The sequence below is a fragment of the Thalassobaculum fulvum genome (genome assembly GCF_014652915.1).
Taxonomy (GTDB): domain Bacteria; phylum Pseudomonadota; class Alphaproteobacteria; order Thalassobaculales; family Thalassobaculaceae; genus Thalassobaculum_A; species Thalassobaculum_A fulvum.
Window position 1 is genome coordinate 1 of the sequence record NZ_BMZS01000016.1, and the last position, 54519, is coordinate 54519.

Here is a 54519-nt window from a genome sequence, read left to right on the forward strand (position 1 = left end):
TCAACACCATGGTCAAGGAACAAAGGCCATTCAGACCCGCAGACGCTTGACAACAACGCGTACAGTTGCTGGACGGGGCGACCCGCTCCGCGGGACGGACCGAACCGGAACCCACGGGGCGACGACGGGCGCGACTGGCAATGAGGGCTGGAACTACGCCGCCACCAGCGTCTTCAGGCGCTCGGTGGCGCGGACCAGGGCGCGGCGGATGCCGGGCTCCATGGCGGCGTGGCCGGCGTCGGGGACCACCACGAACTCGGCCCCGGTCCAGGTCCGCGCCAGCAGGTCGGCCGAGGCCATCGGGCAGATCACGTCGTAGCGGCCCTGGACGATGACCGCCGGGTGCCGGGCCAGCCGGTCCATCCCGGCCAGCAGGCCCTGCGGCGGCAGGAACAGCCGGTTGGCGAAGTAGTGCGCCTCGATCCGGGCCAGCGCCAGCGAGTGCTGGTCGTTCTCCATGTCGGCGAGCTGCCGCGGATCCGGCACCAGCGCCGAGCACGCCGCCTCGTAGCGCGCCCAGCTGCGGGCCGCCGGCAGGTGCACCTCGGGCCGCGGATCGAACAGGCGGCGGTGGTAGGCGCTCAGCAGGTCGCCGCGCTCGGCTTCCGGCAGGAACTCGGCGAACCGGCGCCAGGCGTCCGGATACAGCAGCCGGATGCCGGTCAGGAACCACTCCACCTCGCTCGGCCGGCCGAGGAAGATGCCGCGCAGCATGAAGCCCAGACAACGCGCCGGGTGCGCCTGGCCGTAGGCGAGCGCCAGGGTCGAGCCCCAGGAGCCGCCGAACACCATCCAACGGTCGATCCCCAGGTGCTCGCGCAGCCGCTCCATGTCGGCGACCAGATGCGGCGTGGTGTTGGCCTGCACCGAGGCGTGCGGCGTCGAGCGGCCGGCGCCGCGCTGGTCGAACAGCACGATCCGCCAGCCTTGCGGATCGAAGAACCGGCGCTGCGCCGGCGAGGTGCCGGAACCGGGGCCGCCGTGCAGGAACACCACCGGAGTGCCGGCCGGGTTGCCGCTTTCCTCCCAGTACAGCCGGTGGCCGTCGCCTACGTCGAGAAACCCGCTTCGGTGGAACGGTATCTCGGGAAACAGGTCGTCGCGCGCCACCGCACCCTCGTCTGTCGATGCGCTGCCGCGATCGGGCGGCGCCCCGGGCCGTTATCGGGCGCTGCCCCGGGATTGTCAAAGACCGGCGATGGCGAAAGTGCCGGGCGGACCGTGGTCGCGCAGGATCCCGGCCATCCGACGGACGTCGTCGACCCGGTCGCGCGAACGCCGGTAGGCCAGCGCCACCGTCCTGCCGATCTTCTCCTCCGCCAGCACCCGATAACGGACCAGCCCGCCGAGATCGGTCTCGCCCGGGACCGCCCCCGCCGGCACCAGGCTGTAGCCGATGCCGGCCGCCACCATCGCCTTCAGGGTCTCCAGGCTCATCGCGGTGTGGCGCGGCCGGTGCCCGGTGCCGCCGCACAGCGACAGCGCCTGGTCGCGCAGGCAATGGCCCTCCTCGAGCAGTACCGCGCCGGCCGGATCCAGGTCGGCGACGTGCACCGACGGCGTGCTCGCCAGCGGCGACTGCGCCTCCACCGCCAGGCGGAACGGCTCGCGATACAGCGGGATGAGTTCCAGGCCGTGGTCGTCGATCGGCGGCGACAGCACGACCGCGTCCAGGGCGCCTTCCCGCAGGCGGGTGAGCAGGTGCTCGGTCAGCCCCTCCTCGATGGTCAGCAGCAGCTCGGGATAGGCCTCGCGCAACGGTGCCAGGGAGTGCGCGAACAGATACGGACCGACGGTGGCGATCGCCCCGAGCGCGAACGGGCCGGCGAGCGGCGCGGTCGCTTCGACCCCGGCATCCATCATCCGGGCCGCCGCGGCGAGCACGGCGCGGGCCCGCAGCACCACCTCCTCGCCGACCCGGGTCGGCATGACCCGGCGGCTGGTGCGCTCGAACACCCGCACCCCGATCGCGTCCTCGACCTTGCGGACCCCCGACGACAGCGACGGCTGGCTGACCCGGCAGGCCTCGGCGGCCCGGCCGAAATGGCCGTGGTCGGCGACCGCCACCACGTACTCCAGGTCACGCAGCGAGAGTCCCCGGAATGTCATAGATCAAACCTATCGAAGCTTGCGGACCAATCGATTGGATGACGGTATCCGAACACCTATGTTTTGTCTCGTAGCCGTTGCGCCGGACCGCCGGCGACGGCCGCGGAACCGACAAGGAGAGGCACGATGACCCGCAACACCGATCCCGTCGTCAAGGCCCTGGAACAGGCCCTGGCCGACACCTTCACCCTGGCCCTGAAGACCCAGAACTACCACTGGAACGTGGTCGGCCCGAACTTCTTCGGCCTGCACAACCTGTTCGAGGAGCAGTACACCGACGCCTTCGGCGCGGTCGACGAACTGGCCGAGCGCATCCGTGCCCTGGGCGCCGCCGCGCCGGGCGGCCTGCAGGCGTTCCGGGAGATCAGCAGGATCGCCGATGCCCAGGAGGGCATTGACGCCAAGGCGATGATCGACGATCTCGCCGCCGGCAACGAGGCCGTCGGAGCGACACTGAAGGCCGGCATCGCGGCTGCCGGGAGCGCCGGCGACGACGCCACCGCCGACCTGCTGACCGGCCGGCTGGCCACCCACGACAAGGCCGCCTGGATGCTGCGCAGCCTTCGCGGCTGACGCACGACAGCCGGCGTCCGGCCGGACGGCGCCGCCTCCCCGCCGTCCGGCCTTCCGCTCCTTGCGGGAGGACGGCATCCGGCTCCGCATTCCTCGCCGGATGCTGGTAGTCTCAAGTGTGATCTTCGATCGGCAACGACCGGCCTACGGCAAGCCCCGCATCACCCGGCGTCGGGTGGGCGCGGGGCTGGCGTGCCTGGTCCTGGCCGGACCCGCCGGGACGGCTGGCGCCCGCCCCGGTCCCGCCGCGCCCGACGGACTGGCCCGGGGCGAGACGGGACGTGTGTCGGCGATCCGCGACGGCGGCACCATCGATCTGGAGGACGGCACCACCGTCCGCCTCGCCGGCATCCAGACGCCCGAGCCGGCCCGCGGCGACCGCCCGGCCTGGCCGCTCGCGACCGAGGCGGCGACCGCGGTCGGCCATGCGCTGCTGGGGAACGACGTCACCCTTTGGCACCCGGAAGACCGCGAGGACCGCTGGGGCCGAAGCCTCGCCCACGTCGTCCGCGACGACGGGCTGTGGATGCAGGGCACCCTGCTGATGACGGGCCTGGCGCGGGTCTACACCCAGCCCCGGACCGCCACCGGCGCCCGGCTGATGCTCGACCTGGAGCGCACCGCCCGCGCCGCCCGGAGCGGGATCTGGCGCGAGCGGTTCTACCGGGTCCGCAACCCGGCCGAGACCTGGGGCGACCTCGACAGCGTGCAGGTCGTCGAGGGCCGCGTGGTCGACGCGGCGGTCGTCCGCGGCACCGCCTACCTCAACTTCGGCCCCGACTGGCGGCGCGACTTCACGTTCCGCGCCAGGCCGGACGTCCGCCAGGTCTTCGCGCGCGCCGGCATCGACCTCGCCGACCTGACCGGACGACGGGTGCGGGGCCGCGGCTGGGTCTTCCCCTTGAACGGCCCGATGATCGACCTTACCCACCCGGAGGGGCTGGAGGTCCTGGAGGAATGACGGAAAACTACCCTTGCGACGTTCGAGTCCATGAACAGCCGGAGACCGTGACGCGCCGATGAAACCGACGATCGGAATTCGCCGCCGGATCGCATCCCTGCTGCTCGCCGCGAGCGTCGCGGTCGGGGCGGCCGGGGTCGGCGGCTGCTCGACCAACCCCGCCACCGGCCAGCAGATATTCACGCTGATGTCGCCGGAGGAGGAACGGCAGGTCGGGGCCGAGCAGCACCCCAAGATCCTCGCCGAGTTCGGCGGGGTCTACGACGACAACGCGATCCAGGCCTACGTCGCGGGCATCGGCGCCAGGCTGGTGGCCAACTCCGAGCAGTCGCAGCTGCCGTTCACCTTCACTGTGCTGGACTCGCCGGTGGTGAACGCCTTCGCCCTGCCCGGCGGCTACGTCTACGTGACCCGCGGCCTGCTGGCGCTCGCCGACAGCGAGGCCGAGCTGGCCGGCGTGATCGGCCACGAGATCGCCCACGTCACGGCGCGGCACGGCGCCCAGCAGCAGGGGCGGGCGGTCTGGGTCGGCCTCGGCGCCGCCATCCTGGGGGCGGCGATCGGCGACCGCGGGGCCGCCGACCTGCTGAACCTCGGCGGCGGCCTGATCCTGCGCGGCTACAGCCGGGAGCAGGAGTTCGAGGCCGACTCGCTCGGCCTGCGCTATCTGGTCCGGGCCGGCTATCAGCCGGACGCCATGGCGTCGTTCCTCGCCCGGCTGCGCGACAAGAGCCGGCTGGACGCCGAGATCCTCGGGACCGGCTCCGACCCTGACGAGTACAGCCTGATGGCGACGCACCCGCGGACCATCGACCGGGTGCAGGAGGCCCGCGCCGCCAGCATCGGCCTCGCCGCCCAGGGCGGGATCGTCGACCGCGAGCCGTATCTGCGCCGGCTCGACGGCATGCTGTACGGCGACTCGCCCGAGCAGGGCTATGTGCGGGGCCGGCGCTTCGTGCATCCGAAGCTGCGGTTCGAATTCACGGTCCCGGCGGATTTCGTGCTGCTCAACGGGCCGACGGCGGTCCGCGCCCGCGCCCCGAACGGCGCCGAGATCCGGTTCGACGCCGCCCGCCAGGAGGGTGAGCACGACATGCTGCGGTACATAACCCGGCGCTGGGGGGCCCGGCTGCCGCTGACCAACCTGACCCGCTTCGACAGCAACGGCATGCAGGGCGCGACCGGGGTGACGCGGGTCTCCTCGAACCGCGGGCCGGTCGATATCCGGCTGGTCGCCCTCGATGGCGGTGACGGCCGGATCTACCGGTTCCTGTTCGCAACGCCGGCCGACGATACGCCGAGACAGGCGGAGGCGTTGCGGCAGACCGCGCTGAGCTTCCGGCGGATCAGCGAGGCCGAGGCGGCTCGCGAGCGGCCGTATCGGCTGCAGGTCCGAACCGCCCGGCCGGGTGACTCCGTCGCCGGGCTGGCGCGGTCGCTGCCCGAAGGGCCGTTCGCCGAGGCCCGTTTCCGGGTCCTGAACGGCCTCGCCCCCGGCGAGCAGCCGCAGCCGGGGTCGCTGGTGAAGACCGTGGTCGACTGACCGGCCCTGCAGGCCGGATCGCCGGGCTCAAAACTCGGGGATCAGGTCGTTCGGGCTGGCCATGCGGTCGGCCAGCCGCTCGCGCAGCTTCAGCAGCGCCCGACTCTCGAGCTGGCGGACCCGTTCCTTCGAGATGCCGAGGTCACGCCCGAGTTCCTCGAGCGTCGCCCCCTCCTCGCGCAGCCGACGCTGGTCGATGATGATGCGCTCGCGCGGGTTCAGGTCGGCCAGGGCCTCCGCCAGCCATTTCGAGAGCGTCCGGGAGTCGCGCATGCCCGTGACGACCTGCTCGGGGCTCGGCCGTTCGTCGGCCAGCAGCCCCTGCCAGTCGTCCTCGCCGTCCTCCGAAACCGTGGCGTTCAGCGACTGGTCCTGGCCGCCCAGCCGGCCCTCCATCGCCTCGACGTCGCGCAGCGGGACGCCCAGGCGCTCGGCGATCGCATCGCGGACCTCTCCGGACATCGTCGTCTCCGACGGATCCTGCAGGCGGGCCCGCAGCCGCCGCAGGTTGAAGAACAGCGACTTCTGCGCCGTGGTCGTCCCGATCCGGACGATCGACCAGTTGCGCAGGATGTAGTCCTGCATGGCGGAGCGTATCCACCAGGTGGCGTAGGTCGAGAACCGGATCTCGCGTTCGGGCTCGAACCGGGCCGCCGCCTGCATCAGGCCGACATTGCCTTCCTGGACCAGGTCGGCGAGCGGCAGGCCGTAGTGGCGGAACCGGCTGGCCGTACCGATCACCAGGCGGGTATAGGCCCGGACCAGCCGGTGCAGGGCTTTCTCGTCGCCATCTTCCCGCCAGCGCCGGGCAAGCTCGAGCTCGTGGTCGCGCTCGAGCAACGGCTCGCGCATGGCCGACCGGAAGAAGGCGGCATCGGCCGCCTGGGTGTTCGGACCTGCGAACTGCGCCATGATCGAGCCCCCCGTCACCATGAAGGCACCCAGCCTTCAAACCATGTACGGAGCGAGCGGGCGCCTGGATCACCGGGCGCCGGGCGTCAGGCCTCGAGGCGGTCCAGGAGAACGCCGTCCGGGGCAAGGCAGGCGGCGATCAGCGGCCCGTCCCGACCGCAGCCGCCGTCGATCGTGAGGGTGATCCCGTCCTCCGACCAGCCGCCGCCGTCCGGATCGTGACCGCGGACGATCCGGGCGAAGCCGTTGTAGCCGGCGGCCGCCCGGGAGAACGTGCCGCTTTCCCACCAGAAGGCGTCGCGCTGGTCGGCCAGCGGGCGGGCCGGATCGAGACCGGCGTGCACGAACAGCACGCCGCCGGGGCCGGTATGGGCATAGCGCCGCAGGCTGGAGAACCAGACCTGGTGACCGGGTGCCGCCTGCATCGCCGCCTTCAGCCGGCCGGTCCACCGGGTCAGCGCCAGCATGCCCTCGTTGGCGGCCGCGAACCCCTGCTCGGGATCGCCGCCGTAGGCCCGCAACGTCGCCTCGACGCCGCGCCCGAGCATCCAGCGCAGCAGTTCCTTCGGTTTCGGCGCGAAGTGGATCTGCAGCAGCTTGTGCCACATCTCCTCCTGCCGGCCGCGCAGATAGACGACGTCCTCGGGCAGATACAGCGGCGGCTGGGCCAGGACCAGCCGGCGGAACCGCAAGGCCTCCGTCAGGGTGGCCCGGACGTCGCCGCCGCCCATCAGGTCGCCGAGATAGACTACGCGGTCGCCGCTCTCGAACCTGGCGCCGATCGCGTCGTGCAGCTCCGCCAGGCGGTCGGCCGCGCCGTGGACCGCGGCGATGGCCCAAATCCGCCGGGCGCGCGACAGATCGATGAAGCGCTCGGTGGCTGGTTCGGTCGGGCTGGTCGTCGGCATCCGGGGTCGCAGTGGTCCGGCGCGGTGTCGTCGGGACTCGGTGATAGCAGGCCGCCCGACGCCGCGAAAGGGGGAGCCGGCGGCGTGCAGCCGCTCCGGCACAACAGAAATCCGGTCAGGGCATCAATCCGACCGCGTGGCCGTGACCGTTCCGATCCGGTCAACGAAACGGGGCGGCGCCGCGGCACCGCCCCCTTTTCCCGTCACCCCCGGGCGTTCCCCCCGGGCGCGCCGTCCGGCGTCGCTCAGGCGGCGTCCATCAGTTTCTCGAGCCGGTCCACGGCGGCCGTCTCGTCGATCTGCTCGATCTTGGCGAACTCGCGGGCCAGCCGGTCGAGCGCCGCCTGATACATCTGGCGCTCGCTGTAGGACTGGTCGGCCTGGTTGCTGGAGCGCCGCAGGTCGCGCACCACCTCGGCGATCGACACCGGGTCGCCGGAGTTGATCTTCGCCTCGTACTCCTGGGCCCGACGCGACCACATGGTCCGGCGCACCTTCGCCCGGCCCTTCAGCTTCTGCAGCGCGGCGTCCATCTGCTTGCGGCTGCTCAGCCGGCGCAGGCCGCTGGTCCGGGCCTTGCCGAGCGGAATCCGCAGCGTCATCCGGTCCTGCTCGAAGTCGATCACCAGCAGGTCGAGTTCCGTGCCGGCTACGATCTGTGTCTCCGTCCCCTTGATCAGCCCGACGCCGTGCGTCGGGTACACAACGAAATCGCCGGTCTTGAATTCGCTCTTCTTTGTCATCGGGCTCTCTGTTTCACATCCATCCCAAGATCCCGCGCAGGTCCAGCGACGCGCCACCCCACCCGGCGCGCCATCGCGGCGTCACGATCGACGCCGAACGACAGTCCGAAACACTCAGGTTCCGTCACTGGTCCCACGGTTTGCGGGGACGGGGCCGGGAATGACTCTCCGTCCCGACTCCGAACGAAGGGGACAGTACCACAAATCGGGGCACAATGGTAGGGCACGGCCGCGGACAAGCACCGCGAACCCGGGGCGAAACGCCACGAATGCGTTAAATCAGACAGTTGTTACCGGAGTCTTAATCCCGGGTGACAATGACGCTCCCGAAACCGGGAATAGCGCCGCCCGGAGTCAGGTTCCCTCCCCCGGCTCCTGGCTGAAGAATCGGTCGAACTTGCCCTTCTCGGCCTGCATCGCGTCGGCCTCGGGCATGGCGTCGATCTTCCGGGTGATGTTCGGCCAGCGCTCGGAATACTCCCGGTTGAGCTCGAGCCACTTTTCCGCCTCCGACTCGGTGTCGGGCAGAATCGCCTCGGGCGGGCACTCCGGCTCGCACACGCCGCAGTCGATGCACTCGTCGGGGTGAATGACCAGCATGTTGGCGCCTTCGTAGAAGCAGTCCACGGGACACACCTCCACGCAGTCGGTGTACTTGCACTTGATGCAGGCTTCCGTGACGACGTAGGTCATCGACGTCTCCTCCGGGGCTCGACCCGCCGCTGTTTAGTCGCTCGAACCCGCCTCATCAAGACCGAGTTTCGCAAGCGCCTGCTTGCGCGCGATCCCGCTATCCCGGTCGCCGACGTACAGAAGCCCGGCGAGACGCCGCATCAGCTGCGCCTCGTAGTCGTGCAGCGTGCCGTCGGCGTACACCACCTCCCACAGCGCCTCCATCAGCATCAGCCGGCCGTCGTGGTCCAGCCGGTCCTTCAGGACCCGGGTGAAGCCGTACAGATCGACCGATTCCTCGGCGGCGTGCGCCGCCTCCGCCATCACCCGGTCGATCTCGTCGCGCGGCACGCCGAACCGTTCGACGAGACGATCTGCCGCAACCGCGCGCTCGCGGTCGTCGACCCCGCCGTCGAGGGCCGCGGCCTTGACCAGCAGCACCGCCGCCGCCGTGGCGAGTTCGTCGCGCGGCGCCGTCGCGGACCCGCCGCCGCCGTCGAGCCTGTCGAGAAAACGCTGCAATCGGGCCAACATCGGCGCCTCCGGCGCATTGCGGGGTCAAGGGGATGACGTCTACATAGGCGGTCATGAACGCCCCGTCAGCCCCCGCCGCCGTCCCGCGGCCGACCGTCCTGCCGCCGACCGTCCTCGCCGACCAGCCGGTGCCGCCGCCGCTCGACCGCCCGGCTCCCCCGGCGGCCGGCGACGCCCCGGCCGCCCGGCGCAATGCCGGGCCGCTGCTGGCGGTGCTGCGCCGGGTGCTGCCGCAATCCGGCACCGTCCTGGAGATCGGCTCCGGCAGCGGCCAGCACGCGACGGCGTTCGCGGCCGCCCTGGCACCGCTGCGCTGGCTGCCGACCGACCCGCGGCCGGCCCTGGCCGGGAGCCTGCAGGCCTGGGCCGCCCTGCTGCCGCCGGCCGCCGCCCGGCCGCTGCCGCCGCGGCTGCTGGACGCAGCGGCCCCGCTCGCCGAGTGGCCGCTGGAGCCGCGCGACGATATCCGGGCGATGGTCGCCACCAACGTCGTCCACATCGCCCCCTGGCCGGTGGCCGAAGGCATCCTGGCGGGCGCGGCCGCCCTGCTGCGGCCCGGCGACCCGCTGGTCCTGTACGGCCCGTTCCGGCGTGACGGGGTCCACACCGGCGACGGCAACGCCGCGTTCGACGCCAGCCTGCGGGCCGAGAACCCGGCCTGGGGGATTCGCGACCTGGAGTGCGAGATGGTGCCGGCCGCCGGTGCCGCCGGGCTCGCCCTGGACCTGGTCCAGCCGATGCCCGCCGACAACCTGACGGTGGTGTTCCGGCGGCAATAGGGTTCCCGGATCCGCAGGTGGTTGCCAACGCGCGTTCGAAGGCTATTGTTGCGCGACCGCTTAAGTACCGACCCGCGTGGACAGTTCGCAGGAAGCCGTGAGGAAGGCCCGTCCCATCAGCCGCCGTCGGCGAATGGCGTCGCGGATCGCCGCCAGGCCGTGGACCCAGTTCGCGGCCATGCTGGCGGTGTTCGCGGTGCTGCTGCGGCTGGGCCTCGGCGTCGGCCACGCCCTCGCGCTGAGCGAGCTGCCGGCGGACAGCCGGGGACAGGCGTTCGACATCGCCGCCTCGATCTGCGGCGCCGCCGGCCCGGCCGCCAAGCCGATCGGCGGCAGCGAGGACGAACGCCCCGGGCCGACCAGCCCGGCCTGCCCGGTCTGCCTGATGGCCGCCGGCCACCTGACCGCCGTGTTGCCCGTGCTGCCTGCCGTCGGCGTCGAACCGACGTCGACCGCCGCCTTCGCGGCACCGCCGCCGGTCACCTGCCCGGCCGGCCCGGCGGTCGCCCGGGTTCAGCCGCGCGCCCCACCCGCCCCGCTCTGAGTTCGTAGCAGCCCCGGCGACGCCTGCCGCACTCCCGTGCGGTGCGGCGGCCGGACTCGATCGAACCCGACCTCGTCGAGGTCACGGGGAGATTCCCCCATGCATCGCCCGACCACTGCGTCCGGCGCCGCGTTCGGCGGACCGGTCGCCGTCTCGCTCTGCCTGCACCTGGCGCTTGCCGGCGCGCTGCTCGACCTTGTCGGCGCCACGACGACCCCGGTGCCGGCCCCGGCCGTGATCGCCGTGCCGTTCACGGTCGTGCCGTACGTCGCCGTGCGGGCGGCGCGCGCTTCCGCAGCCGAACCGGCGAAGGCGGTCCCGGCCGCCGTCGCGCCGGTACAGGCCCCTGTGGCTGCGGCCACGCCGGCCCGGGCCGCTGCAGCACCGGTCCCGCAGGCTCCCGTCCCGCAGGCTCCCGTCCCGCAGGCACCGATCGCCCGGGCTCCGCGTGCGCCAATACCGTCGCCGGCCCGCCCGATTCCCGTGCCCGCGGCTGCGGCCCCCGGTTCGGCGCAGGCAGCACCGCCGCACCCGGAAACCGTCGCCCTGCGGCGGGACGTGCCCGACGCCGCGGCCCCGTCACCCGAGGCCGTCACCGCGACCGAATTGACGGAGCGCCGCAAGACACCGCCACCGCCGACCGGGGGCCAGGCCACCTCGGCGAGCCCGGCAACGCAGACCGCGGGCGCGGCCGTTCCGGGCCTGGCCAACGGTCGAGCCACTGACATCGCCCGCCCGGTCGCCGCCGCAGCCGGCAATCCCGTGCCCGCCTATCCACGCCAGGCTCGCCTGAAAGGATGGGAGGGCACGGTCGTGCTGGCGGTCACGGTCGGCCCCGACGGGCGGTGCCGTTCCCTCGCCGTCGCCCGCAGCAGCGGCTTCGCCCTGCTCGATCGCGCCGCCCTGGAAGCCGTCCGGCAATGGCGGTTCGAGCCGGCCCGCCGGAACGGCCTTGCGGTCGAGGCGGTGGCAGAGGTGCCCGTGACCTTTCGCCTGACATGAGCCGATGAGGGGCAACGTCCTCCATAGCCGGACCACCCGGCGGCAGGTCGTCCGGCGGCGAGTCGCAACATGGCTGACGGTCGCAGCGCTGCTGTTCGCCGACCTGGTGGCTCCGCTGGCCGCCGCACCGCCCGGCAACCCGGCCCTGCCGGGACCGGGCGCCATTGCGATCTGCACGCCCGACGGCGTCGTCTACCTTTCGCTGACCGGCGACCGCCCCGATCCCACCGGCTCGCCCGGCGAAGCCCCGATCCGCCGATCCCGCCCCTGCGTCCTGTGCCTGATCGGGACGCACGCCCCGGCCCTGCCGGCGCCGGATGCGCCGGCGATCGCGCGCCCGACGATCGCTACCCTGCGGCGTCGGAAGGCACCGCACCGCCGACCCGCCCCCGCACGCCCGATCCGTCGCCCGGGCCGACCCCGGGACCCGCCCCGCTTCCGCTGACCCCTCGGCGCGGCAACCGCCGCGACACCCGATCCACGTCAAACGGAAGAACCGACATGACCCAGACCGGAGGCCGCGAAGGCCTGCATTCCATCCTGCTGGCCGGCGTCGCCGCCGCCGCAGCGTCCGCCACTCCCGCGACCGCCCAGACGACGGCCACCCCGACCACCGGCGCGTCCATGCCGGCGGTCGTCGTCGAGGCGCCGCGGCTGACCATCCCGGCGACCGCGACGACCGATCCCCGTGCCGCCGACGTACTGCCCGCGGCCGATGGCGGCGACTACCTGCGCAGCGTGCCGGGGGTCTCCGGCACCCGCATGGGCGGGCACGGCATCGACCCGGTGATCCGCGGCCTGCAGGGCAACCAGCTGAACATCACCAGCGACGGCGCCTACCTGTTCGGCGGCTGCCCGAACCGGATGGACCCGCCGAGCTCGTTCGCGCCGGTCGAGACCTTCGACCGGGTCACCGTGTCGCAGGGCTACCAGACCGTGACGCGCGGCCCCGGCGGGCCGGGCGGCCACGTGGCGTTCGAACGGACGGCGCCGGTCCTGGCCGACGGCAAGCCGTACGAGGCGGACGTCGGCGGCGGCTGGGACGCCAACGGCAACACCCGCGAGGGCTACGCCGACGTCGCCGCCGGATCGCACGGCGCCTATGTCCGGGCGGTCGGGGCCGTCAAGGAGGCCGAAAACTACGACGACGGCAGCGGCAACGAGATCCGCAGCGGGTTCTCGCAGCGCTCGATCGACCTGACCGCCGGCTACAAGACCGCCGGCGGTGCCGCGTTCTCGATCGGCACCGGGTTCGCCCGGGTCGACGACGCGCTGTACGAGGGTGCGGCCATGGATGCGCCGTTGGACGAGTCTCGCACCCTGCGCGGCCGGTTGGCGGTCCCGCTCCAGAACGGGCCGGTCAGCGAGGTCCGGGCCGACGCCTACGTCACGGCCGTCGACCACGTGATGGACAACTACTCGCTCCGCGACTGGACGGCGGCGATGGCGATGCGGGTCGATTCCGAGTCCGACACCTACGGCGGCAGCCTGGCGGCCGACCTGCCGCTCGGCGCGACCCTTCTGACCGTCGGCCTCGACGTGCAGCGCAACCAGCGCGAGGCACTGCGCTACCGCGGCATGTCCGACAGCAACGTGACCCAGCTGAACTCTTTGATGTGGCCGGACACCGACATCCGCCAGTTCGGCGTGTTCGCGGAAGGCACGACCGAACTGACCGGCACCACCCGGCTGGTGCTCGGGGCCCGCTACGACCGGGTCGACGCCGAGCTCGGCCGCGCCGGCGAGGTCGTCGCCTCGACCGGCCGCAGCGCAAACGACCTGTACCGCCTGTACTACGGCACCACCGGCGACGACCGGGCCGAGAACAACCTCGGCGGCCTGGCCCGGCTGGAGTACGACCTGAACCCGGCGACCACCGTGCATGTCGGGTTCAGCCGCAGCGTGCGGACCGCCGACGCCACCGAGCGGTCGATGGCGTCCGACATGATGGCGAGCAGCTGGGTCGGCAACCCGGACATCGAGCCGGAGGCCCACCACCAGGCCGAGATCGGGGTGCAGACCGGAGCCAAGGCCTGGTCGGTCGGCGCCATCGCCTATGTCGACCGGGTCGGCGACTTCATCCTGCGCGACACCGCCCGCGGCCAGGACGGCATCCAGCTCAGCAACGGGGCGACGGTGTACCGCAACGTCGACGCGCTGCTGTCCGGCTTCACCGTGAACGGCCGCTACCGGTTCGGCGGCAACTGGGTGGTGTCGGGCGACGCCACCTACACCTACGGCAGCAACCTGGACGACCGCCAGCCGCTGGCGCAGATCCCGCCGCTCGAGGGCAAGGTCGGCCTGGCCTACGAGGCCGACGGCTGGAGCATCGGCACCACCCTGCGGGGAGCGATGAAGCAGACTCGGGTCGACTCCGACCCGGCGACCGGCTCCGGCCGGGATGCGGGGGAGACCCCGGGTTGGCTGACCCAGGACATCTACGCCAGCGTCGACATGGTGGCGCCCTTCAAGCTGCGGGTTGGGGTGACCAACCTGTTCGACCGGACCTACGCCTACCACCTCAACCGGTCGAACTCGTTCGACCCGACCGAGGTGCAGGTCAACGAGCCGGGACGCTCGGTCTACCTGCGGGTCAGCGCGTCGTTCTGATCCGCCACGGGTCGCCGGGCGGGCGCCTCGGGCCCGTCCGGCGACACCGCCCCGGGCTCAGGCTCAAGCACCGGTTCCGGCTCGTCGCCCGGGTCGTCGGCGACCTGCCCGGCCGGCCGGCGCAGCCGCCGGTCGGCCTTGGCGAACTGGTCGACCAGGCGGTGGCAGCCGCTGAAGCCTTCGAGCAGAAGATCGAGCCGGTCGACCGACAGCCGCCGGTCGGCTCCGAGCCGCAGCAGGCCGGCCTTGGCGGTCTGGTAGACGCCTTCCAGCTCCGCCACCGCCAGATCGCCGGCATCGAGCTCGGCCTCGGTCTCGGACAGCGCCGAGAAGGTCTGGCGCAGGCGCGCGAGGTAGGCCTCGACGATCGGCCGGGCGGCACCGTTCTGCGGCTCGAGCATCGCCGCCCGCAGCCCGTTCAGCCTGGGCGTCAGCCGCGACGCCTCCATCAGGTAGCGCGCCACCCGGATCAGCTCCGGCAGGGTCTCGGCGTCGTCGCGCGGCAGGCTCGACATCCGGGTGGTGGTTGCGAACTCGGTGATCGCCGTGCCGAGGCCGGCCACCGCCTCGGCACGGCGCGCCATCCGGTCCGGTCGCGCCTCGGTCGCGGCCAGGGCGGCGGCGACGTTGCTGAGGACCAGCCGGCGCATCCGGCGCAGCTCCTCGCGCAGTGCCGCCAGCGCCAGGGCCGGGGTCGCCGACACCGTGGCGTCCAGGTGACGCGGCCGCCCGAGGTCCTCCTCGACCGTCCGGAACAGCCGGCCGAGCAGGCCGGCGATGTGATCGGCGACCGGCAGCAGCAGCACCACGCCGAGCAGGTTGAAAAGCGTGTGGAACAGTGCCAGGGCGGGCTCCGGCCGACCGCCGACCTCCAGCCAGCCATTGGCCATCTGGACCAGTTGCAGCAGGAGCGGCAGCAAGGCCAGCGCCACCACCCCGGTCAGCAGGTTGAACAGGATGTGCCCGGCCGCGACGCGTTTCGCGTTCGGCGTCGCCTCGATCACCGCGAAGGCGGCCGTGCTGGTGGTGCCGACATTGGCGCCGATGATCGCCGCCGCGGCGGCGTCGAAGCCGATCAGCTGCTGGCCGGCGGCCGTCAGGATCAGGGCGATCGAGGCGCTCGACGACTGGGTCAGCACGGTCGCGCCGAAGCCGATGCCGAGATAGACCAGCACGCCGGTCAGGCCGGCGGCCGCCGGCAGGCGCTCGGCAAGCCCCCCGGACAGCGCCCCGAAGGCGCCCTGCAGGATGTCGATGCCCAGGAAGAAAAGGCCGAACCCGGCCAGCGCTTCGCCGAGGCCCTGCAGGCGCCGGCCCGGTGCGATCAGCCGAAGCGCCATGCCGACCGCCAGGATCGGCAGCGCCAGCGCGTCGACCTTGAAGCCGATGCCGGTCAGGCTGACCAGCCAGCCGGTCATCGTCGTGCCCATGTTGGCGCCGAACACCACGCCGACGGCGTGCGGCAGCTTCAGGATGCCGGCGTTGACGAAGCCGATGGTCGCCACCGTCACCGCCGAGGACGACTGCACCAGCGCGGTGACCAGGGCGCCGACCGCGGCCCCCTTGATCCGCGTCGCGGTCGAGCGCTCGAGCAGCCGCTTCAGCCCGGCCCCGCCGAACAGGCGCAGGCCGTCGGTCATCATGCTCATCGCCAGCAGGAACAGGGCGAGCCCGCCGGCCGCCTCGAAGGCCGCCTGCAGGGTCACGGCGAAACCGGCTCCGGAAAGCCGAACAGCGCGGCCGCATTGTCGATCAGGATCCGCCGCCGCAGCCCCTCGTCCTCGGTCCACTCGCCGAGCAGGTCGAGCAGCCAGCGATCGTCGGGGACCGCGCCGCGGGCCGACGGGTGCGGCCAGTTCGACCCCCAGACCAGCCGCTCGGGCGCGAACCGGATCAGCAGCCGGGCGATCCGCTCGACGTCGCGGTAGCGCGGCCGCTGGCCGTGCTTCGGGCGTTCGTTCGAGCTCTCCTCCGGGCCGGACAGCTTGACCCACACCTTGTCGGCGTCGATCAGGCGCAGCAGCGCGCGCAGCCCCGGCTCGCGGTCGCCGACCGGGCCGAGGAAGCAGCCGACATGGTCGAGGATCACGCGGCCCGGCCACGACCGCAGGCGCTCCTCGACCTCGTGCAGGAACCGGCCGTCCATCTGCAGCTCGACGTCCCAGCCGACGGTGTCGTGGACCCGGCCGGCCAGCCGATCGGTCTCGGTCCACTCGATCAGCCGCCAGGGGTCGCGCATCTGGAACCGGGTCGCCACGCAGCCGGCGGCGTCCAGGTCGCGCAGCTCGCCGTCGGACACCGCCGGGCCGACCGCCGCGACGCCGCGCGCCCGCCCGGTCGCCCCGTCCGGTCCGCCGTCGAACTGGGCCAGCGCGTCGAGCAGGCAGCCGTGGTCGAAGCCGTGAGCGCTCGACTGCACCACCACAGCGCGGTCGAGACCGAGCCGCCGGCGCAGCCTGGCGTAGTCGTCGGCCGATGCCGGTTTCGGCCGGTAGTCGCCGCCGTCGCGGTACGGAAAGCGCTCGGGATCGCCGAACACGTGGATATGGGCGTCGCACGAGCCCGCCAGGACCGGCGGATCGTTCGCGGCATCTCCGTCGTCCTCGCGCGCCTCGGCTTCCTCGTCCTCGGATTCCGGCGCCGCCGCCTCGGCCAGCATGTCCTCCAGGCTCGGGCGCGGCTCGGAGCCCGGTGGCGGCGGCAGTTCGTAGAACGCCGGGTCGCTCGGCAGGATCAGCGGAAACTTGGCCACGTCAACCTCTCAGCGGCACCCATCTTGCATTGCCGGGTCCATGGTGATGTCGGTCAACACCAACCCGGAAGCCCTGACCGCGCTTCGCAACCTCGAAGCCGCGAACCGCCGTGCCGGCACCGTCGGCGAGCAGGTCTCGACCGGCCGGAAGGTCCGCGGCGCCGTCGACGACGCCTCGAACTTCGCGATCGCCCAGGGCCTGCGCGGCGATATAAAGGCCGCCGGCGCGGTAATCCAGGGCCTCAACAACGCCAAGGGCATCGCCAAGGTCGCCCTGGCCGGCGCCACCGCGGTATCCGACCTGATGGCCGACATCCGCAAGAAGATCACCGAGGGCGCCAACCAGGGCAACACCGCCCAGCAGCAGCAGATCCTGCAGGACGACTACGAGGAGCTGCTCGCCCAGATGCGGCAGGTCCTGGAGAACGCCGAGTACAACGGCATCAACATCCTCATCGAGGTGGCGATCCCGTTCAACCTGGCGGTCGGCACGGTGCGCGACGTCGACGTGCTCTCGAACCTGGAGGGCGACACCATCCGGCTGCGCGGCCAGCGCCTCGACCTCGCCTACGCCCGGCTGGCCAACGAGGACATCTCGAGCCCGGCCAACGCCCTGAACGCGCTCACCCAGTTCGACCAGGACCAGCAGCTGGTGCACGACGCGCTCGGCGAGCTCGGCAGCGACCTGCGCCAGCTCGAGCTGCAGACCGAGCAGCTGCAGGGCGTCCTCGACGCCACCGAGGAAGGCCTCGGCAACATCGTCGACGCCGACATGGCGCGGACCTCGGCCGAGCTCAACTCGATCCAGGTCCGCCAGCAGCTCGCCACCCAGACCCTCGGCATCGCCAACCAGGCACCGCAGGTCCTGTTGGGGCTCTTCCAGTAGGGCCATTGCGGTTGCCCCACGGCGGCCGGTGGGTTCCGGAGCCGGGCGCTCACGCGCCCCCTCCGGAATGACGATATTGGGTAATGGGCAGGGTCGGTTGGCGATCACCTCTCTTCCGTCATCCCGGAGGGCCCGCGCCAGCGGGCGGCTCCGGGACCCACGGAGCGACGGGCGGCAGAGGGCCCCCGCTCAGATCAGCTGGAACGCCCCGCCGGTCGCCTTGTAGCGCTGCAGGGCGCCGAGGGTGCGGGACACCGCCAGGGTGCGGTCCTCCGGCAGGGCGTCCTGGGCGAACCAGCGGACGTCCAGGCTCTCGTGGCCGTCGGCCTGCGGCTCGCCCGCCCACTCGGTGCAGTGGAAGATCATCGCGAAGGCGTGCAGCACGTCGCCGTTCGGGTACAGGATGCGGTCGTCGACCGGGTGGCTGGAGAACCCGACCGGCACCAGCCGGTGCGCCGTCAGCCCGGCCTCCTCCAGCAGCTCCTGGCGGGCGGTGTCCTCGATCGACTGGCCGATCTCGCCGGACCCGGCCGGCCAGCCCCACAGCTTCATGTCGCCGCGCCTGATCAACAGGATGCGGCCCGCCGAATCCTCGACGATCACCCGGGCGCCCGGCATCAGCACCGGGCGGCTACCGATCACCGCCCGGAGCTTGCCGAGATAGCTGTCGGCGAAGGACCCGCTCACCGCGGGACCCACTCGCTCACATCACCGCGCCGATCTGCCAGGGGATGAACTCGTTGTCGCCCATGCCCTGGGCCTCCGACTTGGTCTGCGAGCCGGACGCCACCTCCAGCAGCCGGTCGAAGATGCGCTGGCCCATCTCCTCGACCGACACGCCCTCGTCGACGATGGCGCCGCAGTTGATGTCCATGTCGTCGGACATCCGGTTGTACATGGTCGAGTTGGTCGCCAGCTTCAGCGACGGCGCCGGCTTGCAGCCGTAGACCGAGCCGCGGCCGGTGGTGAAGCACACGATGTTGGAGCCGCTCGCCACCTCGCCGGTGATCGAGGCCGGGTCGTAGCCCGGGCTGTCCATGAACACGAAGCCCTTGGCGGTGATCGGCTCGCCGTACTTGTAGACGCCGGTCAGGTTGGTGGTGCCGCCCTTGGCGGCCGCCCCCAGCGACTTCTCCAGGATCGTGGTCAGGCCGCCGCGCTTGTTGCCCGGCGACGGGTTGTTGTTCATCTCGCCGCCGTTGCGCGCGGTGTAGTCCTCCCACCACTTGATGCGCTCGATCAGCTTCTCGCCGACCTCCTGGCTGACCGCGCGGCGGGTCAGCAGGTGCTCGGCGCCGTAGATCTCCGGGGTCTCGGCCAGCACCGCGGTGCCGCCGTGCCGGACCAGCAGGTTGGCGGCCTCACCCAGCGCCGGGTTGGCGGTGATCCCGGAATAGGCGTCGGAGCCGCCGCACTGCAGGGCCAGGGTCAGCTCGCTCGCCGGGCACGCCGAGCGCTCGGCCTTGTCGGCCTCCGGCAGCATGTCCCTGATGATCCCGGACCCCCACTCGACGGTCTTCCTGAGGCCGCCGGCGTCCTGGATGTTCATGGTCTGGAAGCCCTCGCCCCGCTTGATGCCGTAGGCTTCGAGCAGAAAGTCGATCTGGTTGACCTCGCAGCCGAGGCCGACCATCAGCACGCCGGCGAAGTTCGGGTGCCGCGCCATGCCCCACAGCACCCGCTGCAGGTTGGCGTAGCCCTCGCCGTCGCCGGCCATGCCGCAGCCGGTCGAATGGGTCAGCGCGACCACGCCGTCGACGTTCGGATACTTCGCCAGGACGTCCGGGGTGATCGCCTCGGCGATGTACTTCGCCGCGGTCGCCGAACAGTTCACGCTGGTCAGCACGCCGATGTAGTTGCGGGTGCCGATCCGGCCGCTGGCGCGCCGGAAACCCTGGAAGGTCGCCCGGTCGCTGTCGTTGAAGTACGCGGTCGGCTTGGCGTCGACGCCGAAGGCGTAGTCGCGCTCGAAGTCGTGCATCTCGACGTTGTGGACGTGCACGTGCTCGCCGACCGCGATGTCCTCGACCGCGAAGCCGATGATCTGGTCGTACTTGCGGATCGGCTCGCCCTTGGCGATCGCCCGGGTCGCGACCTTGTGGCCGGACGGGATCGGCTGGGCGACGGTCACGCCCTCGCTGGCGATCTCGGTGCCCGGCAGCAGCTCGGCGCGGGCGGTGACCACGTTGTCGGCGGCGTTGAGGCGGATGGTCAGCCGCACGGGATCGGCGTCGGCCATGGCGGTCACTCCTGGGGTGAAAGCGTTTTCGGAACCATTGCGGCCGGATCATAGCGAACGGCCCCGCCGCCGCAACGCCGACGACACCGGAACCAGGGTACTGGCATCTGATATTTAATTGACATTAGCAACCATTTAATTGACTATGCCAACGAACTAACGCGGTGTCCACGATGAGCGACCTCGACTCCCGCATCGAAGCGGTGCGCGCCTTCAACCGCTTCATCACCCGGCACATCGGCGCGCTGAATGAAGGCCTGCTGGCCAGCTCGTTTTCGCTGACCGAGTGCCGGATCCTGTACGAGCTGGCGCACCGGCCGGGCGTGACCGCCAGCGAGCTCGGGCGCGACCTCGGCCTCGACCCGGGCTACCTCAGCCGGCTGCTGCGCAGCTTCCGCGAGCGCGGGCTGGTCACCGCCTCGGCCGCCGAGAACGATGCCCGCCGCCAGGAACTGCGGCTGACGGAAACCGGTGACCAGGCCTTCGCGCCGCTGAACCAGCGCTCGCGGGCCGAGGTCGCGGCCGTGCTCGCCCCGCTGGCCGAGGCCGACCAGGCCCGTCTGATCGAGGCCATGCACACCATCGAGACGCTGATCGGCGAGCGCCGGCCGGCCGCGCCCACGATCGTGCTGCGGCCGCACCGGCCGGGCGACATGGGCTGGATCGTCCACCGCCACGCCGCGCTGTATGCCCGGGAATACGGCTTCGACGACGGCTTCGAGGCCCTGGTGGCCGAGATCGCCTCCAACTTCATCCGCAACTTCGACCCGAACTGCGAGCGCTGCTGGATGGCCGAGCGCGACGGCGAGCCGGTCGGCTCGGTGTCCGTCGTCCGCCTGGACGAGACCACCGCCAAGCTGCGCCTGCTGTACGTCGAGCCGTCGGCCCGCGGGCTCGGGATCGGTCGTCGGCTGGTCGACGAGGCGGTCGCCTTCGCCCGTGCCGCCGGCTACCGGCGCATGATGCTGTGGACGATCGACTTCCTTACGGCCGCCCGCACCATCTACGAGACCGGCGGCTTCACCCTGGTGGACCGCACGCCGAACCACGCCTTCGGACGCGACATGGTCGACGAGACCTGGGCCCTCGACCTGTGAGCCCGTACCGGCTGGCGATCCTGGCGGCCGTCGGCACCGGGGTACAGGTCGGCGCCGCCATCGTCGCGACCCGGTTCGCGGTCGGTCAGGTCGGGCCCGGCTCGCTCGCCCTGCTGCGCTACGCGGTCGGCTGCCTGTTCCTGGCACCGGTGGTCCTGTCGTCCGGACTGCCGCGGTTCCGGGCCCGCGACGTCGCCCCGATCGCGATCCTCGGGATCCTGCAGTTCGGCGTGCTGGTGGCGTTGCTGAACCTGTCGCTGCAGTACATCCCGGCGGCCCGCGCCAGCCTGCTGTTCGCCACCTTCCCGCTGATGACCCTGCTGCTCGGCGCCACTACGCGGCGCGAGGCGCCGTCGGCGCGGGTCGCGGTCGGCGTCACGGTCTCGATCCTGGGCGTCGGGCTGACCCTGGGCGAAGGCGTAGTCGCCGGGGTCGGCGGGCCGGACGAATGGATCGGCGCCGCCGCCGCGCTGGGCTCGGCACTGACCGGCGCGCTGTGCTCGGTGCTGTACCGGCCGTATCTCCAGCGTTACCCGACCCTGTCGGTCGGTTTCACCGCGATGGCCGCCTCGGTCGGGTTCCTGGCGCTGGTCGCCGCCGGCGAGGGCTTGTTCGCCGGCTGGCCCGAGGTCGACCTGGCCGGCTGGGCGGCGATCCTGTTCATCGGCCTGTCGAGCGCGGTCGGCTACCTGCTGTGGCTGTTCGCGCTCCGCCACGCGCCGCCGACCCGGGTGACCATGTTCCTCGGACTCAGCCCGGTAACCGCCGCCCTGCTGGGCACGGCGCTGCTGGGCGAGCCACTGACCGCCGGCACGGTCGGCGGGCTGGTGCTGGTAGTGACGGGGCTGGGCCTGGCGCTACGCTAGCGACGGCCCGCCGCGCTCGTCATACGACATACGGCCGTGGACAGCGCCGACGGATCGGCTAGTCTCCGGCCCGTGACCGGCCACACGCCGGACCAGACGACAATTCGGGAGGACACCCATGGCCGGTCGGCTGCAGGGAAAGAGGGCGCTCGTCACCGCTTCGGCACAGGGCATCGGCCGCGCCACCGTCGAGGCGTACGCGCGCGAGGGCGCCCAGGTCATCGCCACCGACGTCAACCCGGCCAGGCTGGCCGAGCTGGAGGGCGTGCCCGGCATCACCACCCATGTGCTCGACGTGCTCGACGCCGACGCCATCAGGGCGGCGGCCGACCAGATCGGCGCGGTCGACGTTCTGTTCAACTGCGCCGGCTTCGTCCACCACGGCACCATCCTGGAATGCGACGAGGACGCCTTCGACTTCTCGATGAACCTGAACGTCAAGGCGATGTACCGGATGATCCGGGCGTTCCTGCCGGCGATGATCAAGGCCGGCGGCGGCTCGATCATCAACATGTCGTCGGTGTCGGGCAGCGTGAAGGGCATCCCGTTCCGCTTCGTCTACGGCACCAGCAAGGCGGCGGTGATCGGCCTGACCAAGTCGGTCTCGGCCGACTTCCTGCGCCAGGGTATCCGCTGCAACTGCATCTGCCCGGGCACCGTGCAGTCGCCGTCGCTGGACGACCGCATCGCCGCCTTCGACGACCCGGTGCAGGCGCGCAAGGACTTCATCGCCCGCCAGCCGCTCGGCCGGCTCGGCACCGCCGAGGAGATCGCCGCCATGGCCGTGTACCTGGCCGGCGACGAGAGCGCCTACACCACCGGCCAGCACTTCATCGTGGACGGGGGGATCGCCGGCTGATGTCGAATACGGTAACCCTCGCCGACATCAACGCCGCCCGCGGCCGGATCGCCGGCAAGGTCCGGCTGTCGCCGGTTCTCGAGGTCGGCCCGGCGCGCACGCCGGTGATCCCGGACTCCCGCCTCGTGCTCAAGCTCGACTGCCTGCAGCCGACCGGCAGCTTCAAGGTGCGCGGCGCCACCAACGCCCTGCTGTCGCTGCCCGAGGAGCAGGTCGGCCGCGGGCTGATCACCGCGTCCGGCGGCAACCACGGACTGGCGGTCGCCTACGCGGCGCGCATGGGCGGCACCCGTGCGGTGGTCTACCTGCCGACCAGCGCCCCCGCGGCCAAGGCCGAGAAGCTGAAGGCCTGGGGGGCCGAGGTGGTGATCGAGGGCAGCGTGTTCGACGAGGCGGCGGTCGCCGCGACCGCGCGCGCCGAAGCCGAGGGCATGACCTTCCTGCACCCGTTCGCGCCGCCGGCGGTGATCGCCGGCCAGGGCACCGTCGGGCTGGAGATCGTCGAACAGATCCCAGAGGTCGACACCGTGCTGGTGGCGATCGGCGGCGGCGGGCTGATCGCCGGCGTGGCGACCGCCATCAAGGCGCTGCGCCCGAACGTCCGCGTGGTCGGGATCGAGCCGGAGGGCGCACCGACCCACCACGCCAGCCGGGCGGCCGGTCGGATGGTCACCCTCGACGCCATCACCACGGCGGCCGGCACCCTGGCGCCGCGCCGCACCGAGGCGCTGAACTTCGAACTGGTGTCGGCCAATGTCGACGACCTCGTGCTGGTGTCCGACGAGGCGATGCGCGAGGCCGCCCGCTGGCTGTGGTTCGAATGCGGGCTGGCGGCCGAGCTCAGCGGTGCCGCCGGCGTTGCAGCCCTGATGTCCGGCGCCGTCACGGTGCGGCCGGGCGCGACGGTGTGCGCGCTGGTGTGCGGGGCGGGAACCGACGGGCTGGCGTAGCGGCACCGGGCCGCGGCGGCGAACGGTCAGCCGTTCCCGGTAGCGGCCCGTATCGCCTGCTGCGAGCGGCGGCGGGTCAGAACCTGACGCCGCACGAACGCGACGACGAAGATCGCGGTCAGGATCAGCACGATGGTCGGCGCCGGCGCGCTGTCGAGGAAGAAGCTCAGATAGACGCCGAGCAGCATCGACGCCATGCAGACCGCGACCGCGACCAGCAGCATCCGCCCGAAGCTCCTGACCAGCAGGAACGCGACGGCACCGGGGCCGATCAACAGGCCGACGGCGAGGATCAGCCCGGCCGCCGTCAGGGTCGCGACGATGGTCAGCGACAGCGCCGCCAGCAGCCCGTAGTGCATCCAGGCGACCGGTAGGCCCGACGCCTGGGCCTGGGCCGGGTCGAAGCTGTGCAGCAGCAGGTCCTTCCACTTGAGGGCAACCGCCGTCGAGACCACGAGCGAGATCAGGCCGGAGGTCCAGAGCTCGTGAGGCTCCACCCCCAGCATGTTGCCGAACAGCACGTGATCCAGGTGGATGTTGGTCCGGATCGACACGTAGAGCACGATGCCGACGGCGAACATGCCCGAGAACACCACCCCCATCACGGTGTCGCGCTTCACCCGGCTGTTGTGCGACAGGTAGCCGGTGGCGAGCGCGCAGGTCATGCCGGCGGCGAACGCGCCGACGATCAGGGGGATGCCGAGGATGTAGGCCAGCACGACGCCCGGCAGGATCGCGTGGCTCACCGAGTCGCCCATCAGCGCCCAGCCCTTGAGCACCAGGTAGCAGGAGATCAGGGCCGTCGGCACCGACACCAGGATCGAGATGTAGAAGGCGTTCCGCATGAAGCCGAACGCGAACGGCAGGAGCAGCGGGTCGAGCTCCATCATGAGGCCACCCTCCCGCGGCGCAACGCCGCCGCCGCCTTGCGTCGCACGGCGAGCAGCCCGTGCTTCGGGGCCAGGACGAAGGCGACCAGGAAGATCAGGGTCTGCAGCGTGACGATGATGCCGCCGGTGGCCCCGTCCAGGAAGTAGCTGGCATAGGCGCCGACGAACGCGGTCGCGGCGCCGATCACGACCGAGGTCAGGATCAGGCGCGGGAACCGGTCGCACAGCAGGTAGGCGGTCGCGCCCGGCGTGACGACCATGGCGATCACCAGGAACGCGCCGACCGTCTGCATCGCCGCCACCACCGAGGCCGACAGCAGCACGAAGAACACCGCCTTGAGCAGGCCCGGCCGCAACCCGATCGAGCGGGCGTGGTTCTCGTCGAAGAACGTCACCATGAGGTCCTTCCACTTGGCCAGCAGGACCGCCAGGGAGACGAAGCCGATGATCGCCAGCTGCAGCGTGTCGCCCGGGCTGATCGCGAGGATGTTGCCCATGACGATGGTCTGGACGCTCACCGACATCGGGTTGACCGACACGATGAACAGGCCGAGCCCGAAGAACGACGTGAATATCAGGCCGATGATGACGTCGACCTTGAGGCCGGATCGTTCGGACAGGAACAGCATGGCGCCGGCCGCCAGCCCGCCGGCGATGAAGGCGCCGAGGGCGAACGGCAGGCCGAGGATGTAGGCGCCGGCCACCCCCGGCACCACCGAATGGGACAGCGCGTCGCCGATCAGCGACCAGCCCTTCAGCATGAGGTAGGCCGACAGGAAGGCGCACACCCCGCCGACCAGCGCCGACACCCACATGGCGTTGGTCATGTAGCCGTAGCCGAACGGCTCGAGCAGCAGGGCGCCCATCAGCCCTCCTCGCTCTGCATGGTCCGCTCGCCGTACTGCACGAACGGCCGCTCGTCGTCGGTCAGGATGGTGACCGCCCGGCCGTCGTCGTCGTCGTGGAGCGCGTCGCCGCCCAGGGTGAAATGCCGCAGCACGCCGCCGAACGCCCGTTCCAGGTTGGCGCGGGTGAAGGTGGTGGCGGTCGGCCCCTGAGCCAGCACGGTCCCCTTCACCAGCACGGTCCGGTCGCAGTACTCCGGCACCGAGCCCAGGTTGTGGGTGGACACCAGCATCACCCGTCCCTCGGCCCGGAGCTCGCGCAGCAGCGCGACGATCTGCTCCTCGGTCTTGACGTCGACCCCGGTGAACGGTTCGTCCAGCAGGATCACCTGGCCGTCCTGGGCGAGCGCGCGGGCCAGGAACACCCGTTTGCGCTGGCCGCCGGAGAGTTCGCCGATCTGCCGCTGCCTGTAGGCCTGCATGTTCACGCGGGCGAGCGCGCGGTCCACCGCCTCGCGATCCCGTGCCGACGGCCGGCGCAGGAAGCCCATATGGCCGTAGCGCCCCATCATCACCACGTCCTCGACCAGCACCGGGAAGCTCCAGTCGACCTCCTCCGACTGCGGCACATAGGCGACCAGGTTGTCCCTGAGGGCCTCCTTGACGCTGCGCCCGAGCAGCCGGATCTTGCCACGGGCGACCGGCACGAAGCCCATGATCGCCTTGAAGATCGTCGACTTGCCGGCGCCGTTCACGCCGACCAGCGCGGTCACCGTGCCGCGCGGGATCGCGAAGCTGGCGTCGTACACGGCCGTGTGCCCGTTGCGATAGGTGACCCACAGGTCGCGGGCCACGATGCCGTCGGCCTCCCCGTCGGGGACGCTCGACGGGTCGGCGGAAAGGGCGGCTTGCGGTTCGGTCTGCATCGGGGTCTCGCCGGGATCCGTCATCGAGGTGGCAGCGGAACGCTCTGCCGTCAATTGGGGGCCGCCAGCCCGTCCGCCACTGTCTGCGCGGTGACTCGCAGAAGGTCGAGATAGGTCGGGACCGGCCCGTCGGCCCTGCTCAGCGAGTCGACGTACAGGACGCCGCCGTACCGGGCCCCGGTCTCGCGCGCCACCTGCTTCGCCGGCGCCGTGTTGACCGTGCTCTCACAGAACACCGCCGGGATGCCGTGCGCCTTCACACCGTCGATCACGCTGCGGACCTGCTGCGGCGTCCCCATCTGATCGGCGTTGATCGGCCACAGATACAGCTCCTTCATGGCGAAATCCCGCGCGAGGTAGCTGAACGCCCCCTCGCACGTCACGAGCCAGCGCTGGCTCTCCGGGATCCGGGCGATGCGCGCCTTCAGCGGCGCCAGGGTGGCGCGCAGCCTGTCCTTGTAGGCGGCGGCGTTGCGGGCGTAGGTCTCGGCGTTCTTCGGGTCGTGCCTGACGAAGGCCGCGGCAATGTTGTCGATATAGATCAGCGCGGTATCCAGGCCCATCCAGGCGTGCGGGTTGGGCTTGCCCTCGTAGGCGCCGGCCGCGATCGGGATCGGGTCGATGCCGTCGCTCAGGGTCGCCGAGGGGATGTCGCCCAGATTGGCGACGAATTGCTCGAACCAGCGCTCCAGGTTCAGCCCGTTCCACAGGATGAGGTCGGCACCGCTGGCCCGCACGATGTCCTGCGGGGTCGGCTCGTAGCCGTGGATCTCGGCGCCAGGCTTGGTGATCGACACCACCTCGGCAGCATCGCCGGCCACGTTGCCGGCCATGTCGGCGATCACCGTGAAGGTCGTGACCACCTTCATCTTGCCCGCGGCGAGCGCGGCCGTGGCCGTGCAGGTTGCCAGCAGGCCCGCCAACGCCAGGCGCAGGAATGTGCGGAACATCGGCGTCTCCTTGCAGGATCGGGGCTCTCGGAAGGGCATTCGCGGTTGGACGGATCTCGGAACCAGGACGGGACGACACGCTGCCGCCGGCGATTTAGCGGCTTCGACAACACTTAGGTCGCTGTCCAGAAGTTAGCAATAGGTAACATCGTGGCCGGGAACCGACGGGACCGGGGTCCAGGCCTTCTTGTAAACGCACGATACCTAAGTTAGTCTTATCTAACTTATGAAGATCGAGAGACCGAGATGCCCGTTCAGCCCCAGCGCTCCGGCCCAGAGGACCCCGAGCCTGCCGCCACGAACGGGCTCGCGCCGGTCGAGGTTCAGGCCACGGCGTTCCGGCATGTGCGCGAAGCCCGGCGCAACGAACTCGTCGAGGATTACGTGGAACTGATCGCCGATCTGGTCGACGACGGCGGCGAGGCGCGGCCGGTCGACATCGCGGCCCGCTTCGGGGTCGCCAAACCGACCGTGAACAAGATGCTCAAGCGTCTGGCCCAGGAAGGGCTGATCACCCAGCGCCCCTATCGCGCCGTGTTCCTGACCGAGACCGGCCGGGTTCTCGCCGAGGAGAGCCGGCGCCGCCATCGGATCGTCACCGAGTTCCTGCTGGCGCTGGGGGTCAGCCCGGAGACCGCCCGCCAGGACGCGGAAGGCATGGAGCACACCGTCAGCACCGAGACGCTGGCGGCCATGAAGGCGTTCACCGAAGCGACCGCATAGCGCGGGGGCACGCCGCGGCCTGGCAACGGTGTCGGTTCAGGCCGGTACGCCGTCCACCGGCCAATTCTGGTGACACAATTCTGGTGACAGTGCACCTATTTCCGGCCCACCTGCCCCCGCGGCCGGACCTGATCGCCTTCGACTTAACCCCCTTACGGCCGATCCCCCGCCGCCAGCCGCCGCTCGATGGTCTCGATCACCGCCGGCAGGTCGGCCACCGAGTCGATCACGTAGTGGGCGCCGGCCTCCGCGAGCCGCCTGGTCGCCGCCGCCCGCAGTTTCGCCTGCTCGGCCGCCGGCAGCGCTTCCCACTCGGCGCGCGACAGCCCGACCTCGTTGCCGCTGACCGTGACGCCGACCGTCCACATGCCGGCGTTCAGGCCCTCCAGGATGCCGGGGACAGTGTCGTCGACCTTCACGCAGCGCCGGACCGCGCCGACTCCGAGGTCGAGAGCGCATTTCAGCGCCATGTCCGGGGCCGGCCGGCCGCGCGGCACGTCGCTGGCCGCCACGCAGACGTCGGGGGCGTAGCCCTGCCCGGCCGCCAGCGTCTCGTTCACGGCGCTCATCTCGGCGTTGTAGCCGGTGTTGCCGGCGATCTTCACGCCGCGGCCGCGCAGCCACGCCGCGGTCTCGGCGGTGCCGGGGATCAGCTCGGCGAAGTCCTTCAGCACGCCGATCTGCAGCGGGATGAAGTCCCTGTAGATCGCGTCGATGTCGGCCTCGCCGGGGGCGTGGCCATGCGCCTTCTCGAACCGCGCGGCGATCGCCGGATTGGCCAGCAGCTCGGCGACGTGAGTGCGCTTCTCGGCGCCCATCGGGCCGCGCGCCTCCGGGATCGAGATCTCCACGCCGTGGCGGCGGAACACCTCGACGAACGCTCCGGCCGGCGCCCGGCTGCCGTAGTCGACCACGGTGCCGGCCCAGTCGAAGATCACCGCCTCGACGGCGTTGTCGGTCTTGCCCATTGCTCTTTCCCGGTCAGGCGGCGTTGCGGCGGGCGACGCCGAGCGCGTCGAGCGCCCGCCCGACCGCGGCGACCACCTCGCCCATGATTTCCGGCGTCAGAGTGCCGATGCAGCCGATCCGGAAGGTCTCGGCCGCCGTCATCTTGCCCGGATAGATGATGAAGCCCTCGGCCTTCAGCCGGTCGTAGAACGGCTGGAACGCGAACGCCGGATCGTCCGGGCAGCGGAAGGTGACGATGATCGGCGACTGCAGGACGTCCGGGATCAGCGGCTCGATGCCGAGCCCGCGCAGCCCGTCGACCACCGCCCGGTGGTTGGCGGCATAGCGCCCGCCGCGCGCCGGGGTGCCGCCCTCGGCCGCGTGCAGGTCGAGCGCCACCCCGAGCGCCGCCACCACGTGGGTCGGCGGGGTGAAGCGCCACTGCCCGCTTTTCTCCATGTAGGTCCACTGGTCGGCGAGGTCGAGCGACAGCGAGTGGGCGTTGCCGGTGGCGGCCTGCAGGTCGGCCTTGCGGGCGATCACGAAGCCCATGCCAGGCACGCCCTCAAGGCACTTGTTGGCCGAGGCGATCACCGCCGCCAGACCGAGGGTCGAGGTCGCGATCGGCAGGGCGCCGAAGGTGCTCATGGCGTCCAGGATCAGGCTGCGGCCGCGCGCCTCGACCACGCGGGCGACCGGTTCCAGCGGGTTGAGGATCCCCGAGGTGGTCTCGCAGTGCACCAGCAGCACGTGGCCGATCGCCGGGTCGGCCGCCAGGATGCGGTCGAGCTCGGCCGGGTCGGGCGGGGTGTCCTCGGTGGTCGCGTAGACCTCGAAGTCGCGGCCGATCCGGGCCAAGGTCTCGGCGGCCCGCTTGCCGTAGGCGCCGTTGGCCAGGACCAGCGCCTTGCCCTCGCGCGGGACCAGGGTGCCGAGCGTCGCCTCGACCGCGAAGGTGCCGCTGCCCTGGATCGGCACGCAGGTGTAGGCGTCGCCGGCCTCGGCGACCTCCAGCAGCCGGGCCCGAACCCGCGCGGTGATGGCCTTGAAGTCGCCGTCCCAGGAGCCCCAGTCGCGCAGCATCGCCGCCTTGGTCTCGGCCGCGGTGGTCGCCGGGCCGGGGGTGAGCAGGTAGGGATCGCGCGCCGCCATGTCGGCCTCCGCCGGGTTGTGTCGGATGACGCGGCAGCGATAGCGCGGGTCGCTTCATAAATCGAATTGATATTTTTTCCTTGTGCATAATAACTATTAGGACTGTTAACCGTGAGCGATGACGCTTTGTTAAACCCGCGGTGCTGTGATACCGGCGAGGTCGGGCGGACCAGCGACCTCGATCCCGAAAAGGAGATCGCGTCCCCAGCCGGCAAAGCCGGCGACTGGTCCTCCATGGGCGATCGTTCCCCCCGGGGGCGCCCATGATCCCCCCGCCGACCGACAAGCAGTTGCGGGCCTTCCACGCGGTCGCCGAGACCGGCAGCGTCACCGAGGCGGCGCGGCGTCTCGGCCTGACCCAGCCGGCCGTCACCGTGCAGGTCCGGACCCTCGAGCGGGACCGCGGCGTGAGGCTGTTCGAGCGCGGTCCCGGCGGCCTGGTCCCGACCGAAGCCGGCCGCGCGCTGTACCGCATCACCGGCCGGCTGCTGCGGCTGTACCAGGACGCCGCCGACACCCTGCAGGGCGCGCTCGGCCTGGCGTTCGGCACGCTCCGGATCGGCGCCGACGGACCGTTCGGGGCGATCCCGATCCTGGCCCGGTTCGCCGAGCGCTACCCCGGCGTGCGGATCGAGGCCCGCATGGGCAACGCGCCGGAGACCCTGGCGGCGCTCGAGGACTCGCGGGTCGACGTCGCGGTGCTGTCGCTGGAGGCCGACGCCCGGCCCGGCCTGCATCTGCACCCGCTGTCCGACCAGGGGCTCCGCCTGCTCCTCCCGGTCGGGCATGCCTGGGCCACACGGCCGTCGGTCCGGCCGGCGGAGCTCGACGGCACCCCGATGGTGGGCCGGGAAGGCGGCTCGGCGACCCGGCGCGCCCTCGACCGGGCCTGTGCGGCGGCCGGCGTCCGCCCGGTGGTCCGGCTGTCGCTCGGCAGCCGCGAGGCGGTGCGCGAGGCGGTGGCCGCGGGGCTCGGGGTCGCCGCCGTCCTGGACGGCGAGGCCGGGAACGACCCCCGGCTGGCCGACGTGCGGCTCGACTGCCGGCCGGACGTGCGGCTGGTCGTGGCCTGCCTCGACGAGCGCCGCGACCACCCGCCGGTCAAGGCCTTCCTGGAACTGGCCGAGACGGGAAGCGGCGGTTAGCTCTCGCGCCGGAGCACGAAGCGCAGCACCTCGCCGTCCTCGGCGCTCACCAGGGTATGGCCCGATTGCCGGGCGTAGTGGCGGAAATCGAGCATCGCCGCCGGATCGGTCGCCAGCACCTCCAGCAGCCCGCCGACCGGAATGCCGCCGATCGCCTTGCGGGCCTTCAGGACCGGCAGCGGGCATTTCAGGCCGCGCACGTCGAGGGTGGTGGCGGGCGTGTCGGTGTCGGCGTCGGTCATCGGTCGGTCCGTTCGGCGAAGCGGCGCCCGGGAGCGCCGGTAGGGCTGCGGTCGACGATCTCCCGGATCATCTTGCCGAGCAAGGTCCGGGTGAAGCCGCGCTCGTCGTCGGCCACCACCACGAAAGCGCCGAGCCCGCCGATCACGTCGTTGCGGTAGTGCTCGTCGAGCGGCTCGCCCATCGGTCCGCTGTGGCCGCCACGGTTGGCGACCACCAGCGCGTTGATCGTGACGCCGCCGGCCACCACCGAGTCGCGGACCAGGTCAAGCGGCCGACCGCCGATCTGCGGGCCGTCGCCGGACACGTCGATGACCTTGCGGTCGCTGTCGATGTCGTTGCCGTGGATCAGGTCCGCCGAGTACGCGATGGCCTCGCTGATCGAGTTGTAGCCCCAGGCCGCCCGCGGCGCCGAGCGCAGCGCGCGGCCGAAGGCCGCCGCGTCGTCGGCATTGGCGACCACCGTCCAGTCGACGATGGTGTGCTGGCTCGCCGGGCCGCCCCACTCGATATAGGCGACGGCGATCCGTCCGTGGACGCCGCTCGCGATCGCGCCCAGGACTTTCGGATCCGAAAGTGCGGCGGCATATCCGTCGCGTTGCAGACGCAGTTCCTCGTCGTCGATCGAGCCCGATCCGTCCGCCGCGAACACCAGTTCCAGGTCGACGGTCTCCGCCCGAAGCGGCGAAATCCCGAGGCCCCAGGCCACAGCGAGGGCGATAGCGACTGTGGAAAACCATTTTTGAACCGATTCGGTGTCAGCAAGCGAAGCACAGGCAACGGTTACAGAACGGAAAGCACAAACCCCAAACCGCTTGAACCATCGCGACTTCGGTCCGAATTGCCTCCGGCTCTTAAGGTAACCGATTGTCCACACGATATGCACAACTGCCGGTGTTGACGCTGCCGCGGGATTGTGGCGAGCCCGGACAAGCTATCAAGCCGACGGCGTCCGTCGCAACCGCAGGCCCGTCGGACGAGAGCCGTCGGCCCTCGTCTTCCGGTCGCCGGTCCCTCCCGGGGACCGACCGTTTCGTGACATTCCGGGGCACGCGTCAGCCGCAGCGGCCGGCGATCCGGTCGGCCTCGGCCTGGGCCCGGTCGTAGATGAAGTCGAGCACCGCCCTGACCTTGGCGAGGCGCGCCAGATCGCGATGCACCAGCAGCCAGAGGTCGACGCCGGGGATCACCTCGTCCGGCAGCAGCCGGACGATGCCGGTGACCCCCTCCGCCACCATGCACGGCACCAGGGCGATGCCGACACCGACCCGGGCGGCGGCCAGGCGCGCGCTCGCCGGATTGGTCGAGAAGATCGGCGTGGTGTCGCCGATCTGCCGGCGCAGCCACAGCACGGTGGCGTTCTCCGGGAACCCGTCAAGCCAGTCGATCACCCGGTGGTTCCGAAGGTCGGCGGCGGTCTGCGGCGCGCCGTACGCCTCGATGTAGGCGGGCGAGGCGTACAGGCCGAAGCCCATCTCGCCGATCTTGCGGATCGACAGGTCGCCCTGGTCCGGCCGGGCCAGCCGGATCGCCACGTCGGCCTCCCGCCGCGACAGGTTCAGCATCCGGTACTCGTTGACCAGGTGCAGGCGGATGCCGGGGTGCCGCTCCTCGAGCAGCGGCAGGTTGCGGATCAGGAACGGCACGGTAAGGGACTCGGTGGCGGTGACGGTCACGGTGCCCGCCAGCCCCCGATCCTCGGCGTCGAACGAGCGGCCGAGCGCGAACATCTCCGATTCGATGCCGCGCGCCCGGGCCAGCAGCTTCTCGCCGGCCGGGGTCAGGCCGTAGCCGTCCTGGCGGCGGTCGAACAGCCGCACCGCGAAGCGCTCCTCGAGGGCGTCGACGTGCCGGCTGACGGTCGCCGGGTTGACCCGCAGCGCCCGGGCCGCCCCGGACAGGCTGCCCTCTCCCGCCACCGCCAGGAAATACCGAAGATCGTCCCAGTTCACGCGTAGCCCCGGTCCCCGGCCGCGCCCGCGACGGGGCCGACGGACGCTCCTCGATAGCCGTCAGAACAGCCGGTATGATCCCGGCTTCGTTTCGCGGGCGCAAGGGCGGCAGGAGGACACGACGATGGCGAGCGTGCGGGTGACCGGAACCAACCACACCAGCTTCACCGTGCGGAGCCTGGATCGGGCGATCGCCCTGTTCCGCGACGGTCTCGGCTTCGAGCTGCTGTCGCGAGCCCCGCGCGATCCCGAGGCGATCGCCGCAATCACCGGGGTGCCCGCGGCCGACGTCACCATCGCGTTCCTGCAGGGGCCGAGCCACCGGGTCGAGCTGATCGAGTACCACGCCCCGACCGACCGCGGGTCGAACGCGCCGCGGCCGTGCGATGCCGGGTTCGCCCACCTGGCGCTCGACGTCGCCGACATGGACGCGGCGCTGGCGGTCGCCGCCGAACACGGGCTCGACCTGCTGGGCGATGTCTACGTGATCGACCAGGGCCCGAACGCCGGCCGCCGGGTCGCTTACTTCCGCGACGACAACGGCCTGACCCTGGAATTCCTGGAAGCGAAGGCCTGAGCGTCCCGCAGATCGGGCAGGTCCCGCAGCAGCGACCGCAGCGCGTCGTCCAGCACCGACGCCGCGGTCTCGCGGTCGAGCGCCGCCCGGGCCGCCAGCCCGGCGGCGACCGCGGCCGACACCGGCGACAGCGGCAGCCCGCCGTCGCCGCGCCGCGCACTGTCGCGTCCCAGCCACAGGTGTTCGCCGTCCGCCAGCCGAAGGATCGCGAGGTCGACGCCGATCCGGGTCTCCGACCACACCACCCCCCAGCCCCGCCCGCCCCAGAACCGGGCGAGCGCCGCATGCCGGCACCCGGTGCGCGCGGCGAGGCGCCGGCGGTCGCCGGGGTGATCCAGTACGAGGCCGAGGCGCCGGATCAGGGCATCGCGCCGCGCCGGGCCGATCACCCGGTCGAACCGGCCGGCCAGATGGCGGGCGAGCGCTTCCTCGGCCTGCCGGGGCGACAGGCCGGTCTCGGCCGCGGTGTCCGCCGGCAGCACCAGCACGCAGGCCGGCGGATCGGCCCACAGCCCGCGGCTCTCCAGCCCGCCCGACCGCGGCCCGGCCGCCGGGGCGCAGGCGGCGAGCCCCAGCAGCAGGATCAGCGCGCGCATCGCGACAACGGGCCGAGATCGACCCGCCCCGGGACCGCCCGGCCGTCGAGCCGGACATCGACCACGGCAAGCCGGCCGCCGTCGGTCGCGTAGCGCGCCCCGAGGTCTCCCGATCCGGTCCACCCCGGCCCCAGCAACCGGCCGAGCCCGCCGAGCAGCCGGGCATCCCAGGACCGCGCGACCGCGCCGACCGGCCGGCCGCCGGACAGCCCGTGGCGGGCCCGGATCGCCGACACCGCGGCGCGGTCGGCGGCCGGGCCGTCGAGATCCCGCAGCAGGCCGGACGGCGCCTGCGCTCGCGTCGGCGTCCACGCCCGGCCCGGTGGATCGCCGGACCGCCAGATCCGGTCTTCGACCAGCAGCAGGATCCGCCAGCCGGCGCAGCGTTCGAGATGCCCGACCAGCTCCCGGCGTGCCGCCGGATCGTCCGGCCAGGCGATCTCGATGGCCGGCCCCTCGCCCTTCGCGACCCGGTCGAGCAGCAGGCGGCCGCGCCCGGCATCAGCCGCGGTCGGGACGACGGGCGACGGTTCCGGAAGGGCCATCGGCTCCTCAGCGTGGTGCACACGGGCCGGCGGCCCGGGCTGCCGGACCGGACGCGGCGGCGGCGGCAGCGCCACGGTCCGCAGCCGGACCGCCGGCGCCGCGCCGGAGGACGACGGCGGCGTCTCGTCCGGCCGCTCGGTCACCGGCGTCGGGCGAGGTTCGGGCATCGTCAGTACCGCCAGCAACGCCGCCGCCAGCAGCAGCGGCGGCAGGATGGTGCGCATCGCCCCGGCCATCGGCTACTCCTGCCCGCGCAGGAACAGCGTCTCGGCCTCGCGGGCCAGCGCCTGCAGCCGCCGCCGGCGGTCGACCGGCGCTTCGGCGGCCGGCACATCCGCGACCGGCCCGTCGGGTGCCGGCGTTCCCGACACCGACTCGGCAGACGGTTCCGGGGTCGGCAGCGGAGCCGGCATCACGGCAGCGGTCGGACCAGTCCCGACGGACGGCTCCGGCAACACGGGGGGTATCGCCGGAGCCGCCGCGGCGCGGACGGACGGAAGGGGGTCGGGGTTCCGGCCGTCCCACACCAGCCAGACCAGGGCGGCGCCCACCACCAGGTCGAACAGGATCCACCTCATGGCCGGCCCCCCCGGTCCGCCAGCACCAGGACCAGGGCACGCAGCCCGGCAGCCGCCGGCAGGCCGACCACGGTGGTCGCGAAGGCCAGCGCGAACCGGCCGGTCAGCTCGCCGATCACCGCCTGCACGCTGTCCGGGGTCAGCGGCCGGTCGGCGAGACCGCCGATGCCGAGGCTGATGCCGAGCAGGGTGAAGGTCAGGGCGATGGTCGCGATGCCGGAGGCCGCCTGCAGGCCGAGCTGGCGCCAGCGCCGGTCGGCCGGGTCGCGCGCCAGCCGCAGCGCCGCGGCGGCGGCCAGCACGACCAGGGCCGCGAACAGTGCCGGGAACACCGGACCGACGACGGCCACCGCCCGCGACACCGCCTGTCCGGGCGGCAGGTCGAGCAGCAGGCGGCTGCCGGCCAGGACCAGCACGACCGCGCCGAGCAGCAGGCCGAGCGCCTGGGCGGCGTCGACCGACGTCGACCGCAGGTGCAGATGCGGGGGCCGGTCCGGGTGCGGGAGCGTCGCCACGGCGGTCACCGCAGGCCGATCCGCGCCGCCAGCAACCGGTCGCTGGACAGGCCGAGCCGGTCGAGCCAGAGGTCGAGGGGCGACACCCCGCGCTCGACCGAGGCGTGGGCCAGGAAGGTCAGGTCGTAGTCGGCGAACGCCCGGTTGGCGAGCGCGCCGGCCCCGGCCGCCGCACGCGGGTCGCGCAGCACGATGCGCTCCAGATCGACCAGCCGGCGCAGCGCCGGGCCGGCCCGCTCCTGCCGGCCGTCGGGATCGAGCGCCGGGTCCAGCAGCGTCGTCAGCAGCGCCGCGCGCTCGCGCTCCAGGTTCTCGAGCGGGCCGGAGACCGCCGGCAGGGGCGCCAGCAGCAGAACGGCGAAGGTGGCGGAAACGACGGATCGCATCACGGCTCTCCTTGTCCGGGCTCAGTTCGGGGCAACGAAGAAGCCGACGGCGGCGCTGACGTCCCGCGTCTCCGGGCGGCCGGCGGTCTCGGCCTCGCGCGCGTCGACCTCGTCGGCCATCGCCATGGCGTCCAGCGCCACCAGCTTGGCCATGTAGGCGAGCACCAGGTCCTGCTGGTCGAGCAGCGCCAGCTCGGCCTCGGCCTGCCCGGCGAGGTGGCGCAGGAACTCGCGCTTGTCGACGCTGCGCCCGTCGATCTCCGGCGCCCGGTTCATCGGGTGCGCGTTGATCGCCGCGACCAGTTCGCCGAGCGCCTCGGCGTGGCGGCGGTACTCGGCGCCATATCGGCTCTCGGCGGCGGCGCCGTCGGCGAACAGGGCCATGTCGACCCTGGCGACCGAGGCCTCGAACCGGCTTTGCGCGGCCTGCCGGTTCTCGGCCAGCCGCGCCGCCGCCGGGTTGTCGGTCACCCCACCCTCGCGCCGCAGCCGGGTCAGCAGCCGCTCGTACAGTGCCAGCCGGGTCTTCAGGCGCTCGCGCTCCAGGTCGTGTCGACGCCCCATGAGCTGCAGGTAGGCCTGCTTCTCCTCCAGGAACCGCTGCCGCAGGGCGTCGCGCTCGTCGCCGGCGGCCGCCTCGACCGCCGCCTGCAGCTCGCCGAGCCCGGCATTGCGGTCGGCCAGCTGGCGGCCGGTCTCGTCGAGCGCCGTCGCCAGCGGCGAGCCCTGGAAGTCGCGATCGATCGCCCGCTCCAGGTAGCCCGCCGGCAGCCGCACCAGGCGTTCGCTGGCGGCCGGCCGCCAGGTCGCATCGCCGTCGGCCGGGCCGGCCCCCAGGGCGCCGGTGGTCCAGGTGCCCGCAAGCAGGATCACGAGAACGGTTCGCATGGCCGCCCCCTAGCCGCGCCGCCAGCGCGCCAGGCGCTGCAGCTCGCCCGAGACCGTGCCGGTCACGTTCGCCGACCCGCCGGGCGACCGGGCGCCGGCTCCGACCGCCAGGACCGCCTCCAGGGTGTCCAGGAACGAGGTGCCGTCGTCGAAGTACAGGTCGCGGTCGGGGAATGCCGCCCGAAACCGCTCCAGCCCGGCCCGGGCCCCGACCGGGTCGCCGCCCTTCAGCCGGGCCTGCACGGCGACCGCGTAGGCCCGCATCCGCTCCTCCGGCGCCAGCGCCGCGGCCTCCGGGCCGAGCCGGCTCTCGCAGCCCTCCAGCACCCGCGCCGCCGCCAGGTAGCGCGCCGGCGTCGCGGCCTGGCCGGCTTCGCGGTCCAGCGCCATCCCCTCGTCCCGGCACGCCCGCCAGTCGCGCATCGACTGCGCCTCGCGGTAGCGGGCGTCGCGGAAGCCGATGCCCTCGAGGTCCGGCGGCGGCGCCAGACAGCCGGCAAGGCCGGTCGGCAGCAGCGCTGCCAGGGCCAGGATCGGCAGGGTGCGATGTCGCGGCATGTCTCGCCTCCCGAATACGATGCTTCGGGAGGGCTATGGACGGGCGAGGCGGAATTTCCCGCTACGGCCGCGGCTGAATCCGATGACGCAGGGTCCGGACCTCGAGCCCGAGGTCGAGGAACTGGCCGGTCAGGCGGTCGAGATCCCCGCTCGACAGTACGTCGGCCCCGGCGAGCGCGCGCGTGACCTGCTCGAGCTCCCGGTCGGCCAGTACCATCAGCACCCGGAACGTCACCGGCCGGCGAACCCAGGACGGAGCCGACACCCGCACCTCGGCAGCCTCGCCCGGCCCCAGCGTTCCGATCGCGGCCTCGACCGACCGCGACCCGGTGGCATACTCGCGGAACGTGCCCTCGGCCAGCGCCACCAGCCAGACGAAGCCGGTCCCGGCCCCGCCGTTCGCCGCCCGGGCGACCACCGCACACACGCCGGGCGCCGACGGCCGGCCGGGATCGACGGCCAGCAGCTGCTCGCCGGCGCCGCAGGCGGTTCCGTCCGGCGCCCGGGCCTCCAGCACGGCGAGGTCGACCGTCGACGGCACGAAGGCCGGTTGCGGCATTGCCGGGGTCGGCGGAACCGGACCCGGCTCGCCCGGCGGCGCGGGCGGGCGTGGCACCAGGGCGACCGCCCCCGCCACCAGGGCCGCCGCCGCCAGGCCGGCCAGCGACCATCGCAGACGGCGCGAGCCGGTCGGCTTCGACAGCGGTTCGAGCCCGAGCTCGCCGAGGATCTCGGCCACGGTGCCGACCGGCCGGGGCCGCACGCCGGCCGGCAGCCCGGCCAGCGCATCGGCCAGGTCCGCCGGCACCACGGCCAGCACCCGCGCGCCCTCCGCCGCGAACAGCCCGGCCGAGCGCCGCAGCTTCTGGTCGACCTGGGCGACCGGCCGCACCGCCAGGTCGGCGTCGACCGCGCCGGTCGCCCACAGCACCCGATCCGCCGGCTCGCCGTCCTCGGCCAGCCGACCGGCCGCCTTCAGGCGGTGTGCCAGGTACAGGGCGAGCTGCCAGCTGTCGCCGTCGTCGATCGGGGCCGACACGTCGGTCCGGAACGAGCGGTGCCCGACGGCGCGCTCGACCACCCCGGTGGGCGCCCGCACGAACGCGTCGTAGGCGTGGCTGATCGGCAGCACCGTGGTGCTGCGGCCGAGGCAGACGACCGAACGCAGGGACGGGTCCTCCGGCGTCACGCGCAGGACCGTCGACGGGCCCTCGCTGGTGGCGACGACGACCTGGACCCGGCCGGTCAATGCGGGAAGCCGGTCAATGCAGGAAGACGGTGGATGCCGGGTCGGCGAGCCCCCGCACCAGGGCCGACGCGGTCTCCGCCAGGATCTGCACCGCGCCGTCGACCGGCGGGGCGAGCGCGACGCTCTCCGGCAGGCCCTCGGCCGGCAGCACGGTCAGGCGGGACGGGGCCGGGTCGGGCCGGTCGAGGTCGATCATGACCCAAGTCTGGTCCGCGTCCCCCCGGGCCGGCAAGAGCCGCAGCCGGAAGCCGTCGCCGGCACGCTCCGTCACCCGGTCAGAAGTCGACGCCGCCGCCACCCGCGGTCCGGTCGCCAGCGCCGCCCGCTGCATCAGCCCGTCCAGGGTCTCGCGCAGGCCGGGATCCGCCAGCAGCGCCGCCGCCAGCTCGGCACGCGGGACCGGCGCCGCCCCGGTCACGTGGGCCCACAGGGCAGACGGCGACAGGCGCGGCGCTGCCGGCCGGTCGACGGTCGGACGCTCAAGCATGGCTGCGGTCTCCAGCGCCACGAACGCCGCCTCCACCATGGCGTGGCCGTCCGGGCCGAGCCGGTCCCAGCGGCCGGTCACGGCACCGTCCCGTACAGCTCGGCGAACCGGCCGGCGAACACGGCGCGGTCCGCCGCGAACCGCCCGGGCCGGTCGTCCGGCGGCAGGACGGCGTCGACTGCCCGGCGGACCCTGGTCAACGCCTCGCGCGTCGACCGCACCGCCGGCGCGCCGACCGCGAACCCGTCGATGCCGGCCGGATCGCGGCGTTCCTCGGCACTGAAGCCGCGCCGGCTGACCGCCCGCAGGGCGGACCTGGCCTCGGCCACCAACGACGCTCCCGACGCGCCGACGACCGTCGGGTCGGCCAGTGCCGCCAGCACGCCGCCGAGCGCACGCTCGCCGAGCGACACCACGCGGTCCCCGCCGTCCGATGCCGCCACGGCGCGCAATCCCGACAGGTCGGCGCCGGGCGCGTGCGCCAGGACCTCCCCGACCGCCTCGGCCCGGCCGGCGTCGAGCAGCGCCGCCAGCGCCGCCAGGGCGATCCGGCGAAGCTGGCCGTCCAGCCGGCGCCAGTAGTCGAGGCGCTCCGCGTAGCTCTCGCAGTCGGCCAGGACGGCGAGCGTCGCCAGCTCGGTCGGTGAGGCCCGCCGGCGGGCCGCCTGGGTCAGCCGCGACTGGGCGGCGCCGAAGGTCTCGGCCCGCAGCACCGACAGCGGCAGGGCCGGCGCCTGCGGCCCGAGCGCCGCGATCAGGTCGAGCGCCTCGGTCTCGCGGCCGGTCAGGAACTTGATCGCGGCGGCCGGCGGAGCGGCCAGCAGGCGCAGCGGGTCGGCCGGCCCGTCATGCGCCTCCAACACCCCGAGCAGGGTATCGGGGTCGACCTCGCCGGCCGAACGGTCGCCGCCGATCGGGGCGGCCCGGTCGACCGAACGGCGCTCGGCCCCGGCGCGCATGGCGGTCCGCATCCGCGCGACCTGCTCGAGGGCGCCGCGGAAGGTGCGGGCCTCCCCCGGCTCCTCGCCGGCCGCGTCGCCGGCGAGCCAGAACGCCAGCACCGCGGCGTCGTCCAGGTCGTCGAGACCGAAGCCGTCGCCGCGGGTCGCCGTCAGGAACCGGGTCAGCCGACGATAGCTGCGCAGCGCCTGGACCGCCGGCAGGTGGTCCTTGAGATGATCGTACAGCAGCCGGGCCAGGGCGTTGGCGTGCGGGCCGGTGGCGCGCAGCGCGAAGCGGTCTTCCAGCCAGGCCCGCAGCACCCCGTCGACCGCCCGCCAGCCGAGCGCGGTGATGGCGAACTCAACCAGCGCCGCCAGGAACGCCATCCGGCCGTAGGTGACCCGGAACCGCCCGTCGGGATAGACGATCTCGACTCCGTCCTCGACCAGCTCGAAGTCGCTGCCGAACGCCCGGCAGCCGGCGGCCGCCCGCTGGATCGCACCGCGGAACCCGGCGGCCCGGGCGACCGGAACGGCGAACAGGACGGCCGGCCAGCCGTGCCGGCCGCCGGCGGCCTCGGCGATCCGGATCAGGTGCATCAATTCCAGCAGAGGCCGGCCGTAGGCCCGGGTCGAGATCGTGCGGGTCAGCTCGCGGACCACCGGCGCCGGGTATTTCGGCCCGGAGCCGAGGTCGGTCTCGGCGACCGTGCGCAGCGCCTGCTCGAGCGCCGCGCTGCGCCCGCCTTCGATCGCCGTCCGTTCCGCCGAGACCCCGTCCATCGCCCGCATCACGCCCATCGCGACCCCTCGATACTACCGGAGGCTGAATTTCCGTCCAGCGATCAGCGGCACTAACCGTCGCGCAGGGTCGCCAGCAGGGCCCGGAACCGCTGCTTGCGGGCCTCGATCCCGGCCAGGATGCCGGCCGAGCCGCGCCGATCGCCGCCGGGCTCGGCAGCGAGCCGGCGATGCCGGGCATCCGCCCCGGCGAGCGCCCGCTCGGCCAGCGCCAGGAACCGACGGCGGCGGTCGGCCGGACGCCAGTCCACCGTGCCGGCCTCGGCCTCTGCAAGCCGGGCCGCCGCGACCGCCCTGACCGGCAATCGTTCGGACGCGCCCACGCGTTCCGGCGGCGCCCCGGCGGCGGCGACCATCCGGCGCACGGTCTCGTCCCGGGCATAGCGGCGTTCCAGCCGCAGCACCTTGTCGACATAGCCGCGGGTCGCCGGGATCACCCGTGCCGCCGCGCCGGAGCCGACGCGCGATCCGCCGTTGTAGTGCGACAGCGCGAGGTCCCAGCGGTCGCCGTAACGGCCGATCAGCCGGTCGAGGAAGGCGATTCCGAGCTGCACGTTCAGCCGCGGCTGCCACAAGGCGTCCGGCTCGACCCCGAACTCGCCGCGCCCGGTCGCCGGCATGATCTGCATGACGCCCCGCGCGCCGGCCCGGCTTTCGGCACCCGGGTCGAAGTTCGACTCGGCCTCGGCGACCGCCAGCGCCAGCGACGGCGGTACCCGCTCGCTCCGCAGCGCCTCCTGCACCACGATGCGGCGGATCTCCGCACGGCCGCCGTCGCCCGCATCCGGTACACCCGCCGCCCGGCCGTCGCCGGCCGCAAGCAGCGCGAGCACGACCGCCAGGATTCCGACCGATCGCCTCATTGCCGGGCTCATCGTCCGGCTCCGGGCCCGAGCGCCGCCAGCCAGGCACGGTCGAGCGGGGTCACCACCAGGTCGCGACCGGCGAGTTGCCGGCGGGCCGCCAGCACCTCGGTCAGCGGCAGGCCGGGATCGACCGCCAGCACCAGCCGGCCGCCCTGGCCGGCCGCCATCGGGTCGAGCGAGGCCGGATCGAGCGAGGCCGGGTCGAGCGGCCGACGGTCGGCGTCGAAGAAGCGGCCACCGTGGAACACCACAAGCCGGTCGGACGTCGCCAACGGCTCGGACGCCCCGCCGGCGGGTGCCGCCGCCATCGCCTCGATGCGGGCGTCGGCCTCTGCACCCGGCGCCGACGCCCCCATGGTCACCAGCGCCAGCACCAGCAGGCAGAAGAAACTCATCGCCAGGGCCAGGGCGATTTCGGTCATCGCATGGCCGGCCGGTCCGTCGTCCATCGTCGCCTCCCGTATCGGATGGTCCCGGCACGGCTATGGCAGGCGGTGGACGGTTTTCTTCAGCCGCCGCCGGCGGCCTGCGCCGGGCCGGCGGGCAGGACCCGCTCGATCATGATCGTGCCCGGCCGCACCGACAGCGCGACCGCCGCCGCCGGGTCCAGCCCCATGTCGACCAGCAGCAGGGTCAGCCAGCGCTCCAGCGTGGCCGGGTCGGTGGTGGTGACGTACTCGTATCGCCGCAGGGCGGTGCCGCGCCGGATCAGCGCATGGCTGCGATAGCCGGGAAACTCGTCGGTCATGACGTCGAGGATCGCCATCGCGTCCCCGGGATCCAGGTGGCGCAGGGTCAGCGTGTAGACGCCGTCGAGCGCGGCGGCCGCCGGGCCGGCTGTCAGGGGGCCGGCCCGCTCCGGCGGGGCCAGATGCGCCAGCTTGGCGGCCAGCACCGTCCCGAGCTCGGTCGCCAGGTCCTGGGCCCGGGCCGCCACCGCCTGCGACGCGCAGGCATAGGCGACGCAGCGGCCGGCGGTCGACACGGTCTCGGCCGGCAGGTCGAAGGCGCCGAGGAACCGGTTGCTGGCGGCGTCGACGATCTCGCCGGACAGGTGCAGTTCGACCCGCGTGGTGTAGGCGAGGTCCCGGACGCTGCCCTCGATCCGGAACAGCACCGCCGCCCGGACACGGTCGGACGCCCGTTCCGAGGCGTTGGCGAGCCGGGCGACCTCCAGCAGGTCGAGCCGGTCGCGCCCCGCCGCCCGGGACCAGCCGAGCCCGGCGGCGATCGCGTCCTCGTCGACGACGCGGAAGCCGCGTCGGGCCATCGCCGACTGCAGCTCGGCGACCACCCGGCGGAACGCCGGATCGTGGCGCGGCAGGGTGTCGACGTCGCGGTCCTCGCCCAGCACCAGCACCGGGATCGGCCCCTCGGCCGTGGCGTAGGGCCGGTCGTCGGCCTGGCCGTAGGTCGCCGCAGACGCGCAGGAGATCAGGAAGCAGGCGCCGAGCGCCAAGGTCAGCCCGCGGCAGGCCATCGCGATCGCGGATCCCATCGGCATCGTCCATCTCCCGGTGATGACAGGCATCGGCGCCTGTCCCCAGGCTATGGAACGGGGAGGAGCATTCTGCGGCGGCACCGCATTCGCCGCAACCGACGAGGGTACCGGCCGGCCGCCGCTCAGCCGCCGGCGCGCGCCCGGTAGGGCAGGATCGCCAGCCGCAGCCGCGCCCGGTCGAGCCCGGCGAGCCGGTCGAGGAACGCCCCGGTCGACACCGCGGCGGCACGGCTGGAATCCGCCGAGCCGCCGGCCGCCGGGGCCAGCCGGTCCGGGACGAACGGCACGGCGCTGGCCACCACCACCAGGGCCTCGAGGCTCTCGCTCACCCCCGGCATCGGCGCCGCCGCGACCTCGGCGTCGCGCGGCCCCGGCAGCTCGATGCGCCGGCCCGCCTCGGCGGCCACCGGCGCCGTCTCCCGGATCGGCGCGACCCGGACGACGGTACCATCGGCCTGCCAGGCGTACAGCGCCAGGAAGGCCCGCCCGCGCGCCACCGTCGCCCGCACCCGCAGCGGCTCGCCGGGACGGTATACGGCCCGCTCCAGCGTCGCCGACAGCTCCGGCGCCTCGGGGCCGCCGAGTCGGGCGACGCGGGCCCGCAGGCGGCGGGCCGACGCGTTCCGATCGTCGGCCGCTCCGGACCAGGTCTCCTCGTACGGCACCGCCTCGGCCAGCCGGCGCCAGGCCTCGGCGACCGCGGACCGGCTGCGCGCCACCGGCGGGGTCGTCTCGCGGCGGTCCAGGGCCTCGTCGACCAGCAGAGCGCGGGCGATCGCCTCGGCCGCGACCGCGAGTTCGTCGCGCCGCAGCTCGGCCCCGACGGCGGCGGCACCGTCGGCGATCCGGAAGCCGGTGCCCAGGCGGCCGCCCGCCGGCGTCAGCGGCAGGAAGTGACCAGGCAGGGCGGTGGCCTCCAACCGCGCGGTGGCGCGCGCCTCCGCGGCCCCGGCGATCACGCGCAGATGCACCTCGACCTGCCGGCCGTGGTCCCAGACCTCGCCCTCCAGCCGCAGGGCGACCGGCCGGCCCCCGGCATCGGCGTCTCGCAGCGGCCGGCTCACATACAGCGGCCGTTCGGCGAGCCGCGCGGTCAGATGCTCCGCGACCTGATCGAGGAACCAGTCGCCGAACGGGCTGCGCTCGCCGCTCAGCCGGACCGAGGCACGGAACCGGGCGCCCGGGTCGAGGCCCTGCCGCAGCGAATCGGCCAGCCCGAAGCCGGCGGCCTTGGCGGCAACCGCCGGCGGCCGGGCGGTCAGCCGGTCGACCGCCCCGGGCAGCACGACCGCCGGCACCGCCGCCAGCAGGCGGCCGGTGTCGCCGCCGGCCACCGCGACCAGGGTGGCGGACACCGCGATTCCGTCGGCGGTCGCGTGCGCCGACGGAATCACCAGGGCGTCGACCGCCGCCGCGCGCAGCAGCGCCTCGCTCGAAGTCCCCCGGAAGCTCTCGGCCTCCTCCCAGCTGGCGGGCAGCCCGGAGCGGTCGACCAGCCGGCCGGCGGCGGGCGCGGCGCGCAACAGCGCCTCCACCAGCGCCCGGTCGATCGCGGCGGCCACCGCGGCCGGCAGGCCGGTGACGTCGACCTGGACCGGGCGTGCGGCGATCCGCCGGGCCGGTCCAGCCTGCCGCCACAGCGCCTCGGCCGTCGGGTGCAGGCGGTCCGCCCAGCCGTCCTGCGCCGCCACCGCTGCCGGCACGAGCAGCAGCAGGAGCAGGGCCGGGAGCGCCGACAGCCGAGGCATCGTCATCGCCACATCTTCACCGCGACCAGCTCGTTCGGCGTGACCCGGAGCCGGAACAGCGCCACGGCGTCGCCGTCGCGGCCGTTGCCGACCCAGGCGTAGGAGGCCCGGATGTCCATGCCGTCGTCGCGCACCGCCACCAGTTCCAGCCCGCGAAACCAGGCGATGTCCTCGGCAAAGTCGAGCGACGCGGCGATCGACTTGTGGTCCCAGGCACTGCCCTGTTCGCGGTAGTACGCCCGGATCGCCTCCTTGATCGCGGGCCGGTGGCGATCGAGGAAGGCCAACGCCCTCGCCCCGTCACGTCCCGGCGGCGCGTAGCGCGCCGGCCCGGCCGACGCCGCCGGACCGGCCGGCGGTGGGGGCGGCGCCGTGACCGATGGCGCCGGACCGGCGCCCGCAGGGCGCGCCGGCACGGCCGCCACCAGCACGGTCTTCGGATCGCCCGAGACGCTGGCCTTCTGCACACGCCGGAACTGGCGGCGGGCCGCGTAGCTCATCTCGTCGTCGAGGTAGCGCTCGACCTCGGCCACGGTCACCGCCCCGTCGCGGTTGCCGTCCCGGCCGCGGTCGGCGGCACCGCGCAGCGCGTCCAGCAGATGCCGGGTGAACAGCCCGAGCCGCGCCTGCTCGTCCCAGCTGGCGACCTGGTCGCCCTGGGCCGCGGTTACCAGGGTCAGCCCCGCGACCGGCGCCGGCGGCGCGGTCTTGACGTATACCGGCGAGGCGGCGCGCACCAGCCAGCCGGCCGCCGAGTTGCCGGAGAAGCAGGCGTCGAGCAGCACCGTGGTCGAGCGGGTGTCGATCTTCGCCAGGTTCTGCAGCAGCAGGTCCAGCGGATAACCGTTGATCTCCGGGGTCGCCGGGTCGGCGTCGACCGGCAGCAGGTAGCCGCGCCGGTCGCGCAGCCCCGGCACGCCGTGGCCCGAGTAGTACACCAGCACGTCCGAGCGGCCCGGCCGCACCCACGACCACAGCTTGCCGCGATGGTCCCGGCCGTTGCCGAACACCGCGAACATCTCCGCCTGGCTGGCGTCCACCATCTGGATCACGTTGCCGTCGCGGTAGCCGAGCACGTCGATCACGAACCGCCGGACCGCCGCCGCGTCGTTGGCGGCGTAGCGCACCTCGGGGATGCCGTTGGCGTAGTGGCGGTTGCCGATCACCACGGCGATCGCATCGCGCTTATCGGCCACCGGCCCGGAGCCCTGCGCCCCGGCCGCCCCCGAAATCCCGAGAAGGACCGCCGTCAGCCAGATGGCCGCGAGTCGTCGCATGCCGCCGTTCCCGCAATCGCTGTCCAGTCCGGCAGATATTCTACCGCTTCCGGCCGGCTATGGAACGGCGAGGGCCGGTCTTGCGCCCGACCTCGTGCCCAATCGCCTCAGTGCCTGCGCCGCGCCACCGCCTCGGCCGTCACGCACAGCAACTCGAACAGGATGGTTGCCCCCAACAGCGCGGTGTTGCCGCCGACGTCGAACGGCGGCGACACCTCGACCAGGTCGCCGCCGATCACGTCGACGCCCGACAGGCCGCGCACCAGGCGCTGCGCCTCGAACGAGGTCAGGCCGCCGATCTCCGGCGTGCCGGTGCCGGGCGCGAACGCCGGGTCGATGCTGTCGATGTCGAAGGACAGGTAGGTCGGGCCGTCGCCGACCACGCGCCGGGCCTCGGCGATCACCCCGTCGATCCCGAGCGCCGGGATCTCGTGCATGTACACCACGCGCATGCCGGAGTCGTGGCTGAAGCCCCAGACGTCGCGATCGTTGATGCCGCCGCGGATGCCGATCTGGATGGTGCGCTTCGGGTCCAGCACGCCCTCCTCGACCGCCCGCCGGAACGGCGCGCCATGGTGGAAGCGCGAACCGAGATAGTCGTCGCCGGTGTCGCAATGGGCATCGATGTGGACCATGCCGACCGGCCGGCCGCGCCCCAGCACCCGCAGGATCGGCAGGCTGACCGAATGGTCGCCGCCGACGCTGAGCGGCAGCACCCCGGCCGCCGCCACGCGCTCGTAGAACGCCTGGATCTGGTCGTGCGCCCCGGTCAGCTCGAACGGCCGCTCGACCACCGCGTCGCCAATGTCGGCGACCCGCGCCAGCTCGTAGGGACACACCCCGGTCGCCTGGTTGATCCGGCGCATCAGGCTCGACTGGTTGCGCACTTCGCGCGGGCCGTGCCGGGCCCCCGGCCGGTTGGTGACGCCGCCGTCATACGGCACCCCGACCAGGCCGATGTCGACGTCCGACCAGTCGGCCTCGGCATAGGGCGCGCGCATGAAGGTCGGCAGCCCGACATAGCGCGGGCGGGTCATCGGGTCGTCGGTACCGGCCATCGGCATTCCTCCGGAAACGAGTGACGGGGCTCGATCCCAGCTTGGCGGGATCGGGCCGTCGCCGCTAGGCTCGCCGCCGGACCCACCCGAGGAGCCCTCACCATGACCGACTACGTGCCCGGCCCCGGCGACGCCTGGGAGCGCGCCGACCCGGCCGCCGCCGGCGCCGACCCGGCCGGCATCCAGGCCGCCGTCGACTACGCGATCGCCCACGAATCGACCATGAACCGCGACATCGCCGCGGCGCTCGCCGGCGGCCACTTCTCGGAGCCGCCGCCGCTCGGCGACATCATCGGCCCGACCGCGCCGCGCGCCGACCCGAGCGGGCTGATCGTCCGCGGCGGCCGGATCATCGCCGAATGGGGCCCGACCGACCGCGCCGACATGACGTTCTCGGTCACCAAGTCGTACCTGTCGATCATGGCCGGGCTGGCGGTCGACGACGGGCTGATCCCGGACGTCGACCGGCCGGTCCGCGAGCTGGTCGACGACGGCGGGTTCGACGCCGAGCAGAACCGCTCGATCACCTGGAAGCACCTGCTGACCAATACCAGCGAGTGGGAGGGCACGCTGTTCGGCAAGCCCGACCTGATCGACCGCAACCGCGAGCTGTCGCTGCCGCCGGGCACGCCGTCGAAGAAGGGCACCCACCGCGACCTGCAGGCGCCCGGCGCCTACTGGGAATACAACGACGTCCGGGTGAACCGGCTGTCGCTGTCGCTGCTGCGGGTCTGGGGCAAGCCGCTGCCGAAGGTGCTGAAGGACCGGGTGATGGACCCGATCGGCGCGTCGGACACGTGGAGTTGGAACGGCTACATCAACTCCTGGGTCGAGGTCGGCGGCCAGCCCGTGTGCTCGGTCTCCGGCGGTGCGCACTGGGGCGGCGGGCTGTTCATCTCGGCGCGCGACCACGCCCGGATCGGCCTGCTGATGCAGCGCCGCGGCCAGTGGGGGGCCAAGCGGATCCTGTCGGAAGCCTGGGTCGACGCCTGCACCACGCCGTGCCCGCTGAATCCGAGCTACGGCTATCTGTGGTGGCTGAACGGCGACGGCGTGCACTGTCCGAGCGCGCCCAGGACCAGCGTGTTCGCCATGGGTGTCGGCTCGAACGTCATCTGGTTCGACCCCACCCTGGACCTGGTGGCGGTGCTGCGCTGGATCGACAAGCCGCATCTCGACGGCTTCGCCAAGCGCGTGGTGGCGGCGCTGAAGTAGGGGGCGCCCCCACTTTGGACGTCATCCCGGGCACGCGCAGCGTGACCCGGGACCCACCCGCCGCCGAAGTGCCGACAACTGCCTGCCCTCGTCGCCCCGTAGGTCCCGGATGCGTCCCGCCGATGGCGGTCCGCTCCGGGATGACGGCAGAGGAAGGACGGTCGCGTGCTCGCTCAGAGCCCGGCGATCAGGCCGACGCCGGTGAACGCCGCGGCGATGCCGGCCCAGCGCACCGCCCGGGTCGAGCTGACGCGGACCACCGCCACCGTTGCGGCGGCGCCGGCGGCGTGCAGCAGCGCGGTCGCCGCGGCGAAGCCGGCCGAGTAGGTCAGCGCCGACAGGCCCTGGGCCAGCTCGCTGCCGTGGGCGTGGCCGTGGAACAGCGCGAACGCCGCCACCACCGCCATGCCGGCGCCGACCGTCAGGCGGGCGTTCACCGCCACCAGGGCGCCCAGCACCACCACCGACAGGGCGATCGCGGTCTCGACCATCGGCAGGGCCACGCCGGAGATCGCCAGCGCACCGCCGGCGACCATCGCCGCCACGAACGCCGCCGGTACCAGCCAGACCGCCCGGCCGCCGAGCAGCGCCCCCCAGGCGCCGACGGCGACCATCGCCAGCAGGTGGTCGAGGCCGAGCATCGGGTGCGCGACGCCGGCGGCGAACCCGCCGGCGGTGCCGATGCCGGTATGGGCGAAGGCGGGCGCCGCGACGAGCGACAGCGCGGCGGCGGAAGTCAGGATACGAAGCATTGGAGCCCCCGAATGGCCGAGATCGGAATTTGTCTGGACCCGAGTCTTAACCAGCCGGGCGGGCCGTGTCATGCCTCACGGTCTCGCATCTGCGAACGAGCTTGCGGCACGGGGGCGGCGCGCCCATGTGCTCCCCAGGGAAGCGTACCAGGAAGGCGGGCAGCATGACCGAATCAGGCGGCCGCAGACCCGACCATCCGGGCGTGATCACCCATCCGCCGTTCCTCTATGCCGGCGCGCTGGTCGTCGGCGCCCTGCTCGACCGGCTGATCCCGTTGCCGGTCCTGGCTCCGGGCGGCGGCCTCGTCCCCGGCGTCGCGCTGATCGTGCTGGCGGGCTGCCTGGCAGGCTGGTGCTTCGGCCTGTTCCGGCGCGCCGGCACCAACGTGCCGACCCACAAACCGGCGACCGCCGTGGTCACCGACGGGCCGTACCGGTTCAGCCGCAACCCGATCTACATCGCGCTCACCACCCTGTCAGCCGGCATCGCGATCTGGGTCAACAGCTGGTGGATGCTCGGCCTGCTGATCCCGACCTTCGTGATCATGAACATCGGCGTGGTCGACCGCGAGGAGCGCTACCTCGCGGCCAAGTTCGGCGACGAGTACCTGTCCTACAAGGCGCGGGTGCGGCGGTGGCTGTAGCCGCTACGCCGCCGCCCGTCCCGGCTCCCTGCCCAGCGCTGCCCTACCTCGGATCATGTCGGCCGCCTTCTCGGCGATCATCATGGTCGGCGCGTTGGTGTTGCCGCCGATCAGCCGCGGCATGATCGAGGCGTCGATCACGCGCAGGCCCTCGACGCCGCGGACCTTCAGTTCCGGATCGACCACCGCACCGTCGTCGGTGCCCATCCGGCAGGTGCCGACCGGGTGGTAGATGGTCTCGGCGATGCGCCGGACGTAGGCGTCGATGTCGCCGTCCGAGACGACGTCCCGGCCCGGGTTCAGCTCCGCACCGCGCCAGCCCTCGAAGGCCGGCTGGGCAACCAGCTCGCGGGCCATGCGCAGGCCGTCGCGGAAGCTGCGGCGGTCGTTCTCGGTCGAATAGTAGTTGGCGAAGATCCGCACCCGGTCGGCCGGGTCGGCCGAGCGCAGGGTCAGCCGACCGCGGCTCTCGGGCCTGAGGTGGCACATCCGGATGGTGAAGCCGTCCTGGTCCATCCGGTCCTTGTTCAGGTGCCACAGCAGCGGGATGCGCAGCCGCTTCGCACCCAGGCCGATCAGGAAGTGCCACTGCATGTCGGGCATCTCCAGCTCCGGCCGGGTGCGCACGAACAGCCCGCCCTCGGCCGGGAAGCTGGCGGCCGGGCCGGACCGGAACAGCGCCGCCTGCGCCATCGCCAGCGCCGCCCGGTCGAGCCGCACCAGGCTGTGCAGGGTGACCGGCTTCGGGCAGGCGAACTGCAGCGGGATGTCCAGGTGGTCCTGCAGGTCGCGCCCGACCCCCGGCAGCGCGTGCGTCACCGGGATACCGTGGGCGGCCAGCTCCGCCGGGTCGCCGATGCCCGACAGCATCAGCACCTGCGGCGAGTTCAGCGCGCCGCCCGACAGCAGCACCTCGCGCTCCGCCGCCACCCGCTGCAGGGTGCCCTCGCGGTAGTACTCGACGCCGGTCGCGCGGCCGCCTTCGACGATCACCCGGTGGGTCAGCGCGCGGGTCTCGACCGTCAGATTCGGGCGCTTCATCGCCGGCCGCAGGTAGCAGGCGGCGGCGCTGGCCCGGCGGCCGTCGCGGATGGTGAAGTCGTAGCGCCCGACCCCCTCCTGCTCCGGCCCGTTGAAGTCGTCGTTCCACGGATGGCCGGCCTGCTTGCCGGCCGCGAAGAACACGTCGTAGAGCGGGTTGTCGCCGTGGCCGCGCTCGACCTTCAGCGGGCCGCCGGTGCCGTGCAGGTCGTCGGCCGGCCGCTCGAGATGGCCTTCCGAGCGCCTGAAGTACGGCAGCACGTCGTCCCAAGACCAGCCGCGATTGCCGAGCTGCGCCCAGGTGTCGTAGTCGCGGGCGTGGCCGCGGATGTAGATCATCGAGTTGATCGAGGACGAACCGCCGACCACCTTGCCGCGCGGCCAGTACAGCTTGCGGCCGTCGAGGTGCGGCTCCGGCTCGGTCCAGTAGCCCCAGCTGTGCAGGCTGGACCGCACCAGCTTGCCGACGCCGAGCGGAATGTGGATCAGCGGGTTCCAGTCCCAGCCGCCGGCCTCCAGCAGCAGGACCGAGATTTCGGGATCCTCGGTGAGGCGGGAGGCGAGCACGCATCCCGCGGACCCGGCTCCGACGATGACGTAATCGTAAGCGCGCATACGGTCAGCATGGCGCCGAGCGGGAGCGGCGGCAAGCGCCGGAGCGCCAAACGCCCGTCGCGTCGTGGGTCCCGGCTCTACGCGACTTCGCCGCTTCGGCCGGGATGACGGCAGTTAATATAAGACGTCATCCCGGAGAGGCGCGCCGCGCGCGGCTCATCCGGGACCTACGCGGCAACAGGCCTCAGCCTCCCTCGGCGACGTACCGCTCCCAGCCGCCGCGACGCAGGTCGCAGGCCGGGCAGCTGCCGCAGCCGTAGCCCCAGGCGTGCCGCCGGGTGCGGTCGCCGCGGTAGCAGGAGTGGGTGTCCTCCAGTATCAGGTCGACCAGGGCCTGGCCGCCGAGCTGCCGCGCCATCGCCCAGGTGGCCGCCTTGTCGATCCACATCAGCGGGGTGTGCAGCACGAACCGCCGGTCCATACCGAGGGTGAGCGCCACCTGCAGCGCCTTGATGGTGTCGTCGCGGCAGTCCGGGTAGCCGGAGTAGTCGGTCTCGCACATGCCGCCGACCAAGTGCCTGGCGTCGCGCCGGTAGCCGACGGCGGCCGCCGTCGTGAAGAACAGCAGGTTGCGGCCCGGCACGAAGGTGTTGGGCAGGCCGGACTCCGCCATCTCGATGGCCTTGTCGCGGGTCAGCGCGGTGTCGCTGATCTCGCCGAGCAGGCCCATGTCGACCAGATGGTCGTCGCCGAGCCTGGCGGCCCAGGCCGGGAAGCCGGCCCGCAACCGGTCGAGGAACGTCGTGCGGACCTCCAACTCGATCCGGTGGGCCTGGCCGTAGTCGAAGCCGATGGTCTCGACCGCGTCGAACCGGTCGAGCGCCCAGGCCAGGCAGGTCGCGGAGTCCTGGCCGCCGGAGAACAGGACGAGGGCCTTTTCGGTCATGCGTGCCTCGCGAAGGGCAACTGCCGCCCCGTTCCCAGGCTAGAACGACAGCGCGTTCACCCGGACCACGTGCGGCAGGGCCTGGACCTCGGCCAGCAGGGCGTCCTCGATCGGCTGGTCGACCTCGACCAGGGCGATCGCCTCGCCGCCGACGTCGCGGCGGCCGAGGTGGAAGGTCGCGATGTTGACCTGATGGTTGCCGAGCGCCGAACCGAGGGCGCCGATGAAGCCCGGCTTGTCGTAGTTGCGGACGTACAGCATGTGTTGCCCGAAATCGGCCTCGACCGCGATGCCCTGGACCTCGACCAGCCGCGGCTTGCTGCCGCCGATCAGGGTGCCGACCAGCACCCGGGTGCGGCCCTGCGAGCGGGCGGTCATGCGCAGCAGGGTCTGGTAGTCGGGCTCGCGGTCGTGCCGGGTCACGCTGACCTCGATGCCGCGCTGGTGCGCCATCGACGGGGCGTTGACCATGTTGACGCTGTCGACCTGCGGGCGCAGCAGCCCGGCCAGGCCGGCCGCCTTGATCGGCTCGGCGTTGAGCTCGGCGGCGTGGCCCTCCAGCTCGATCGACACCGCCTCGACCGGGCCCTCGACCATCTGGCCGCAGAACGAGCCGAGCAGTTCGGCCAGCTTCATGTACGGCTTCAGGATCGGCGCCTCCTCGGCGGTCACCGACGGCACGTTGACGGCGTTGCTGACCGCGCCGGTCAGCAGGTAGTCGCTCATCTGCTCGGCGATCTGCAGCGCCACCTTCTCCTGCGCCTCGGTGGTCGACGCGCCGAGGTGCGGGGTGCAGACCACGTTCGGGTGGCCGAACAGCACGTTCTCCTTGGCCGGTTCGGTCACGAACACGTCGAAGGCGGCGCCGCCGACCTGTCCGGAGTCGAGCGCGGCGCGCAGGTCGTCCTCGACCACCAGGCCGCCGCGGGCGCAGTTGATGATGCGCACGCCCTTCTTCATCTTGGCAATCGCCGCCGCGTCGATGACGCCGCGCGTCGCGTCGGTCAGCGGGGTGTGCAGGGTGATCACGTCGGCCTCGGCGAACAGCTCGTCGAGCTCGACCTTGCGCACGCCGAGCTCGGTCGCACGCTGCTCCGACAGGAACGGATCGTAGGCCAGCACCCGCATGCGCAGGCCGCGGGCCCGGTCGGCGACGATCGAGCCGATGTTGCCGCAGCCGATCAGGCCGAGCACCTTGCCGGTCAGCTCGACGCCCATGAACTTCGACTTCTCCCACTTGCCGGCCTGGGTCGAGGCGTCGGCCTGCGGGATCTGCCGGGCCAGCGCGAACATCATGGCGATGGCGTGCTCGGCGGTGGTGACGGCGTTGCCGAACGGCGTGTTCATGACCACCACGCCGCGGCCGGTGGCGGCCGGGATGTCGACGTTGTCGACGCCGATGCCGGCGCGGCCGACCACCTTCAGGTTCTCCGCCGCCTCGAGCAGGTCGGCGGTGACCTTGGTGGCGGACCGGATGGCGAGGC

58 protein-coding genes (1 of these 58 only partly in view) are annotated in these 54519 nt (G+C 72.8%); 18 read left to right on the forward strand and 40 right to left on the reverse strand.

From position 1 onward, the window contains the following. Positions 1 to 153: 153 nt before the first annotated feature. A complete protein-coding gene (gene pip, locus IE246_RS26300) occupies positions 154 to 1110 on the reverse strand; it encodes a prolyl aminopeptidase (protein WP_189995407.1) in 957 nt (318 codons plus the stop codon). A gap of 75 nt (positions 1111 to 1185) precedes the next feature. Then, positions 1186 to 2109: a LysR substrate-binding domain-containing protein gene (locus IE246_RS26305; RefSeq protein WP_189995408.1), complete on the reverse strand. Its 924-nt coding sequence runs from the start codon at positions 2107 to 2109 to the stop codon at positions 1186 to 1188. Between the two features lie 126 nt (positions 2110 to 2235). Here IE246_RS26305 and IE246_RS26310 point away from each other — a divergent pair, with 126 nt between their 5' ends. The 3 genes from IE246_RS26310 (at position 2236) to IE246_RS26320 (ending at position 5186) form a co-directional block, all read left to right on the forward strand. After that, positions 2236 to 2682, forward strand: a complete 447-nt coding sequence (locus IE246_RS26310) for a Dps family protein (RefSeq protein WP_189995409.1) — start codon at positions 2236 to 2238, stop codon at positions 2680 to 2682. 283 nt (positions 2683 to 2965) lie between these two features. Then, positions 2966 to 3643, forward strand: a complete 678-nt coding sequence (locus tag IE246_RS26315) for a thermonuclease family protein (protein WP_189995411.1) — start codon at positions 2966 to 2968, stop codon at positions 3641 to 3643. Between the two features lie 58 nt (positions 3644 to 3701). Further along, complete coding sequence (locus IE246_RS26320) at positions 3702 to 5186, forward strand: M48 family metalloprotease (protein WP_189995412.1); 1485 nt, start codon at positions 3702 to 3704, stop codon at positions 5184 to 5186. Between the two features lie 27 nt (positions 5187 to 5213). Here the strand turns inward: IE246_RS26320 and IE246_RS26325 are convergent, their stop codons facing one another. The 5 genes from IE246_RS26325 to IE246_RS26345 form a co-directional block, all read right to left on the reverse strand. Next, positions 5214 to 6098, reverse strand: a complete 885-nt coding sequence (locus IE246_RS26325) for an RNA polymerase factor sigma-32 (protein WP_189995414.1) — start codon at positions 6096 to 6098, stop codon at positions 5214 to 5216. Between the two features lie 86 nt (positions 6099 to 6184). Beyond that, positions 6185 to 7006, reverse strand: a complete 822-nt coding sequence (locus IE246_RS26330; RefSeq protein WP_189995416.1) for a hypothetical protein — start codon at positions 7004 to 7006, stop codon at positions 6185 to 6187. Between the two features lie 245 nt (positions 7007 to 7251). Next, positions 7252 to 7749, reverse strand: a complete 498-nt coding sequence (locus IE246_RS26335; RefSeq protein ID WP_189995418.1) for a CarD family transcriptional regulator — start codon at positions 7747 to 7749, stop codon at positions 7252 to 7254. Positions 7750 to 8103: 354 nt separating this feature from the next. Next, the gene (fdxA, locus tag IE246_RS26340; RefSeq protein ID WP_189995421.1) at positions 8104 to 8442 is read right to left on the reverse strand and encodes a ferredoxin FdxA; all 339 of its coding nucleotides are present in this window, start codon (positions 8440 to 8442) and stop codon (positions 8104 to 8106) included. A gap of 33 nt (positions 8443 to 8475) precedes the next feature. Further along, positions 8476 to 8955 carry a tellurite resistance TerB family protein gene (locus IE246_RS26345; protein WP_189995422.1) on the reverse strand — a complete coding sequence of 160 codons (480 nt, stop codon included), beginning with the start codon at positions 8953 to 8955 and terminating at the stop codon, positions 8476 to 8478. Positions 8956 to 9008: 53 nt separating this feature from the next. Here IE246_RS26345 and IE246_RS26350 point away from each other — a divergent pair, with 53 nt between their 5' ends. The 5 genes from IE246_RS26350 to IE246_RS26365 all read left to right on the forward strand — a co-directional run bounded on the left by IE246_RS26350 (position 9009) and on the right by IE246_RS26365 (position 13890). Then, positions 9009 to 9734: a DUF938 domain-containing protein gene (locus tag IE246_RS26350; protein ID WP_189995424.1), complete on the forward strand. Its 726-nt coding sequence runs from the start codon at positions 9009 to 9011 to the stop codon at positions 9732 to 9734. Positions 9735 to 9867: 133 nt separating this feature from the next. Beyond that, complete coding sequence (locus tag IE246_RS26355; RefSeq protein ID WP_189995425.1) at positions 9868 to 10278, forward strand: DUF2946 family protein; 411 nt, start codon at positions 9868 to 9870, stop codon at positions 10276 to 10278. Between the two features lie 99 nt (positions 10279 to 10377). Further along, a complete protein-coding gene (locus IE246_RS26360) occupies positions 10378 to 11280 on the forward strand; it encodes an energy transducer TonB (RefSeq protein ID WP_189995426.1) in 903 nt (300 codons plus the stop codon). A gap of 4 nt (positions 11281 to 11284) precedes the next feature. After that, entirely contained in the window at positions 11285 to 11725 is a 441-nt protein-coding gene (locus IE246_RS28280; protein ID WP_373297912.1) for a DUF2946 family protein, read from the forward strand. 56 nt (positions 11726 to 11781) lie between these two features. Continuing rightward, positions 11782 to 13890: a TonB-dependent copper receptor gene (locus tag IE246_RS26365; protein WP_189995427.1), complete on the forward strand. Its 2109-nt coding sequence runs from the start codon at positions 11782 to 11784 to the stop codon at positions 13888 to 13890. On the opposite strand, the gene IE246_RS26370 is transcribed toward IE246_RS26365, so the two are convergent. Together IE246_RS26370 and IE246_RS26375 are read right to left on the reverse strand one after the other, a co-directional pair. Beyond that, on the reverse strand, positions 13863 to 15596 hold the full coding sequence (locus IE246_RS26370) for a Na/Pi cotransporter family protein (RefSeq protein ID WP_189995428.1): 1734 nt from the start codon (positions 15594 to 15596) through the stop codon (positions 13863 to 13865). The two genes, IE246_RS26365 and IE246_RS26370, sit on opposite strands and share 28 nt — an antisense overlap. After that, positions 15593 to 16642, reverse strand: coding sequence for an amidohydrolase family protein (locus IE246_RS26375; RefSeq protein WP_189995429.1), 1050 nt, complete (start codon positions 16640 to 16642; stop codon positions 15593 to 15595). Before IE246_RS26375 ends, IE246_RS26370 begins: the two co-directional genes overlap by 4 nt. A 46-nt stretch (positions 16643 to 16688) precedes the next feature. Between IE246_RS26375 and IE246_RS26380 the strand changes: the two genes are divergently transcribed. Next, a complete protein-coding gene (locus tag IE246_RS26380) occupies positions 16689 to 17528 on the forward strand; it encodes a flagellin (RefSeq protein ID WP_229837525.1) in 840 nt (279 codons plus the stop codon). 189 nt (positions 17529 to 17717) lie between these two features. On the opposite strand, the gene IE246_RS26385 is transcribed toward IE246_RS26380, so the two are convergent. Continuing rightward, positions 17718 to 18215: an NUDIX domain-containing protein gene (locus IE246_RS26385; RefSeq protein WP_189995431.1), complete on the reverse strand. Its 498-nt coding sequence runs from the start codon at positions 18213 to 18215 to the stop codon at positions 17718 to 17720. Positions 18216 to 18231: 16 nt separating this feature from the next. Beyond that, positions 18232 to 19767: a UxaA family hydrolase gene (locus IE246_RS26390; RefSeq protein WP_189995432.1), complete on the reverse strand. Its 1536-nt coding sequence runs from the start codon at positions 19765 to 19767 to the stop codon at positions 18232 to 18234. Positions 19768 to 19940: 173 nt separating this feature from the next. Here IE246_RS26390 and IE246_RS26395 point away from each other — a divergent pair, with 173 nt between their 5' ends. The 4 genes from IE246_RS26395 to IE246_RS26410 all read left to right on the forward strand — a co-directional run bounded on the left by IE246_RS26395 (position 19941) and on the right by IE246_RS26410 (position 23539). Then, a complete protein-coding gene (locus tag IE246_RS26395; protein ID WP_189995433.1) occupies positions 19941 to 20864 on the forward strand; it encodes a bifunctional helix-turn-helix transcriptional regulator/GNAT family N-acetyltransferase in 924 nt (307 codons plus the stop codon). Then, a complete protein-coding gene (locus tag IE246_RS26400) occupies positions 20861 to 21730 on the forward strand; it encodes a DMT family transporter (RefSeq protein WP_189995435.1) in 870 nt (289 codons plus the stop codon). Before IE246_RS26395 ends, IE246_RS26400 begins: the two co-directional genes overlap by 4 nt. Positions 21731 to 21848: 118 nt before the next feature. Beyond that, positions 21849 to 22589, forward strand: a complete 741-nt coding sequence (locus tag IE246_RS26405; RefSeq protein ID WP_189995437.1) for an SDR family oxidoreductase — start codon at positions 21849 to 21851, stop codon at positions 22587 to 22589. Continuing rightward, positions 22589 to 23539, forward strand: a complete 951-nt coding sequence (locus IE246_RS26410; RefSeq protein WP_189995439.1) for a threonine ammonia-lyase — start codon at positions 22589 to 22591, stop codon at positions 23537 to 23539. Before IE246_RS26405 ends, IE246_RS26410 begins: the two co-directional genes overlap by 1 nt. A 26-nt stretch (positions 23540 to 23565) precedes the next feature. On the opposite strand, the gene IE246_RS26415 is transcribed toward IE246_RS26410, so the two are convergent. From IE246_RS26415 to IE246_RS26430, 4 genes are read right to left on the reverse strand one after another with little or no spacing between them, the layout of a single operon-like run. Further along, the gene (locus tag IE246_RS26415) at positions 23566 to 24429 is read right to left on the reverse strand and encodes a metal ABC transporter permease (protein WP_308434502.1); all 864 of its coding nucleotides are present in this window, start codon (positions 24427 to 24429) and stop codon (positions 23566 to 23568) included. After that, positions 24426 to 25295, reverse strand: coding sequence for a metal ABC transporter permease (locus IE246_RS26420; RefSeq protein ID WP_189995441.1), 870 nt, complete (start codon positions 25293 to 25295; stop codon positions 24426 to 24428). The genes IE246_RS26415 and IE246_RS26420 overlap by 4 nt, the downstream gene beginning before the upstream one ends. Next, positions 25295 to 26200 (reverse strand): manganese/iron ABC transporter ATP-binding protein, encoded by a 906-nt coding sequence (locus IE246_RS26425; protein ID WP_189995443.1) that lies wholly within the window; start codon positions 26198 to 26200, stop codon positions 25295 to 25297. The genes IE246_RS26420 and IE246_RS26425 overlap by 1 nt, the downstream gene beginning before the upstream one ends. Before the next feature lie 50 nt (positions 26201 to 26250). Then, complete coding sequence (locus tag IE246_RS26430; protein ID WP_189995445.1) at positions 26251 to 27150, reverse strand: metal ABC transporter substrate-binding protein; 900 nt, start codon at positions 27148 to 27150, stop codon at positions 26251 to 26253. 246 nt (positions 27151 to 27396) lie between these two features. Between IE246_RS26430 and mntR the strand changes: the two genes are divergently transcribed. Next, positions 27397 to 27873, forward strand: coding sequence for a manganese-binding transcriptional regulator MntR (mntR, locus tag IE246_RS26435; RefSeq protein WP_189995447.1), 477 nt, complete (start codon positions 27397 to 27399; stop codon positions 27871 to 27873). 152 nt (positions 27874 to 28025) lie between these two features. On the opposite strand, the gene phnX is transcribed toward mntR, so the two are convergent. Next, positions 28026 to 28841, reverse strand: a complete 816-nt coding sequence (gene phnX, locus IE246_RS26440) for a phosphonoacetaldehyde hydrolase (protein ID WP_189995449.1) — start codon at positions 28839 to 28841, stop codon at positions 28026 to 28028. Positions 28842 to 28854: 13 nt separating this feature from the next. Continuing rightward, a complete protein-coding gene (locus IE246_RS26445; RefSeq protein WP_189995451.1) occupies positions 28855 to 29973 on the reverse strand; it encodes a 2-aminoethylphosphonate--pyruvate transaminase in 1119 nt (372 codons plus the stop codon). Positions 29974 to 30236: 263 nt separating this feature from the next. On the opposite strand from IE246_RS26445, the gene IE246_RS26450 reads away from it, so the two are divergent. Next, positions 30237 to 31118 carry a LysR substrate-binding domain-containing protein gene (locus IE246_RS26450; protein ID WP_189995453.1) on the forward strand — a complete coding sequence of 294 codons (882 nt, stop codon included), beginning with the start codon at positions 30237 to 30239 and terminating at the stop codon, positions 31116 to 31118. On the opposite strand, the gene IE246_RS26455 is transcribed toward IE246_RS26450, so the two are convergent. The 3 genes from IE246_RS26455 to IE246_RS26465 form a co-directional block, all read right to left on the reverse strand. Next, positions 31115 to 31360 carry a sulfurtransferase TusA family protein gene (locus IE246_RS26455; protein WP_189995455.1) on the reverse strand — a complete coding sequence of 82 codons (246 nt, stop codon included), beginning with the start codon at positions 31358 to 31360 and terminating at the stop codon, positions 31115 to 31117. The genes IE246_RS26450 and IE246_RS26455 overlap by 4 nt on opposite strands. Further along, a complete protein-coding gene (locus tag IE246_RS26460) occupies positions 31357 to 32067 on the reverse strand; it encodes a DUF1194 domain-containing protein (protein ID WP_229837526.1) in 711 nt (236 codons plus the stop codon). The genes IE246_RS26455 and IE246_RS26460 overlap by 4 nt, the downstream gene beginning before the upstream one ends. A gap of 346 nt (positions 32068 to 32413) precedes the next feature. Beyond that, the gene (locus tag IE246_RS26465; RefSeq protein ID WP_189995457.1) at positions 32414 to 33310 is read right to left on the reverse strand and encodes a LysR family transcriptional regulator; all 897 of its coding nucleotides are present in this window, start codon (positions 33308 to 33310) and stop codon (positions 32414 to 32416) included. A gap of 124 nt (positions 33311 to 33434) precedes the next feature. Here IE246_RS26465 and IE246_RS26470 point away from each other — a divergent pair, with 124 nt between their 5' ends. Continuing rightward, the gene (locus tag IE246_RS26470; protein ID WP_189995459.1) at positions 33435 to 33887 is read left to right on the forward strand and encodes a VOC family protein; all 453 of its coding nucleotides are present in this window, start codon (positions 33435 to 33437) and stop codon (positions 33885 to 33887) included. Here IE246_RS26470 and IE246_RS26475 read toward each other — a convergent pair. The 16 genes from IE246_RS26475 to speB all read right to left on the reverse strand — a co-directional run bounded on the left by IE246_RS26475 (position 33833) and on the right by speB (position 47882). Next, complete coding sequence (locus IE246_RS26475) at positions 33833 to 34483, reverse strand: hypothetical protein (RefSeq protein ID WP_189995461.1); 651 nt, start codon at positions 34481 to 34483, stop codon at positions 33833 to 33835. The two genes, IE246_RS26470 and IE246_RS26475, sit on opposite strands and share 55 nt — an antisense overlap. Next, positions 34471 to 35265: a hypothetical protein gene (locus IE246_RS26480; protein WP_189995463.1), complete on the reverse strand. Its 795-nt coding sequence runs from the start codon at positions 35263 to 35265 to the stop codon at positions 34471 to 34473. Before IE246_RS26480 ends, IE246_RS26475 begins: the two co-directional genes overlap by 13 nt. A gap of 3 nt (positions 35266 to 35268) precedes the next feature. Beyond that, complete coding sequence (locus IE246_RS26485; RefSeq protein WP_189995465.1) at positions 35269 to 35607, reverse strand: hypothetical protein; 339 nt, start codon at positions 35605 to 35607, stop codon at positions 35269 to 35271. Then, positions 35604 to 36122 carry a hypothetical protein gene (locus IE246_RS26490; RefSeq protein ID WP_189995467.1) on the reverse strand — a complete coding sequence of 173 codons (519 nt, stop codon included), beginning with the start codon at positions 36120 to 36122 and terminating at the stop codon, positions 35604 to 35606. Before IE246_RS26490 ends, IE246_RS26485 begins: the two co-directional genes overlap by 4 nt. A gap of 5 nt (positions 36123 to 36127) precedes the next feature. Beyond that, complete coding sequence (locus IE246_RS26495) at positions 36128 to 36508, reverse strand: hypothetical protein (protein ID WP_189995469.1); 381 nt, start codon at positions 36506 to 36508, stop codon at positions 36128 to 36130. Between the two features lie 21 nt (positions 36509 to 36529). Beyond that, positions 36530 to 37396, reverse strand: coding sequence for a hypothetical protein (locus IE246_RS26500; protein WP_189995471.1), 867 nt, complete (start codon positions 37394 to 37396; stop codon positions 36530 to 36532). A 9-nt stretch (positions 37397 to 37405) separates the two neighbouring features. After that, a complete protein-coding gene (locus IE246_RS28210) occupies positions 37406 to 37954 on the reverse strand; it encodes a hypothetical protein (protein WP_189995473.1) in 549 nt (182 codons plus the stop codon). A 61-nt stretch (positions 37955 to 38015) separates the two neighbouring features. Beyond that, the gene (locus IE246_RS26510; protein WP_189995475.1) at positions 38016 to 39203 is read right to left on the reverse strand and encodes a hypothetical protein; all 1188 of its coding nucleotides are present in this window, start codon (positions 39201 to 39203) and stop codon (positions 38016 to 38018) included. 13 nt (positions 39204 to 39216) lie between these two features. After that, positions 39217 to 39771: a hypothetical protein gene (locus IE246_RS26515; RefSeq protein ID WP_189995477.1), complete on the reverse strand. Its 555-nt coding sequence runs from the start codon at positions 39769 to 39771 to the stop codon at positions 39217 to 39219. Continuing rightward, on the reverse strand, positions 39768 to 41432 hold the full coding sequence (locus IE246_RS26520; RefSeq protein ID WP_189995479.1) for a hypothetical protein: 1665 nt from the start codon (positions 41430 to 41432) through the stop codon (positions 39768 to 39770). The genes IE246_RS26515 and IE246_RS26520 overlap by 4 nt, the downstream gene beginning before the upstream one ends. 53 nt (positions 41433 to 41485) lie before the next feature. Next, complete coding sequence (locus IE246_RS26525; protein WP_229837527.1) at positions 41486 to 42295, reverse strand: lytic transglycosylase domain-containing protein; 810 nt, start codon at positions 42293 to 42295, stop codon at positions 41486 to 41488. Positions 42296 to 42303: 8 nt separating this feature from the next. Beyond that, positions 42304 to 42747: a hypothetical protein gene (locus IE246_RS26530; protein WP_189995483.1), complete on the reverse strand. Its 444-nt coding sequence runs from the start codon at positions 42745 to 42747 to the stop codon at positions 42304 to 42306. Positions 42748 to 42806: 59 nt separating this feature from the next. Beyond that, positions 42807 to 43802 (reverse strand): hypothetical protein, encoded by a 996-nt coding sequence (locus IE246_RS26535; protein ID WP_189995485.1) that lies wholly within the window; start codon positions 43800 to 43802, stop codon positions 42807 to 42809. Positions 43803 to 43921: 119 nt separating this feature from the next. Beyond that, on the reverse strand, positions 43922 to 45553 hold the full coding sequence (locus IE246_RS26540) for a hypothetical protein (protein WP_189995486.1): 1632 nt from the start codon (positions 45551 to 45553) through the stop codon (positions 43922 to 43924). Continuing rightward, positions 45550 to 46824 (reverse strand): caspase family protein, encoded by a 1275-nt coding sequence (locus IE246_RS26545; RefSeq protein ID WP_189995488.1) that lies wholly within the window; start codon positions 46822 to 46824, stop codon positions 45550 to 45552. The genes IE246_RS26540 and IE246_RS26545 overlap by 4 nt, the downstream gene beginning before the upstream one ends. A gap of 107 nt (positions 46825 to 46931) precedes the next feature. After that, on the reverse strand, positions 46932 to 47882 hold the full coding sequence (gene speB, locus IE246_RS26550; protein WP_229837528.1) for an agmatinase: 951 nt from the start codon (positions 47880 to 47882) through the stop codon (positions 46932 to 46934). 102 nt (positions 47883 to 47984) lie between these two features. Here speB and IE246_RS26555 point away from each other — a divergent pair, with 102 nt between their 5' ends. Beyond that, complete coding sequence (locus tag IE246_RS26555) at positions 47985 to 49097, forward strand: serine hydrolase domain-containing protein (RefSeq protein ID WP_189995491.1); 1113 nt, start codon at positions 47985 to 47987, stop codon at positions 49095 to 49097. Positions 49098 to 49270: 173 nt separating this feature from the next. On the opposite strand, the gene IE246_RS26560 is transcribed toward IE246_RS26555, so the two are convergent. Beyond that, positions 49271 to 49849, reverse strand: a complete 579-nt coding sequence (locus tag IE246_RS26560) for a HupE/UreJ family protein (RefSeq protein ID WP_189995493.1) — start codon at positions 49847 to 49849, stop codon at positions 49271 to 49273. A 164-nt stretch (positions 49850 to 50013) separates the two neighbouring features. On the opposite strand from IE246_RS26560, the gene IE246_RS26565 reads away from it, so the two are divergent. After that, positions 50014 to 50493, forward strand: a complete 480-nt coding sequence (locus IE246_RS26565) for a methyltransferase family protein (protein WP_189995495.1) — start codon at positions 50014 to 50016, stop codon at positions 50491 to 50493. Between the two features lie 3 nt (positions 50494 to 50496). Here IE246_RS26565 and IE246_RS26570 read toward each other — a convergent pair whose 3' ends face one another. The 3 genes from IE246_RS26570 to serA form a co-directional block, all read right to left on the reverse strand. Beyond that, a complete protein-coding gene (locus IE246_RS26570) occupies positions 50497 to 52149 on the reverse strand; it encodes a GMC family oxidoreductase (protein ID WP_189995497.1) in 1653 nt (550 codons plus the stop codon). Positions 52150 to 52333: 184 nt separating this feature from the next. After that, positions 52334 to 53035: a 7-cyano-7-deazaguanine synthase QueC gene (gene queC, locus IE246_RS26575; RefSeq protein WP_189995504.1), complete on the reverse strand. Its 702-nt coding sequence runs from the start codon at positions 53033 to 53035 to the stop codon at positions 52334 to 52336. 39 nt (positions 53036 to 53074) lie between these two features. After that, positions 53075 to 54519, reverse strand: the 3' portion of a protein-coding gene (gene serA / locus IE246_RS26580; protein ID WP_189995505.1) for a phosphoglycerate dehydrogenase. The gene runs 133 nt beyond the window's last position; the window shows 1445 of its 1578 coding nt (coding positions 134–1578); its start codon lies beyond the right edge, outside the window; its stop codon occupies positions 53075 to 53077.

Excerpts from the sequence above, each read along its gene's own strand:
- IE246_RS26305 (WP_189995408.1), bottom strand. The coding sequence starts at position 2,109 with ATGACATTCCGGGGACTCTCGCTGCGTGACCTGGAGTACGTGGTGGCG.
- IE246_RS26310 (WP_189995409.1), top strand. The coding sequence starts at position 2,236 with ATGACCCGCAACACCGATCCCGTCGTCAAGGCCCTGGAACAGGCCCTG.
- IE246_RS26320 (WP_189995412.1), top strand. The coding sequence starts at position 3,702 with ATGAAACCGACGATCGGAATTCGCCGCCGGATCGCATCCCTGCTGCTC.
- IE246_RS26325 (WP_189995414.1), bottom strand. The coding sequence starts at position 6,098 with ATGGCGCAGTTCGCAGGTCCGAACACCCAGGCGGCCGATGCCGCCTTC.
- IE246_RS26330 (WP_189995416.1), bottom strand. The coding sequence starts at position 7,006 with ATGCCGACGACCAGCCCGACCGAACCAGCCACCGAGCGCTTCATCGAT.
- IE246_RS26335 (WP_189995418.1), bottom strand. The coding sequence starts at position 7,749 with ATGACAAAGAAGAGCGAATTCAAGACCGGCGATTTCGTTGTGTACCCG.
- fdxA (WP_189995421.1), bottom strand. The coding sequence starts at position 8,442 with ATGACCTACGTCGTCACGGAAGCCTGCATCAAGTGCAAGTACACCGAC.
- IE246_RS26345 (WP_189995422.1), bottom strand. The coding sequence starts at position 8,955 with ATGTTGGCCCGATTGCAGCGTTTTCTCGACAGGCTCGACGGCGGCGGC.
- IE246_RS26350 (WP_189995424.1), top strand. The coding sequence starts at position 9,009 with ATGAACGCCCCGTCAGCCCCCGCCGCCGTCCCGCGGCCGACCGTCCTG.
- IE246_RS26355 (WP_189995425.1), top strand. The coding sequence starts at position 9,868 with ATGGCGTCGCGGATCGCCGCCAGGCCGTGGACCCAGTTCGCGGCCATG.
- IE246_RS26360 (WP_189995426.1), top strand. The coding sequence starts at position 10,378 with ATGCATCGCCCGACCACTGCGTCCGGCGCCGCGTTCGGCGGACCGGTC.
- IE246_RS28280 (WP_373297912.1), top strand. The coding sequence starts at position 11,285 with ATGAGGGGCAACGTCCTCCATAGCCGGACCACCCGGCGGCAGGTCGTC.
- IE246_RS26365 (WP_189995427.1), top strand. The coding sequence starts at position 11,782 with ATGACCCAGACCGGAGGCCGCGAAGGCCTGCATTCCATCCTGCTGGCC.
- IE246_RS26380 (WP_229837525.1), top strand. The coding sequence starts at position 16,689 with ATGTCGGTCAACACCAACCCGGAAGCCCTGACCGCGCTTCGCAACCTC.
- IE246_RS26390 (WP_189995432.1), bottom strand. The coding sequence starts at position 19,767 with ATGGCCGACGCCGATCCCGTGCGGCTGACCATCCGCCTCAACGCCGCC.
- IE246_RS26395 (WP_189995433.1), top strand. The coding sequence starts at position 19,941 with ATGAGCGACCTCGACTCCCGCATCGAAGCGGTGCGCGCCTTCAACCGC.
- IE246_RS26405 (WP_189995437.1), top strand. The coding sequence starts at position 21,849 with ATGGCCGGTCGGCTGCAGGGAAAGAGGGCGCTCGTCACCGCTTCGGCA.
- IE246_RS26410 (WP_189995439.1), top strand. The coding sequence starts at position 22,589 with ATGTCGAATACGGTAACCCTCGCCGACATCAACGCCGCCCGCGGCCGG.
- IE246_RS26415 (WP_308434502.1), bottom strand. The coding sequence starts at position 24,429 with ATGATGGAGCTCGACCCGCTGCTCCTGCCGTTCGCGTTCGGCTTCATG.
- IE246_RS26420 (WP_189995441.1), bottom strand. The coding sequence starts at position 25,295 with ATGGGCGCCCTGCTGCTCGAGCCGTTCGGCTACGGCTACATGACCAAC.
- IE246_RS26425 (WP_189995443.1), bottom strand. The coding sequence starts at position 26,200 with ATGCAGACCGAACCGCAAGCCGCCCTTTCCGCCGACCCGTCGAGCGTC.
- IE246_RS26430 (WP_189995445.1), bottom strand. The coding sequence starts at position 27,150 with ATGTTCCGCACATTCCTGCGCCTGGCGTTGGCGGGCCTGCTGGCAACC.
- mntR (WP_189995447.1), top strand. The coding sequence starts at position 27,397 with ATGCCCGTTCAGCCCCAGCGCTCCGGCCCAGAGGACCCCGAGCCTGCC.
- phnX (WP_189995449.1), bottom strand. The coding sequence starts at position 28,841 with ATGGGCAAGACCGACAACGCCGTCGAGGCGGTGATCTTCGACTGGGCC.
- IE246_RS26445 (WP_189995451.1), bottom strand. The coding sequence starts at position 29,973 with ATGGCGGCGCGCGATCCCTACCTGCTCACCCCCGGCCCGGCGACCACC.
- IE246_RS26450 (WP_189995453.1), top strand. The coding sequence starts at position 30,237 with ATGATCCCCCCGCCGACCGACAAGCAGTTGCGGGCCTTCCACGCGGTC.
- IE246_RS26455 (WP_189995455.1), bottom strand. The coding sequence starts at position 31,360 with ATGACCGACGCCGACACCGACACGCCCGCCACCACCCTCGACGTGCGC.
- IE246_RS26470 (WP_189995459.1), top strand. The coding sequence starts at position 33,435 with ATGGCGAGCGTGCGGGTGACCGGAACCAACCACACCAGCTTCACCGTG.
- IE246_RS26475 (WP_189995461.1), bottom strand. The coding sequence starts at position 34,483 with ATGCGCGCGCTGATCCTGCTGCTGGGGCTCGCCGCCTGCGCCCCGGCG.
- IE246_RS26480 (WP_189995463.1), bottom strand. The coding sequence starts at position 35,265 with ATGGCCGGGGCGATGCGCACCATCCTGCCGCCGCTGCTGCTGGCGGCG.
- IE246_RS26485 (WP_189995465.1), bottom strand. The coding sequence starts at position 35,607 with ATGAGGTGGATCCTGTTCGACCTGGTGGTGGGCGCCGCCCTGGTCTGG.
- IE246_RS26495 (WP_189995469.1), bottom strand. The coding sequence starts at position 36,508 with ATGCGATCCGTCGTTTCCGCCACCTTCGCCGTTCTGCTGCTGGCGCCC.
- IE246_RS26500 (WP_189995471.1), bottom strand. The coding sequence starts at position 37,396 with ATGCGAACCGTTCTCGTGATCCTGCTTGCGGGCACCTGGACCACCGGC.
- IE246_RS28210 (WP_189995473.1), bottom strand. The coding sequence starts at position 37,954 with ATGCCGCGACATCGCACCCTGCCGATCCTGGCCCTGGCAGCGCTGCTG.
- IE246_RS26520 (WP_189995479.1), bottom strand. The coding sequence starts at position 41,432 with ATGGGCGTGATGCGGGCGATGGACGGGGTCTCGGCGGAACGGACGGCG.
- IE246_RS26525 (WP_229837527.1), bottom strand. The coding sequence starts at position 42,295 with ATGAGGCGATCGGTCGGAATCCTGGCGGTCGTGCTCGCGCTGCTTGCG.
- IE246_RS26530 (WP_189995483.1), bottom strand. The coding sequence starts at position 42,747 with ATGGACGACGGACCGGCCGGCCATGCGATGACCGAAATCGCCCTGGCC.
- IE246_RS26535 (WP_189995485.1), bottom strand. The coding sequence starts at position 43,802 with ATGCCGATGGGATCCGCGATCGCGATGGCCTGCCGCGGGCTGACCTTG.
- IE246_RS26540 (WP_189995486.1), bottom strand. The coding sequence starts at position 45,553 with ATGACGATGCCTCGGCTGTCGGCGCTCCCGGCCCTGCTCCTGCTGCTG.
- IE246_RS26545 (WP_189995488.1), bottom strand. The coding sequence starts at position 46,824 with ATGCGACGACTCGCGGCCATCTGGCTGACGGCGGTCCTTCTCGGGATT.
- speB (WP_229837528.1), bottom strand. The coding sequence starts at position 47,882 with ATGGCCGGTACCGACGACCCGATGACCCGCCCGCGCTATGTCGGGCTG.
- IE246_RS26555 (WP_189995491.1), top strand. The coding sequence starts at position 47,985 with ATGACCGACTACGTGCCCGGCCCCGGCGACGCCTGGGAGCGCGCCGAC.
- IE246_RS26560 (WP_189995493.1), bottom strand. The coding sequence starts at position 49,849 with ATGCTTCGTATCCTGACTTCCGCCGCCGCGCTGTCGCTCGTCGCGGCG.
- IE246_RS26565 (WP_189995495.1), top strand. The coding sequence starts at position 50,014 with ATGACCGAATCAGGCGGCCGCAGACCCGACCATCCGGGCGTGATCACC.
- IE246_RS26570 (WP_189995497.1), bottom strand. The coding sequence starts at position 52,149 with ATGCGCGCTTACGATTACGTCATCGTCGGAGCCGGGTCCGCGGGATGC.
- queC (WP_189995504.1), bottom strand. The coding sequence starts at position 53,035 with ATGACCGAAAAGGCCCTCGTCCTGTTCTCCGGCGGCCAGGACTCCGCG.